The organism is Listeria rocourtiae FSL F6-920, from assembly GCF_000525975.1.
Lineage (GTDB): Bacteria > Bacillota > Bacilli > Lactobacillales > Listeriaceae > Listeria_A > Listeria_A rocourtiae.
In genome coordinates this window covers 1-51,863 of sequence record NZ_AODK01000034.1, presented here as the reverse complement: position 1 = coordinate 51,863, position 51,863 = coordinate 1, and the positions used below count along the sequence as shown (strand labels likewise).

50 protein-coding genes, 1 other RNA gene and 4 pseudogenes are annotated in these 51,863 nt (G+C 41.4%); 45 read left to right on the top strand and 10 right to left on the bottom strand.

Features of this window, described 5'->3' with window-relative positions; translation table 11 throughout:
- Positions 1-2: 2 nt before the first annotated feature.
- The 20 genes from PROCOU_RS19355 to PROCOU_RS11645 all read left to right on the top strand — a co-directional run bounded on the left by PROCOU_RS19355 (position 3) and on the right by PROCOU_RS11645 (position 17,841).
- Entirely contained in the window at positions 3-113 is a 111-nt protein-coding gene (locus PROCOU_RS19355; protein WP_077913432.1) for an LPXTG cell wall anchor domain-containing protein, read from the top strand.
- A 231-nt stretch (positions 114-344) separates the two neighbouring features.
- Entirely contained in the window at positions 345-1,916 is a 1,572-nt protein-coding gene (locus PROCOU_RS16700; RefSeq protein ID WP_051994377.1) for a toxin Cry1Ac domain D-VI-related protein, read from the top strand.
- Entirely contained in the window at positions 1,891-3,333 is a 1,443-nt protein-coding gene (locus PROCOU_RS11725; RefSeq protein WP_036072629.1) for a toxin Cry1Ac domain D-VI-related protein, read from the top strand. The genes PROCOU_RS16700 and PROCOU_RS11725 overlap by 26 nt, the downstream gene beginning before the upstream one ends.
- An 81-nt stretch (positions 3,334-3,414) precedes the next feature.
- Positions 3,415-3,825, top strand: coding sequence for a hypothetical protein (locus tag PROCOU_RS11720; protein WP_036072625.1), 411 nt, complete (start codon positions 3,415-3,417; stop codon positions 3,823-3,825).
- A 17-nt stretch (positions 3,826-3,842) separates the two neighbouring features.
- Positions 3,843-4,244: a toxin Cry1Ac domain D-VI-related protein gene (locus tag PROCOU_RS11715; protein ID WP_036072623.1), complete on the top strand. Its 402-nt coding sequence runs from the start codon at positions 3,843-3,845 to the stop codon at positions 4,242-4,244.
- A 240-nt stretch (positions 4,245-4,484) separates the two neighbouring features.
- Positions 4,485-4,751, top strand: a complete 267-nt coding sequence (locus PROCOU_RS11710) for an immunoglobulin-like domain-containing protein (RefSeq protein WP_149023667.1) — start codon at positions 4,485-4,487, stop codon at positions 4,749-4,751.
- The gene (locus tag PROCOU_RS11705) at positions 4,741-5,058 is read left to right on the top strand and encodes a hypothetical protein (RefSeq protein WP_036072619.1); all 318 of its coding nucleotides are present in this window, start codon (positions 4,741-4,743) and stop codon (positions 5,056-5,058) included. Before PROCOU_RS11710 ends, PROCOU_RS11705 begins: the two co-directional genes overlap by 11 nt.
- Positions 5,059-5,239: 181 nt before the next feature.
- Positions 5,240-5,677 carry a DUF4352 domain-containing protein gene (locus tag PROCOU_RS16695; RefSeq protein WP_051994376.1) on the top strand — a complete coding sequence of 146 codons (438 nt, stop codon included), beginning with the start codon at positions 5,240-5,242 and terminating at the stop codon, positions 5,675-5,677.
- A gap of 38 nt (positions 5,678-5,715) precedes the next feature.
- Positions 5,716-6,153 carry a glycosyltransferase family protein gene (locus PROCOU_RS16690; RefSeq protein WP_208855815.1) on the top strand — a complete coding sequence of 146 codons (438 nt, stop codon included), beginning with the start codon at positions 5,716-5,718 and terminating at the stop codon, positions 6,151-6,153.
- 71 nt (positions 6,154-6,224) lie between these two features.
- Entirely contained in the window at positions 6,225-6,848 is a 624-nt protein-coding gene (locus PROCOU_RS16685) for a glycosyltransferase (RefSeq protein ID WP_051994374.1), read from the top strand.
- Positions 6,817-8,019, top strand: coding sequence for a glycosyltransferase family 4 protein (locus PROCOU_RS11690; RefSeq protein WP_051994373.1), 1,203 nt, complete (start codon positions 6,817-6,819; stop codon positions 8,017-8,019). Before PROCOU_RS16685 ends, PROCOU_RS11690 begins: the two co-directional genes overlap by 32 nt.
- Positions 8,020-8,030: 11 nt before the next feature.
- Positions 8,031-9,311: a nucleotide sugar dehydrogenase gene (locus PROCOU_RS11685; RefSeq protein WP_051994372.1), complete on the top strand. Its 1,281-nt coding sequence runs from the start codon at positions 8,031-8,033 to the stop codon at positions 9,309-9,311.
- Between the two features lie 4 nt (positions 9,312-9,315).
- A complete protein-coding gene (locus PROCOU_RS11680; RefSeq protein WP_036072617.1) occupies positions 9,316-9,987 on the top strand; it encodes a YveK family protein in 672 nt (223 codons plus the stop codon).
- Complete coding sequence (locus tag PROCOU_RS11675; protein ID WP_051994371.1) at positions 9,987-10,661, top strand: CpsD/CapB family tyrosine-protein kinase; 675 nt, start codon at positions 9,987-9,989, stop codon at positions 10,659-10,661. The genes PROCOU_RS11680 and PROCOU_RS11675 overlap by 1 nt, the downstream gene beginning before the upstream one ends.
- 21 nt (positions 10,662-10,682) lie before the next feature.
- Positions 10,683-11,936, top strand: coding sequence for an oligosaccharide flippase family protein (locus PROCOU_RS11670; RefSeq protein WP_036072613.1), 1,254 nt, complete (start codon positions 10,683-10,685; stop codon positions 11,934-11,936).
- A 76-nt stretch (positions 11,937-12,012) separates the two neighbouring features.
- Positions 12,013-13,290, top strand: coding sequence for a hypothetical protein (locus PROCOU_RS11665; protein ID WP_036072611.1), 1,278 nt, complete (start codon positions 12,013-12,015; stop codon positions 13,288-13,290).
- Positions 13,291-13,304: 14 nt separating this feature from the next.
- Positions 13,305-14,627: a nucleotide sugar dehydrogenase gene (locus tag PROCOU_RS11660; protein WP_036072609.1), complete on the top strand. Its 1,323-nt coding sequence runs from the start codon at positions 13,305-13,307 to the stop codon at positions 14,625-14,627.
- 52 nt (positions 14,628-14,679) lie between these two features.
- A complete protein-coding gene (locus PROCOU_RS11655) occupies positions 14,680-16,473 on the top strand; it encodes a polysaccharide biosynthesis protein (protein WP_036072607.1) in 1,794 nt (597 codons plus the stop codon).
- Entirely contained in the window at positions 16,466-17,053 is a 588-nt protein-coding gene (locus PROCOU_RS11650) for a sugar transferase (RefSeq protein ID WP_279586597.1), read from the top strand. The genes PROCOU_RS11655 and PROCOU_RS11650 overlap by 8 nt, the downstream gene beginning before the upstream one ends.
- Positions 17,053-17,841 carry an NAD-dependent epimerase/dehydratase family protein gene (locus PROCOU_RS11645; RefSeq protein ID WP_051994370.1) on the top strand — a complete coding sequence of 263 codons (789 nt, stop codon included), beginning with the start codon at positions 17,053-17,055 and terminating at the stop codon, positions 17,839-17,841. The genes PROCOU_RS11650 and PROCOU_RS11645 overlap by 1 nt, the downstream gene beginning before the upstream one ends.
- Before the next feature lie 109 nt (positions 17,842-17,950).
- Here the strand turns inward: PROCOU_RS11645 and fghA are convergent, their stop codons facing one another.
- Both fghA and PROCOU_RS11635 read right to left on the bottom strand, forming a co-directional pair.
- Positions 17,951-18,790 carry an S-formylglutathione hydrolase gene (gene fghA, locus PROCOU_RS11640; protein ID WP_279586596.1) on the bottom strand — a complete coding sequence of 280 codons (840 nt, stop codon included), beginning with the start codon at positions 18,788-18,790 and terminating at the stop codon, positions 17,951-17,953.
- A complete protein-coding gene (locus tag PROCOU_RS11635) occupies positions 18,783-19,895 on the bottom strand; it encodes an S-(hydroxymethyl)glutathione dehydrogenase/class III alcohol dehydrogenase (protein ID WP_036072603.1) in 1,113 nt (370 codons plus the stop codon). Before PROCOU_RS11635 ends, fghA begins: the two co-directional genes overlap by 8 nt.
- Before the next feature lie 267 nt (positions 19,896-20,162).
- On the opposite strand from PROCOU_RS11635, the gene PROCOU_RS11630 reads away from it, so the two are divergent.
- From PROCOU_RS11630 to PROCOU_RS11620, 4 genes are all read left to right on the top strand, one after another.
- The gene (locus PROCOU_RS11630) at positions 20,163-22,823 is read left to right on the top strand and encodes a putative mucin/carbohydrate-binding domain-containing protein (RefSeq protein ID WP_051994369.1); all 2,661 of its coding nucleotides are present in this window, start codon (positions 20,163-20,165) and stop codon (positions 22,821-22,823) included.
- Positions 22,732-24,042 (top strand): putative mucin/carbohydrate-binding domain-containing protein, encoded by a 1,311-nt coding sequence (locus PROCOU_RS11625; protein WP_077913430.1) that lies wholly within the window; start codon positions 22,732-22,734, stop codon positions 24,040-24,042. Before PROCOU_RS11630 ends, PROCOU_RS11625 begins: the two co-directional genes overlap by 92 nt.
- A 104-nt stretch (positions 24,043-24,146) precedes the next feature.
- Positions 24,147-24,296, top strand: a complete 150-nt coding sequence (locus tag PROCOU_RS17800) for a hypothetical protein (RefSeq protein ID WP_159101221.1) — start codon at positions 24,147-24,149, stop codon at positions 24,294-24,296.
- Positions 24,236-24,628 carry an FGGY-family carbohydrate kinase gene (locus PROCOU_RS11620; protein WP_077913429.1) on the top strand — a complete coding sequence of 131 codons (393 nt, stop codon included), beginning with the start codon at positions 24,236-24,238 and terminating at the stop codon, positions 24,626-24,628. The genes PROCOU_RS17800 and PROCOU_RS11620 overlap by 61 nt, the downstream gene beginning before the upstream one ends.
- A 351-nt stretch (positions 24,629-24,979) precedes the next feature.
- Here the strand turns inward: PROCOU_RS11620 and PROCOU_RS19350 are convergent, their stop codons facing one another.
- Complete coding sequence (locus PROCOU_RS19350; RefSeq protein ID WP_425268387.1) at positions 24,980-25,459, bottom strand: SIS domain-containing protein; 480 nt, start codon at positions 25,457-25,459, stop codon at positions 24,980-24,982.
- Positions 25,374-25,718, bottom strand: a complete 345-nt coding sequence (locus tag PROCOU_RS16680; RefSeq protein ID WP_051994368.1) for a MurR/RpiR family transcriptional regulator — start codon at positions 25,716-25,718, stop codon at positions 25,374-25,376. The genes PROCOU_RS19350 and PROCOU_RS16680 overlap by 86 nt, the downstream gene beginning before the upstream one ends.
- A gap of 236 nt (positions 25,719-25,954) precedes the next feature.
- On the opposite strand from PROCOU_RS16680, the gene mngA reads away from it, so the two are divergent.
- Positions 25,955-27,886 carry a PTS 2-O-a-mannosyl-D-glycerate transporter subunit IIABC gene (gene mngA, locus PROCOU_RS11610; RefSeq protein ID WP_036072599.1) on the top strand — a complete coding sequence of 644 codons (1,932 nt, stop codon included), beginning with the start codon at positions 25,955-25,957 and terminating at the stop codon, positions 27,884-27,886.
- On the top strand, positions 27,876-30,485 hold the full coding sequence (locus tag PROCOU_RS11605; protein ID WP_036072598.1) for a glycoside hydrolase family 38 N-terminal domain-containing protein: 2,610 nt from the start codon (positions 27,876-27,878) through the stop codon (positions 30,483-30,485). The genes mngA and PROCOU_RS11605 overlap by 11 nt, the downstream gene beginning before the upstream one ends.
- Before the next feature lie 70 nt (positions 30,486-30,555).
- Here the strand turns inward: PROCOU_RS11605 and PROCOU_RS11600 are convergent.
- A pseudogene (locus tag PROCOU_RS11600) lies at positions 30,556-31,414 on the bottom strand (GRP family sugar transporter).
- 157 nt (positions 31,415-31,571) lie between these two features.
- On the opposite strand from PROCOU_RS11600, the gene PROCOU_RS11595 reads away from it, so the two are divergent.
- The 8 genes and pseudogenes from PROCOU_RS11595 to PROCOU_RS11570 all read left to right on the top strand — a co-directional run bounded on the left by PROCOU_RS11595 (position 31,572) and on the right by PROCOU_RS11570 (position 39,241).
- Complete coding sequence (locus PROCOU_RS11595; protein ID WP_036072597.1) at positions 31,572-33,533, top strand: BglG family transcription antiterminator; 1,962 nt, start codon at positions 31,572-31,574, stop codon at positions 33,531-33,533.
- Positions 33,533-33,997 carry a PTS sugar transporter subunit IIA gene (locus PROCOU_RS11590; protein ID WP_036072596.1) on the top strand — a complete coding sequence of 155 codons (465 nt, stop codon included), beginning with the start codon at positions 33,533-33,535 and terminating at the stop codon, positions 33,995-33,997. Before PROCOU_RS11595 ends, PROCOU_RS11590 begins: the two co-directional genes overlap by 1 nt.
- Positions 33,994-34,314, top strand: coding sequence for a PTS fructose transporter subunit IIB (locus tag PROCOU_RS11585; protein ID WP_036072595.1), 321 nt, complete (start codon positions 33,994-33,996; stop codon positions 34,312-34,314). Before PROCOU_RS11590 ends, PROCOU_RS11585 begins: the two co-directional genes overlap by 4 nt.
- Before the next feature lie 13 nt (positions 34,315-34,327).
- Positions 34,328-35,434: a PTS fructose transporter subunit IIC gene (locus PROCOU_RS11580; RefSeq protein ID WP_036072594.1), complete on the top strand. Its 1,107-nt coding sequence runs from the start codon at positions 34,328-34,330 to the stop codon at positions 35,432-35,434.
- Positions 35,435-35,449: 15 nt separating this feature from the next.
- Positions 35,450-38,051, top strand: a pseudogene (locus PROCOU_RS11575) (alpha-mannosidase).
- Between the two features lie 102 nt (positions 38,052-38,153).
- Positions 38,154-38,420: signal recognition particle sRNA large type (gene ffs, locus PROCOU_RS17230), an RNA gene on the top strand.
- A 336-nt stretch (positions 38,421-38,756) separates the two neighbouring features.
- Complete coding sequence (locus PROCOU_RS17795) at positions 38,757-38,906, top strand: hypothetical protein (RefSeq protein ID WP_159101219.1); 150 nt, start codon at positions 38,757-38,759, stop codon at positions 38,904-38,906.
- Between the two features lie 77 nt (positions 38,907-38,983).
- A complete protein-coding gene (locus PROCOU_RS11570; protein WP_036072593.1) occupies positions 38,984-39,241 on the top strand; it encodes a hypothetical protein in 258 nt (85 codons plus the stop codon).
- A 313-nt stretch (positions 39,242-39,554) separates the two neighbouring features.
- Here the strand turns inward: PROCOU_RS11570 and PROCOU_RS11565 are convergent, their stop codons facing one another.
- The gene (locus PROCOU_RS11565; protein ID WP_036072592.1) at positions 39,555-39,761 is read right to left on the bottom strand and encodes a hypothetical protein; all 207 of its coding nucleotides are present in this window, start codon (positions 39,759-39,761) and stop codon (positions 39,555-39,557) included.
- A 137-nt stretch (positions 39,762-39,898) separates the two neighbouring features.
- Between PROCOU_RS11565 and PROCOU_RS11560 the strand changes: the two genes are divergently transcribed.
- From PROCOU_RS11560 to PROCOU_RS17550, 7 genes and pseudogenes are all read left to right on the top strand, one after another.
- Positions 39,899-40,351 (top strand): DUF3284 domain-containing protein, encoded by a 453-nt coding sequence (locus PROCOU_RS11560; RefSeq protein WP_036072591.1) that lies wholly within the window; start codon positions 39,899-39,901, stop codon positions 40,349-40,351.
- A 203-nt stretch (positions 40,352-40,554) separates the two neighbouring features.
- A complete protein-coding gene (dnaX, locus tag PROCOU_RS11555; RefSeq protein WP_036072590.1) occupies positions 40,555-42,288 on the top strand; it encodes a DNA polymerase III subunit gamma/tau in 1,734 nt (577 codons plus the stop codon).
- A 31-nt stretch (positions 42,289-42,319) separates the two neighbouring features.
- Positions 42,320-42,637, top strand: a complete 318-nt coding sequence (locus PROCOU_RS11550) for a YbaB/EbfC family nucleoid-associated protein (RefSeq protein WP_036072589.1) — start codon at positions 42,320-42,322, stop codon at positions 42,635-42,637.
- A 294-nt stretch (positions 42,638-42,931) separates the two neighbouring features.
- A pseudogene (gene recR, locus PROCOU_RS11545) lies at positions 42,932-43,529 on the top strand (recombination mediator RecR).
- Between the two features lie 17 nt (positions 43,530-43,546).
- Positions 43,547-43,807 (top strand): YaaL family protein, encoded by a 261-nt coding sequence (locus tag PROCOU_RS11540; RefSeq protein ID WP_036072587.1) that lies wholly within the window; start codon positions 43,547-43,549, stop codon positions 43,805-43,807.
- 57 nt (positions 43,808-43,864) lie between these two features.
- Complete coding sequence (locus PROCOU_RS11535) at positions 43,865-44,629, top strand: alpha/beta hydrolase (protein ID WP_051994367.1); 765 nt, start codon at positions 43,865-43,867, stop codon at positions 44,627-44,629.
- Complete coding sequence (locus tag PROCOU_RS17550) at positions 44,595-44,738, top strand: alpha/beta hydrolase (RefSeq protein ID WP_159101218.1); 144 nt, start codon at positions 44,595-44,597, stop codon at positions 44,736-44,738. Before PROCOU_RS11535 ends, PROCOU_RS17550 begins: the two co-directional genes overlap by 35 nt.
- Before the next feature lie 199 nt (positions 44,739-44,937).
- Here PROCOU_RS17550 and PROCOU_RS11530 read toward each other — a convergent pair whose 3' ends face one another.
- Positions 44,938-45,501 carry a sugar O-acetyltransferase gene (locus PROCOU_RS11530; protein WP_036072585.1) on the bottom strand — a complete coding sequence of 188 codons (564 nt, stop codon included), beginning with the start codon at positions 45,499-45,501 and terminating at the stop codon, positions 44,938-44,940.
- A 107-nt stretch (positions 45,502-45,608) separates the two neighbouring features.
- On the opposite strand from PROCOU_RS11530, the pseudogene PROCOU_RS11525 reads away from it, so the two are divergent.
- Positions 45,609-46,476 (top strand): annotated as a pseudogene (locus PROCOU_RS11525) (LysR family transcriptional regulator).
- Between the two features lie 94 nt (positions 46,477-46,570).
- Positions 46,571-46,840, top strand: a complete 270-nt coding sequence (rpsN, locus tag PROCOU_RS11520; protein WP_036072583.1) for a 30S ribosomal protein S14 — start codon at positions 46,571-46,573, stop codon at positions 46,838-46,840.
- A 40-nt stretch (positions 46,841-46,880) separates the two neighbouring features.
- On the opposite strand, the gene dhaM is transcribed toward rpsN, so the two are convergent.
- Genes dhaM through dhaK form a run of 3 tightly spaced genes read right to left on the bottom strand, consistent with a single transcriptional unit; the run spans position 46,881 to position 48,858 of the window.
- Entirely contained in the window at positions 46,881-47,255 is a 375-nt protein-coding gene (dhaM, locus tag PROCOU_RS11515) for a dihydroxyacetone kinase phosphoryl donor subunit DhaM (RefSeq protein WP_036072581.1), read from the bottom strand.
- On the bottom strand, positions 47,255-47,854 hold the full coding sequence (gene dhaL, locus PROCOU_RS11510; protein ID WP_036072579.1) for a dihydroxyacetone kinase subunit DhaL: 600 nt from the start codon (positions 47,852-47,854) through the stop codon (positions 47,255-47,257). Before dhaL ends, dhaM begins: the two co-directional genes overlap by 1 nt.
- Positions 47,855-47,865: 11 nt before the next feature.
- A complete protein-coding gene (gene dhaK / locus PROCOU_RS11505; protein ID WP_036072577.1) occupies positions 47,866-48,858 on the bottom strand; it encodes a dihydroxyacetone kinase subunit DhaK in 993 nt (330 codons plus the stop codon).
- Positions 48,859-48,965: 107 nt separating this feature from the next.
- Here dhaK and PROCOU_RS11500 point away from each other — a divergent pair, with 107 nt between their 5' ends.
- Both PROCOU_RS11500 and PROCOU_RS11495 read left to right on the top strand, forming a co-directional pair.
- The gene (locus tag PROCOU_RS11500; protein ID WP_036072575.1) at positions 48,966-50,330 is read left to right on the top strand and encodes an aminotransferase class I/II-fold pyridoxal phosphate-dependent enzyme; all 1,365 of its coding nucleotides are present in this window, start codon (positions 48,966-48,968) and stop codon (positions 50,328-50,330) included.
- Positions 50,331-50,520: 190 nt separating this feature from the next.
- Positions 50,521-51,863: hypothetical protein (locus tag PROCOU_RS11495; protein ID WP_036072573.1), on the top strand; the 1,343-nt coding region annotated here is incomplete at its 3' end.

Below are 51,863 nucleotides of genomic sequence, written 5' to 3'. Positions count from 1 at the left end.
CAATTGATTCTAAACTCCCTAAAACAGGCGATCATAGTTCCTTTGTATGGGTAATATTGGGCTCTTTACTGCTTCTAGCGTGTATTAGACGTCGAAGAATAAGTGAGAGGTAGAATATATATGACAAAAAAAACGGAAAAAGTTCATGGAATTGTCATATAAAAAAAATATGGGATTGAAAACTAAAAAAAAAACTGACAATTATAGCTGATAAACTTAATTTAAGGAGGTGAGAGAGAAGAAATCGTTAGAAGGTAATATTAAAGAGTTCCTATTCGCGGTATAAAAGCCGTGATTGTAAGAAATAAAAATTTTAAAAAATTGAAAGAGGTAAAAAATTAAAAATGAAAAACACAAGTAAAAAAATAGCGGTAGGTTTATTAACAACGACAATCGTAGCATCGCAAATTTTCCCAACATCATTAAGTTTATCAGAATCATTGAGCGGAGGACAACTGGCAGAAGCAACAGTAGCAACGGATTATTTCAGTAATGTATCATCTCAATCATCAAACATAATTGTAAATGAAGTTGCTGGGAAAATTACCGTTGCAGTTAATTTAGCGAAACTTAGTGCTGGTGGGACAATTAGAATTAGAGCTACTAGTAATGGAGTTGGAGCTGTACTTTATAATTATGGGATACTTGAAACACCAACAACCACAGGTATAAAAGTTTATACATTAGATAAAAAAGTTGAAATTCCTCAATTTGGAACAATCAGTGTGGATTATTGGAACAAGGCGGGTACGGCTATTGTTGCGACTGTAGCTTATATGTTCATGGATGGCGGCGTGACATCAACGAATCAAGATTTGTCGAACGCAACAAACCTAGTCAATAACCTTTTCACAGACTCTAACAAAAATAGTTTGAAACCAACAACAGACCAAGCGGCCATTGACAAAGCACAAGCAGCGGTAGACAAGCTTGCAGCAGGAACGGATAAAACAAATTTACAAAATGATATTAACAAAGCAAAAGATTTATTAGCAAAACAAACAGCAGATAAAACAGCCCAAAATACTGCAAAAACTGCTGTTGATGCCCTATTCACAGATGCAACAAAAACAGGCATTAAAGCAACAACAGACCAAGCGGCAATTGACGCAGCCCAAGCTTTAGTAAACAAAGTACAAGATCCAACAGTAAAAGCGGACTTACAAAAAGATATCGACAAAGCGCAAAGCTTACTAAATGCGAAAAGTGAACAAGCGAAACAAAACACAGCGAATACAGCAGTAAAAGAACTTTTCACAAACAACGATCCAGCAAGCAACGCGATTAAAGACACAACAAATCAAAAAGCAATCGATGATGCACAAAAAACCATCGACGTTCTAGCATCAGGTCCAGTGAAAACAGCCCTACAAGCAGACTTAGATAAGGCACAAAATTTACTGGACGCACGGACACAACAAGCCGCAGATGACCAAAATCAAAAAGCAGTCGCGAACTATGCTGTGAACCAACTCTTTGTGAACAATACACCAGCAAGTGACGCAATCAAAGCGTCGACAGACCAAGATGCCATCGATAGCGCGCAAGCAGAAATCAACAAAATCAAAGATCCAGCGCTAAAAGTAGGCTTACAAAAAGACTTGGATCGCGCCCAAGAATTGTTAAACCAACGCAATGCAGCAAACCAAGCGGAGCAAGCGAAACAAGATGCCGCAAGAAAAGCAGTCAACGAATTATTCAACAGTAACACACCAGCAAGTAATGCAATCAAACCAGCAACGACACAAGCTACGATTGATGCAGCTCAAGGCCTAGTTAATAAAGTCACAGATCCGACAGTAAAAGCAGCCCTACAAGCCGATGTGGATAAAGCGCAAAGCTTGTTAGACGCTAAAACAGCAGCAGATGCAGCAGAAAAAGCGAAACAAGATGCCGCGAAAAAAAGCAGTGGATGAGCTATTCAACAGCAACACTCCGACATCAGGAGCAATCAAGCCAACAACAGATCAAAAAGCCATTGATGACGCGCAAAAATTAGTCGATGCGATCACAAATCCAGCAGTCAAAGCAGAACGACAAGCAGATCTAGATAAAGCGCAAAACTTACTAGACGCTAAAACAGCAGCAGATGCAGCAGAAAAAGCGAAACAAGATGCCGCGAAAAAAGCAGTGGATGAACTATTCAACAGCAACACTCCAACATCAGGAGCAATCAAACCAACAACAGATCAAAAAGCGATTGATGACGCGCAAAAATTAGTCGATGCGATTACAAATCCAGCAGTCAAAGCAGAACGACAAGCAGATCTAAACAAAGCGCAAAACCTATTAGATTCACAAAATACAGCACTGGCAAAACCAACATTAAATCCGTATGGTGTTACGGATGAATACATTACAGGAAAAGTAGATGCGAACACAGTAACTGTAGAACTATACATCAACGGCGTGCGCAAAAAAGTATCCACACCAACAAATGGAGACTTCAAGCTTTATGCCCAAGGTTTTGGTTTGAAAGTTGGCGACACATTTGAAGTTCGCGGTGTCGATGCAAAAGGAAATAAAGGTCCAATCGCTACAGGAACAGTTCTCAGCTCTTCATCATCAGCTGCCTATGGTCTAACGGCTAACGACGCTGGTCTAAGCGCAAAAACAATTACTGGAACAGCTGGATCTGGTTTGACAACTGTCCGTCTATCCATTGATGGTACAATCGTCAAAGTCGGTCAAATTAACGCAGATGGCACATATAGCATTTCAACAAACAATTTGATCCAACAAGGTTCAAAAGTAGAAGTAGTAGGATACGCAGATAAAACAGAAATGGCTCGTAAAACAGTTAACATCGTCAATGATGAAAAGCCAGTTCTAGATGCGCTAACAATTGATGACGATGCAGTCAAAGGTTCTGTAACAGCAGGATCAGCGACAGGATTCCGTGTAAGTATCAACGGTGTAGCTGTGAAAACTGGAACAATTGCAGCAGATGGTACATTCCAATCAAGCATTGGAAAACAAGCAGTCGGAACAGTTGTTACGATTGAAATCAGAGATACTACAGGCTACAATACATTCCGTACGACAAGTGTAACGGTAGCAGGATCAGCAGTAGTGAAATTAACAGCACCAGTCCTAGAAAAAATGGATGGTAGCTATATTGTTGGAACAGCACCAAAAGGGACAGAATTAATTACAATTTACGAAGATGGTGTAGCTGTAAGAACACAAAACGTCAGCACGATGACAGTGAACCCAGATGGTAGCTTCACCTTCAAAGCATATGTAGCAGCAAGTGCAACAAGCGTTCAAGTCCAAGCAAAAAACAGCGACAAACGCATGACAAGTGATTTATCTACAGCATTAACAAAATAAAACTAGTTGCAGCGGTCGTTGCGAGCAAGAAGAGACGATCGCTGCAAAAATTTTTGGATGCAAAAACCATTAATATGATATATGAGTGGTGTTAACATACCACATGAAGAAGTTATATCTATCCTAGGAGCAAGCGTTGTAACACCATTTAACGTACTTTCAACTGAGCCAGTAAAGGTGGCCCTACCAGCTACAGCGCCAGTTTATACAGTTCCGACAAAACAACCATCATTTATGTCATTTTCGAAAACTAACATCTCGCCTTACTTACCACTTATCGTATTTAGCGGTGTAGATTTAGAAATTGACATGACTAAATCTTCCAAAGGATACGGTGTGCAAGTGAAACTCCCAGATGGAACAGTTCAAACAGCATACTCTACTACAGCGGTGGGTTTATACGAAGCAGCTTCAATAAATATGCTATGTAAAAAATTTAACAAAAATACAACGGTAAGTATAAATGTACCTTCCCGGATGGAAAACTGGTAGAACAAAACAATGCAGCTTTGACAGGGGCTGATTTTGTAGGCGGTTTTGAAAAAGGGCTTCAAGAATTTGGACAAAAAGTTTACAACTTGTATGACAACACAATGTTTGTCACAATCGCAAAAGGAGTTACACAAGCGGATGTAGACGTAGCAGAGGAGGCCGCACTGAGTGTTGTAGGTTCTGGAGAAAAATTTCGTCGGATGAATCTTTTAAATGATGCACATCAACAATTTGATGCGAATATTGATTTGCAAATAAAACAACAGAATGACGTAGCACGTAAGGCGGTTAACGAATTATTCAATAATAATACACCTGAAAATGGTACTATTAAGTCTGCTGTAACACAAGCGCTGATTAGTTCAGTTTTGTCTTTAGTAAATCAGTTAACAGCTTCCTCGCAAAAAACAGGGATGTAGGAGATTTACAAGTAGCGAAAAACCTGTTAAACAATGCTCAATCGCCAACTACTCTTACATCTTCTTTTGTAGCAGGTAACGCAGTATCAGGGCTTTTTGCGAACAATAACCCGAGCACTAATGCCCCCAAGTCGACAACGGATCAGCAAGCAATTGATGCTGCGCAAAAACTAGTGGATGGGGTCGCAGATGTAACTGCAAGAGCTAATATGCAAGTAAGCTATAGAGCAAGCCAAAGATTTGCTCAAATTAAGAGATACAGCAATGGATTACAGCTTGGTACCAGACGATGCAGATATCACATCAAAAGCAATCACTGGGACAGTCGGTAAAGGCGTTACAGGTGTGCGTCTAGCAATCGATGGTGTTGTGAAGAAAACTGGAAAAGTGAATACAGATGGCACATTTAGTATTGCGACAGATGATTTTATCACCCAAGGATCAACTGTGGAAGTAATAGGGTACAATAGTTCGTCTGAGGTAGTGAGAAAAAAAAGTGAAAGTTAGTAATAATGCAGAGCCGCTTGTACTAGGGACGAATGACGCATTAGCTGAGCAAATGGAAACAACAACACTTACAAAATTGGGCGGTAACTATATTATCGGAACTGCGCCAAAAGGAACAGAGACCATCACGATTTACGAGAATGGCGTAGCCGTAAGAACAATGAGCATCAGCGCTATGACAACTAACCTAGATGGGAGCTTCGCATTCAAAGCCTATGTCACATCCAGCGCAACAAGCGTTCAAGCGCTGGCTAAAAATAGCGACAAACTCATGACAAGCGACCTATCTACACCGTTCATCAAATAAGAAAAAGCAAGTACAGGACGACTATACCCGTTGTCCTGTACTTGCTTTTTTTGCCATTCTCTCGCAATTGTCACTATACGATGACAAAACAAAATACAAGAAAAAAGCTAAGCATGGTTAAATAGAGTTAAGGAGCCGAGCAACACAGGCATCCATCAACTAATAAAGGAGAATCATTTTTATGAAAAATAAAAAGAAGTTCACAATAGCAGGAATGGTCGCGATTTTAGTACTAACGCTTGGTTTAGCGATTAATGCGACTTTATTACAACCAAAAACAGACATTGGCAAAATGCAAGCTATAGACGGCTTATTCATCAAGGTAGCCGGTGCTCAATTAGTCGATAACTCCAAAAAGTTGCGCGTCCACTTTGAGGTTGAAAATAAAATGAAACAAACAACAGGAATTGGTGCCGGAAACTTCCACATTACGGTGAACAAGAAAGATTACCAAATGACAGGTGGCAATAACTTCGGTCAAGAAATCGCAAAAGGCGAGACTATCACAGGGAATGGCTACTATGAATTTCCGAAAGAACAAGACAAAGTATTACTGACCTACACCTCACCAGAAGGAGAAACACTAACTTGGAATTTAGGAAAAATCGATGAAAAATAAGACATTAAACGAAAAAAAAAGTATTTGTTTACAGCTCGGTGCACGTCTGGAACGATACACGAATCTACTATAAAGAAATAGATACACTACTAAAAGCCGGTTACCAGGTGGAGCAAATGGCAGTGGAGACGACGCAACAATCGGAACCTCGCCGGAATTTAACGCAAACATTATTCCAAAAAGGTAGCCGGTTTAAGCGATTCACAAGATGGCTGAGTACTTACAAAGCGATTCGCCAATCAGACGCGAAATATTATCATTTTCATGATCCTGAATTATTATTACTTTTGCCAATATTGCGAAAAAAGAAAGGGGTTTTCCTTTACGACATGCATGAAAATTTTCCGAAAGCATTGGAAACGAAGGCATGGATTCCAACGGCTTTGCGCAAACCACTTGCCGAGATCATCAAGCGAATAGAGAAACGGTGCCTGAAACTGTGTGATAATGTCATATTCGCTGAAAACGTCCTATAAAAAAAGACTATCCGTATGTCACGCAACAACACGACGATATACTGAATTATCCAACATACCAAGAGCCCTTCTTGTCACCAGAAAGTGTGGAGCAAACGCTAATCTATATCGGCGGAATCGAAGAAAATCGTGGTTTATGGATAATGCTAGAAGCGCTGAAAAGCTTGAAACAGTCAGGATACGAGGATTTGAAATTAAAATTAATAGGTCCTATTTTTGAAGCAGATAATGAAAAAATCGATGCTTATGTCTCAGAGAATATGCTAATGAGCAGTGTCGAGCGATTAGGCAGAATACCAAATGACGAAATTGGTGCCCATATGGCTAGCGCTACGGTTGGACTTTGTCTGCTAAAGCCTATCCCGAATTATATGGAATCGATGGCGACGAAGATGTTCGAATATATGTCAGCCGAGTTGCCAATGGTCGTGTCGGATTTTCCGATGTGGTCGGAATTAATGCAAGAAACACAAAGCGGCTATAGCGTCAATCCACTGGATAATTTAGAAGTAGTGAACGCAATTGAACGCTTGCTAAAAAGTAAGAAATTGCAACAAGAAATGGGGTCAAACGGGCGTTATCACTACGAGAAATCCTACAATTGGACGGCAGAAGGGAAAAAATTACTTGCCCTTTACGAAGCGGCAACGAGCGAGGTGCTACATGAAAGTCCTGTATATAAGCCAACATTTTGAGTCAGAGAATGGCTTAACAAGGCCATATGAATTAGCGAAGAAGTTAGCGGAAGATGATGTTGAGGTGACAATGTTAACTGGAAAGAACATGGTGGAAAAAGAATTAGACGGCATCCAGATTGTTTCGACAAAAACGAATTATGATCATACTTTTGCCTTTCATAAACGCGTGTTGGCTTTCCTCCTGTTTGTCATTAAAAGTATTTATTACGGGTTGAAGGAAAAGAATGTGGATGTGATTTACGCGAGTTCTGCGCCAATCACAGTCGGAATTACAGCACTCATCGTAGCAAAAATCAAGCGCGTGCCTTTTATATTCGAAGTCCGCGATGTTTGGCCGGATGCACCGATTGAAATGGGAATTATCCGCAACAAGGCTTTTATCAAAATTGTCCGCGGCTTGGAGCGATTGATCTATCGTCATGCTTCCCATATTGTAGCCCTTTCTGACGGGATTAAGCGAAATATTATTCGAAAAGGCATTGCGAAAAGCAAAGTTAGCGTCATCACGAATCTCGCACATTGTGATAAAGCGGCCCAGTATGTCTCGAAATGTGATAGAATTCACATAGAAACTCAACATCCAGAACTAATTGGTAAGACAATCGCGCTATATCCAGGAACCTTTGGCGCGGCGAACGATCTTTCTTTCCTACTAGATGTCGCGACACAACATCCAGATCCTAATATTCATTACATCTTGATTGGACGCGGGAAAGAGAAGGAAGCGATGACAGAAACGATTCGGAATCGCGGATTAACGAACATTTGGTTACTCGATAATATGCCAAAAGCAGAGGTTTTTAGCTGGATGTCAGCGAGTGACATCGGAATCGTGAATTTAGCGAACGTCCCAATTCTAGCCGCTGAAAATAGCTCCAACAAGTTTTTCGACTTCCTATCGCTAAGTAAGCCAATCATTTTAAATTTCAAAGGTTGGCAAGATGATTTATTACGGGAAAATAAAGCTGGTGCAGGATTTGATTACGATGACAAGGCTGGATACTATAATTTTCTAAAAACGATACACAATCATAAAACGGAAAAATTAGAAATGGGAGAGCGGGCACGAGTGCTTGCAGAAAATCATTTTGATGCGCGAATTTTGAAAGATCAGTTTGCGGAATTAATTAAAAGTTATGAAGTGAACGAAGGATATGAATTAAATTAGGAGGAATAAAGATGAAAATAGCAACGATTGGACTTGGATATATTGGCTTACCAACGGCAGTTATGTTCGCGAAACATGGTCAAGAAGTGATTGGTTTTGATACGAATAAAGAGGTTATCGCCCGTTTACAATCTGGCTGCATTCACATTGAAGAGCCGGGATTACAGGAAGCTTTTCAAGGCGTTTTAGCCAACGGATTATTACGCCCAGTGAGCCAATTAGAGCCAGCCGATACGTTCATCATCGCCGTTCCGACACCGCATACGGAGGATCATTCGTGTGATACAAGATACATTCGTCAAGCGGTGAAAGACGTGATTCCGCTACTTAAAACAGGAAATACGATCATTTTAGAGTCTACGGTGGCGCCGAAAACAACGACGGGCGTGATTCAGCCGATGCTAGAAGAAGCGGGCTTTACGGTAGGTGTGGATGTGCATTTAGTACATTGTCCGGAACGGGTTCTCCCAGGCCAAATTATGACGGAATTGGTGCATAACAACCGAATTATCGGCGGCGTAACACCAGCATGTGCCAACGCTGGTGAGGCTGTTTATCAAACATTTGTGGAAGGTGAGATGTTATTGACGGATGCTTCTACGGCTGAACTCTCAAAACTGATGGAAAATACGTTTCGCGACACGAATATTGCCCTTGCGAATGAGTTGGTGAAACTATCGACAGAGCTTGGAATTAATGCGCTGAATGTCATTGAAATGGCAAATAAGCATCCTCGTGTGAACATTCATACACCAGGCCCAGGCGTTGGTGGACATTGTCTCGCAGTTGATCCGTACTTCATCACGATTGCCGCCCCAGAACAGACACCACTCATCCAAACGGCCAGAGAAATCAACAGTAGCATGCCAGAATATATCGCAGAAAGCGTTGATACAATAACGAATAACACGGCGAAAAAAGTAGTCATCCTCGGTGCAGCGTATAAAGGAAATGTGGATGATGTTCGCGAAAGCCCGGCGTTAAAGATAGCCGAGTATTTGCAACAACGCGGCATCGAAGTTCATGTATATGACCCACATGTAGCATATTACAACATGAATCCAGAAACCGCTTTTGCAAACGCGGATATGGCGATTATCGCGACGGAACACGATGAATTCAAGCACTTGCCGATATCGTTATTAACAAGTATGGCTACCATGCAAATTTTTGATACAAAAAATATTTTTGAAGGCGCTCATGAGGAATTGACGTATATCACGCTTGGAACATTGCATCGCTACTCGAACGCCAGCAGTTTCAGTCATAAAAAAAGCTTAGGGAGACGATAAAACAATGGATAAAACAATTGATTTAAGTGGTATTATCACGATTTTGAAACGTTTTTGGTGGGTTGTCGCCATCCTTGGCATTATGGGAATGGCAACAGCGTTCGTGTATACAAATCAATTTGTCGAGAAGCAGTACGAAGCAACGAGTCAAGTGCTTGTGAAGCCTGAAAAAAATGAAGATAATCGTAATTTTGATGTACAGTTGAACAAGCAGTTAATTAGCACGTATCAAGTAATTGTGACAAGTGGTAGCGTGCTAAATCAAGTGCGCGATAAGCTTAACTTAGCAGATTCAAACAAGGAACTAGCCAGTCGAATTACGGTGGCGAATGAAGGCTCCTCGCAAGTTTTGGTGATTGGCGTGCAGGATAAGGATCCAGAGCAAGCCGTTCTCGTCGTCAATACGCTATCTGAAATTTTGCAGGAAGAGGCCAAAACGATGATGGATGAGAAGAATGTCCGTGTGTTATCGCCAGCGGAATTGGAAAATAGCCAAGTTCCAGTAAGCCCTAACTTAAAAATTACCGTTTTGTTAGGTTTTATAGCTGGTGTAGCGCTTGCCATTGCGATATTTGTAATTATCGAGTTGACAAATACAAAACTTAGAACGCGTGAAGATGTGGAAGCTTTGGTGGACATTCAAGTGTTGGGAAGTATTGAGAGGAGGAAATTATGATGAGAAAAGCAAAAAGCAAAGAGGATAAGAAATTAACCGTTTTTACGCAGCGAAATACACAAATTGCGGAACAGTTTCGAATGATTCGTACAGGTTTACAGTTTCTTGCAGAAAAGCGTAATGCCAAGCATTTTATGGTGACTTCATCGGCTTCTGGTGAAGGGAAGTCGGTCGTTATTGCGAATTTAGCAGCATTTTTTGCCCAGCAAGATAAGCGGGTTCTTATTATTGATGGAGATTTACGACGTCCGACGCAACATGATATTTTCCAAGTGGAGAATTATTACGGTTTTGCAGATATTTTGAAAGAAGAGACAAACGTGAAAAAAGCAATTCAGAAAACGGCAGTGGAGAATTTGGATGTGTTGGTATCAGGGATGTTACCGTACAATCCGGCAGAGTTACTTGCGAGTTTTGACTTTGACGCCTTTTTTGTGGAATTGGATGCAGCATATGATTTCATTTTTATTGACGCGCCGCCTGCGATTGTGGCAGATACACCGGTTATTGCGAGTAAGGTGGATGGCGTGATCGTGGTTGTTGGTTTACGCACTGTGAAGAGGAGTAAGCTTGAGCAGACGATTAGAGAAGTGAAAACAGCAGGCGCAAACGTGGTCGGAATCATTTGTAACAAAGCTAAGCCGACGAAGAAAACAGCTTATTACTACAAATAAGAAGGAGCAGGTGAGTAGGCGATGAACAAAGCGACGAATTTTAAAAAATTTGCATGGCGGTTACTAAAGGGTAATGTCTTAGCGCAATGTCTCGTGTTTCTTGCCGCACCTTTCTTGTCACGCATGTATGGTCCAGAGGTTTTTGGAACGTATACTGTTTACCTGAGCATCATTAGTATTTTCAGCAACAGTATGGCCTTGTCCTTAGAACGAGCGATTCCGTTAGCCAAAACGAAGCGTGTAGCGACTTTGCTCGTAAAAATGTGCCTAAGCATAGCGCTCCTCCTCTCTGTCTTGACCTTTCTCCTATACCTTCTCACAGGAATTTCCGCTTTCTCTTTGCTGAATGTGCATGTATCCCCGCATGTCGTTCTATTACTTTCTTTAGGTATTTTCTTTGGGAGCGTGATTCAAACCTTCACATTTTGGCAGATGCGCGAACAACGATTCGCAACGATTTCTCATGCGAAATTAGCACAAAGCGCTGTGACATCTGGCTTTCAACTTGCTGTGCCGAACTTCGGGCTGATTATTGGTGATGTACTTGGCCGATTTGGAAGTGCCGCGGTACAAGGCATTAACTTTTGGAAAACACGTGTCAAAGTGGGTTTCACTAAACGCAATCTCTGCTTCTTAGTGCGCAAATATTATCGTTATCCATTGTTTTCATCGGGCTCATTATTCATCAATGCCTTGACATTACAAGTCCCGCTATTATTAATCACCTATTATTTTGGAAACGAAGTCGCTGGATTTTTCGGGATGGGCCAACGCGTGGTTGGGATGCCAATCGTACTACTAACAAGTGTGCTCGGCCAAGTTTTTTATAGCGTTGCGGCAAAAGGAATGCATACAGAATCGGCACGCGTTTTCGACTTATTTAAAAATGTCGTCCGAAAAGCAGTACTGTACGGCTTACCGATTTTCGCTATTTTAGCCTTTTTTGCACCAAGTATTTTCGCGTTAGTTTTTGGAGAAGAATGGCGTGTGTCCGGTGAATACGTCCAGCGTTTGCTACCAGTTTTCTATCTGCAATTGGTCACCGTACCTGTTTCGCAAACGTTGTATTTACTCGGACGCCAAAAAACGCAATTTCTATGGGATGCCTCTCGTTTTATTAGCATCGTGGGGCTATTCTTCCTTGCGCACATGCAGCAATGGAGTATCCTCACGGTCTTGACAAGTTATGCGGTTGTGGGCAGTATTTTTTACGGGATATTTCTATTCTTATCCTATCGAGCACTGCGAAATTTCGCATTTGTCATACATGAATGACAAAGTAAAATACGCTAAAACCGCCAGTCATGGTTAAATAGAAGTAAGGAAAGAGAACACGAAAGGAGAACAATTAGTGAAGTTGAAAGTAGAAAAGTTAGTCCTTGTTATCGGCGTATTATTTTACATCGTCTGCCTCTATATTGGTTACATTCACCTTATATCGCCAAGCTACAGCTACTACTCATTGATTAACCTCCAACCATCAGGAACAGTAAAAGCGATATCCATCATTTTGGCGCTTATCCCTATCAGTTGGTCAGAGTCAACCGTGACTCGCCCATCCCAAGTCGTCTATTGGTTACTCTACATCTTAGTTTACATCCCAACGATGGTGATGCCCGACTTTGTAAGAGAAAATCCATTAGACGGCTTCTTCTTTTATAAACTAGTTCTGCTTGGCTGTCTGGCTCTTCTTGCGAGTGTCGGGAAATGGAAAAATTTAAAAATATATCCATTACGCATCAAACAAGCCTTTGTCCGCACGATTCTTTACATTAGTTGGTTCGGCTTATTCGGACTTATTTTCCTCAAATTTGGATTTCATTTCCGGATGGTGAATTTTTACGACGTATACGATATTCGTGCAGATTACCACGAAGAAGGGAAAGGTTCCATCGCGGCATATGCCATGAACTGGCAGTCGAAAATTTTCAACCCACTACTAATGGGAATCGGCGTGATTAGTAAAAAAACGATGTTCATAGTCATTGGAATTTTGAGCCAACTGATTATTTTCTCCACAACGGGTCAAAAAAGTATCGCCTTTTCCACCTTATTCATCTTAGGAGTTCTCTGGTGTGTCGGTAAAAAAGGCAAGAACTTCGGAGTTCGATTTCTATGCAGTATCTGTCTGCTAGTGTTTGCTTGTCTCGTACTTGATTTTCTAAAAGGAGGCATTCAGTTTACAGAAATTATGACGCGCCGACTCATGATGGTGCCAGGTGTCCTCTCTAGTTTCTACTACGATTTCTTTACAGCGAATCTACACACGCACCTCGGTTACAGTATCTTCAGTAGTTTTGTCGACTATCCTTACGATGCGAATCCACCATTCTTAATCGGTGAAGCGTATTTCAATAATTTAGAAGCTTCTGCGAATGCGAATCTTTGGGCAGATGCCTTCTCCGCATTTGGACTGTGGGGTGTTGCGATTTATACGGGAATTTTAGCCCTGATTCTATGGGTTTACGACAGCATAGCCAAGCATAATCACTTCTTACTGAGTGTTGTTCTCCTCGCCATGCCAATTTGGAGCTTGATTGATTCCTCCCTTATCACGACATTCCTCACACATGGGCTACTCCTTGCGATCATTATCAACTATCTACTCACCGCTAAAAAAAACGAATGAAGGAGCAAAAATAAATGAATCTACAACATAAATTACAAATCGAAAACCGTACAGCAGCAATCACAATTATGGGTCTAGGCTATGTTGGGCTTCCACTCGCAGTATCGTTTGCTAAAGCAGGATTCACCGTGACGGGATACGATCCAAGCGAGAAAAAAGTAGCCACAATCAACGCTGGCACGTCAGATATTAGCGACATCCCGTCAGAAATTGTAAATGAACTTGTCATAACGCAAAAATTAATCGCAACAACGGATGCAACAACGATAAAGCAAGCAGATATCATCATTATTTGTGTCCCAACACCACTAACCGCTTCATTTGAACCAGATATGAGTTTTATCGAGTCAGCGATGACAGCTATTTCAGCGAACCTCAAAGAAGGCGCACTTATCGTCTTGGAAAGTACGACGTATCCAGGGACGACCCGCGAAGTAATCAGTCAAGGATTAGAAAAACAAGGATTGCGTCTAGATACAGATTTTTTCGCAGCGTATTCCCCAGAACGCGTTGATCCTGGTAACAAACGATTTACCGTACAAAATACACCGAAAGTAGTCGGCGGTATTACAGAAGCTTCTAAAAACTACGCGGTCAACATCTACAATCAAATTATTGATCAAGTTGTTCCTGTCAGCACGACTGAAATTGCCGAAATGAGTAAGTTACTTGAAAACACCTTCCGAAGTGTCAACATCGCCTTTATCAATGAGATGGCGATGCTGGCGGAGAAATTGGATATCAATATCTGGGAAACCATTGATGCTGCAACGACAAAGCCATTTGGTTTTATGAAATTTACACCAGGTCCTGGAATTGGCGGTCATTGCATCCCACTCGATCCGATGTATCTATCATGGAAAGCGAAATCATCTAACTTTTTCAGTAGGTTCATTGAGTTATCGCAAGACGTCAATAAAAGTATGCCGGAACACGTTGTTGGAAAAGCAATGATGGCGCTGAATAAAGTAGGCAAGTCTTTGACGGCAAGCAAAATCTTACTTGTCGGAATGGTTTACAAGGAAAATATTTCAGATTTACGTGAGTCGCCAGCGCTTGATATTCATGAGTTATTGACGAAACAACGGGCGATCGTCGATTTTCTAGATACACGTGCAACCTCTTTTATTGATTATGAAAATAAGGTGCAAAAAAGTATTCCACTCGATTACGAGCAAATTGCAGCATATGACTTAGTTGTTTTGCTCACATGTCATGAAGATATGGATGTGACGAAGATTGCAACGAATGCTTCAGCGATTTTAGATACGAAGAACTTTTTAGGCAGAACTTTTGCAGATAAAACGACAGCACTAGGGTTTGATGCCAATCTATAAAATTTGAGTCCATGGTAAGATATCCGAGGGCGGAAAGTGGAGGTAAGTAGGAATGGGAATGTTAAGGAGATTTAGTTTTTGGTCGATTATAGACACGGGAATGATTTGGTTGGCAGTCGCGTTTGCATTTTATATGGTTGCTGCTGGAAATATGGTTGTTATGGCAGTCGCTTTAACTATTGCATATCATATATTCGCGCTAGGATTTCAGTTGCAAGATAGGACGTGGTCGCATACGAGCGTACAAGATTTAGTCGCGGTTGTAAAAGTTATCAGCCTAGCAGTTGCGGTAAGCATGTCTATGGTTGTTGCTATAAATGGCTTTGCTAACTTCGAGATTCGATTTTTCATCATTACTTTTATTGCTCAATTGTTATTGATTGGAGGCACACGTTTGGCGGTGAGGTTACGTCTCGAGCATTCGCAACATAGGGCCCAGTCATTACGAACGCTGATTATAGGTGCTGGCGAGGCTGGAACACAGTTAGTACAGCAACTGCAAAAGGATACGAAATCGGATGTGTTACCAGTTGGGTTTATAGATGATGACAAGAGAAAGTGGCGGACGAGATTACTAGATGTGCCAGTACTTGGTGGGATAGAACGGTTGGAAGAAGTCATAGCCAAGAAGCAAGTAAAACAAATTATTGTGGCAATGCCATCGAGTTCGGAACTTCAAATGATTACGAAACAAGCTATAGGCACAGGAATAGCGGTGAAAACGATGCCCAAAATGGCGGATATTTTATCGGGGAAATTGAGTGTGAGTCAAGTACAGGAAGTCGATGTCGAGGATTTACTAGGGCGCGAACCTGTGCAGTTAGATTTGGCTAAAATTGCAACCAATTTGATGGGTAAAACAGTCTTAGTGACCGGGGCAGGTGGTTCGATTGGTTCTGAAATTTGTCGTCAAATCATGAATTTTGCGCCGGAAAAAATTTTATTACTCGGACATGGTGAGCATTCGATTTACCAGATTCATCGTGAGCTTAAACAGTTGGATAAGGGTGTTGAACTTTTGCCGTTAATCGTGGATATTCAAGATATGAAGCGGCTACGTGATGTGATGCAAGCGTATGAACCAGATGTGATTTACCATGCAGCAGCGCATAAGCACGTTCCTTTGATGGAGCTCAATCCACTAGAGGCTGTGAAGAACAATGTGTATGGGACACGAAATGTGGCACAAGTTGCACACGAAATTGGTGCGGAAAGCATGGTGATGGTTTCGTCTGATAAAGCTGTAAACCCGCCGAATGTGATGGGATCAACGAAGCGCATTGCTGAGATGATTATCCAATCATTCCATGAAAAAAGCAATACCAAATTTGTCGCGGTTCGTTTTGGTAACGTTCTAGGCAGTAGTGGTAGTGTGGTGCCACTTTTTAAAGAGCAAATCAAAAAAGGTCAGCCCATCACAATTACTGACAAACGAATGACACGTTATTTCATGACAATTCCAGAGGCGGCAAAACTCGTACTCCAAGCAGGAAGTCTTGCACGAGGTGGCGAAATCTTCGTTCTGGACATGGGTGAGCCGGTGAAGATTGTCGACCTTGCTAAAAACTTGATTCGTCTAAGTGGTTTGACAGAAGATGAAATTCCTATTATTGAGATGGGTATTCGTCCTGGTGAAAAGCTTTACGAAGAGCTCCTAACTACTGATGAACTGGTTGCCGAACAGATTTTTCCAAAGATTTTTGTTGGGAAAGTCATGCCGGTAGAAGAGCAGGTGTTACTTGATTATTTACAAACGATTTTACAATTGAGCGACCAAGAAGCAGCAAAAAAAACAATTGAGTTAGCTAATGCTAACCACGTTCAAGGAGATGAGAAGATTGTATAGTAGATTTTTGAAACGTTTGGTAGACATCGTTCTTGCCCTGATTGCGATTATTATGTTAGCCCCTGTATTTGCAATCGTGGCCATCAGTATCAAATTAGATTCTAAAGGTCCAATTTTGTTCAAACAGAAGCGCGTTGGTGCGGATAAAACGCTATTTACTATTTTCAAATTCCGTACGATGTATGTGGATACACCGAAAAATATGCCGACACATTTACTCGCTTCACCAGATTCTTATATCACAGTGGTAGGGAAGTTTTTACGGAAGACGAGCTTGGATGAACTACCACAACTGTTCAATATTTTTGTAGGAAGCATGAGTGTTATCGGTCCGCGCCCAGCTTTGTACAACCAAGTAGACCTGATTGGGGAGCGCGAGGAGGCTGGGGCGAGTGAGTTGAAGCCGGGCTTATCAGGTCTTGCCCAAGTGATGGGACGCGATACGTTGTCAATCGAGGAAAAGGCAAAATTAGACGGATTATATGGTCAAAAAATGTCCTTTGTCACCGATGTAAAGCTGATTTTTAGCACGATACGCAAAGTCGTGAAACGTGATGGAATTCAAGAAGGAGCTAGCTAATGCGCATTTTAGTAACGGGGAAGCAAGGGTACGTAGGTACACAATTTGAGCGTTGGATGGCGCAATATCATCCAGAAGTGAGCGTGGATCTTTTATCCGTTAGGACGGGAAACTTGGAGACCATTGATTTTAGTCATTATGATACAGTTTTACATGCAGCGGCTTTAGTTCATCGCAAAGAAACGCCAGAAAGTGCTGGAGAGTATCATCGAATTAACACGGAGCTAACGGAAAATTTAGCATTTCGGGCAAAATTGGCAGGCGTGAAGCATTTCGTATTTCTGAGTACCGTGGCTGTATATGGGGAAGAAGGTAGCTTTGAGGGCGCAGGGAAAGTGATACCCATTCAGCAAGTGCCGTATCCAACAAGTTTATACGGAAAATCGAAATATGAAGCGGAAAAAAGATTGCAACGACTAGAAAGTCTTGGTTTTCAAGTCGCGATTGTGCGGCCACCGATGATCTATGGTCCCGACTGTCCAGGCAACTACGCTCGTCTTGCACAGATTGCTCGTAAAACGCCTATTTTTCCAGCAATCAGCGGGAAGAGAAGCATGCTTTTCATTGATAATTTATCTGCTTTTTTGAAAGAAGTGATTCGTGAAAAGGCTAGAGGAATCTATGTACCTCAAAACAGCGAGGCGGTTAACACAACGAAGCTTGTGGCACTCATTGCCGAGGCAAACGGAAAAAAAAATGCGAACATCGAAGCTTGCGGGAAACATATGTCGCAAAGTATTACGAAACATCCCGATTTTCAAAAAAACATTTGGAACGCTTGTTTTTGAACTAGAAAGTACCATAAAATATGAAACAATAAGTTTGCCTGAATCGATTTGGAAAATGGGAGATACGCAAAACCGCTGAAACTAGATATTAGCTTCAACGGTCTTTATATCATAAATATTTTTGGTGAAAATCCAAATGCTCATCGATAAAACTCGCAATGAAATAGTAACTGTGATCATAGCCGTCTTGCATGCGCAACGTCAATGGAGAGTTTTTCGAAGTTGCAATATCAGCTAGTTTTTCAGGTTGCAATTGCGAATTATAGAAGGAATCACCCGTCCCTTGATCAATTAACATTGGCGTCTGTGTGCCATCATGTTCTGCTAACAACTTTGTCGCATCCCATTTAGACCAGCTTTCCTGATCTACGCCTAGATATGCATTGAACGCTTTAACGCCCCATGGAACTTCTGTCGGATTCACAATCGGCGCAAAGGTTGAAATCGAACGGAAGCGTCCAGGATTACGCAACCCAATTACGAGCGCACCATGCCCGCCCATCGAGTGTCCCATAATCGACTCAGGGCCAGTCAAACCGAATTCTTCGCGCGCAATCTTTGTCAGCTCTGTTACAACATAATCATACATCTGGTAATTCCGCGCCCACGGACTTTGCGTCGCGTTCACATAAAAACTAGCGCCTTGTCCCAAATCCCAATCTGTATCATCCGCGACACTGTTCCCGCGAGGACTAGTATCTGGCATTAACATCGCCAAGCCAAGTTCCGCAGCCCGTTTTTGAGCCCCTGCCTTATGTGTGAAGTTATCATCTGTACACGTTAATCCTGAAAGCCACCAAATCAGCGGTGGCGCCTCGAATTTTTCCCTATTCGGCAAGAATAAGCTAAACGTCATATCACAACCCAGGATTTTTGAATAATGTCGATATTTCAATTGCGTCCCATCAAAACTCCGATGTTTCTCCAGCAATTCCAGTTTTTCAGTCATACGAAAGCACCGTCCGAATCGATTCACCGTTGTGCAACAAGTCAAATGCCTCATTAATGCTTGTAAATGGTAAGTTATGCGTAATAAATGGATCCAGTTTAATCTCACCTTTCATCGCTCGCTCCACCATGCCAGGTAATTCACTGCGACCTTTCACGCCACCAAAAGCTGAACCGCGCCAAACGCGACCTGTCACAAGTTGGAATGGGCGGGTGCTAATCTCTTTTCCAGCTGCAGCAACGCCAATAATCACGCTTTCGCCCCAACCTTTATGGCAACATTCCAATGCTGAGCGCATCACATCGGTATTCCCGATGCACTCAAAACTAAAGTCAACGCCACCATTTGTTATTTCTACAATTACTTCTTGAATCGGTCGTGCATGATCTTTCGGGTTTACAAAGTCAGTTGCTCCCATCTCTTTTGCTAGTGTGAATTTATCTGGATTCGTATCAATCGCGATAATTCGGCCAGCTCCAGCTTGAACCGAACCTTGAATCACCGCTAAGCCAATGGCACCAAGTCCAAAAACCGCGACTGTATCGCCAGCTTGAACCTTCGCCGTATTATGAACCGCACCAATCCCAGTCGTTACACCGCAGCCAAGCAAACATGCTTTTTCAAGAGGGGCATCTGGATTAATTTTTGCAAGCGAAATCTCTGGAATAACTGTGTATTCACTGAACGTACTCGTGCCCATGTAATGATAAACAGGCTCGCCTTTATAGGAAAATCGTGTCGTTCCGTCCGGCATCAGGCCTTTACCTTGCGTCTCACGAACTGCCTGACAAAGATTCGTTTTTCCAGATGTACAATATTCACATTCGCCACATTCCGCTGTGTAAAGCGGGATAACATGATCGCCGACCGCAACACTTGTCACGCCTTCCCCAATTTCGATAACAATCCCGCCACCTTCATGCCCTAATACGGCTGGAAAAACGCCCTCAGGATCATCACCGGAAAGCGTGTAGGCATCCGTATGGCAGACCGCCGTATCCGTAATTTTAACTAAAACTTCGCCTTTTTTTGGAGCCTCTACATCAATTTCAACAATTTCAAGAGGTTGCCCAGGTGCAAAAGCTACCGCTGCACGTGATTTCATATACATTACTTCCCTTCAAGGTGTTCTTTTTACACATCAAGTATACTATAGCACACGAAAGGATAACAAAGGATGTGGTTTGATATGCCAAAAAGTTATTTGTTCAACAACTTGTTATAAATAGCGATAAAAAAGTACCAAAAATAGAAATTTTTTGTCAATTATGAGTAGAAATATATGATAAGATGTAATACCGAGCTGAGAAAGGTACTTTAAATGAACCAATTTTTGTATCGGGTATTAGTTTAGATTTGGAGGATTGAAATAATGAAAAAGAATAATAGCAGTAGTATTTTTTTTGTAACTATACTGCTTATTACGTTAGTTAGTATTTTTACAACATGGGGATTACAAGCAAACGCTGCAACAATGGAGAAGAACTTGTATACTTTGGAAAATCCAACTTGGATGAGGAATCAAGGACTATCGAAGGGAATTGATCACGATCGACAAGATTTGGGGGTTATTCTTCCTAAAAATGCAACCATAGAGATTCGCCAAACAAACCCAAATTTTAAGGGTGATATCAGATTAGAGCTTCTAAATGATGATAACCAGACGGAAAGTTCCTATACTGTGGGTAATTCATGGGTTGAAATAACGGCTAGCAGCGACTCTGTACCATTTATAAAAACAACATTTACAGATGATGCACCAACTGTAGAATATAAAGTAAGCGATACAGCAGTTAATTTGCCTGTATTTAAGCAAGGTGATAACGAAAACGTATTTTTTGATAAATGGGATGCAACAGGTGCTACTTTTGGATTAGTTGGCAATAAATATATTCAAATTTTAGTGCCAGTTAGAGATAAGTTTTACCTAAAAAAAATGGATGATTTCAATTCTATCAATGCTTTATTGGCTTACTACGATACGTTGTTTGAAACGTTTAATGAGTTAGAAGGTATTTCATTTACACCAAAAAATGCAACGGATAAAAATATCCCGAATCGTTATTTTGCGAAAGCAGATAAACATGGAGCCGGTGCAGCATACTATGGTGGTAATTACACCGCAGAAACGAGTTCATCTGTGATCTCATTCTGGTTAAAACCTGGATGGGGTGGGCTTCACGAGATTGCTCATGGTTATCAAGGTAATTTTATGTCAGATACTACATTTAATACTGGAGAAGTATGGAATAATTTATACGCCGATAGTATGCAGAAAAAAATGATGGGCAATGCTTATTACAATGGTTGGCTCTACGAAGGCAATATAGCAAAACGTGAAACAACTTTTGAAAAGAGCGTGTACACAACAAAAACACCTGTGAACAACTGGGATGAGGCTAGCAAGTTATACATGTTGACTTTGATGAAGGACATGGCTGGTGACCAAGCTTTTACAGACTTTAACCAAGCTTACCGAGCCGATGCGAACACAAATAACTTGAATAAGGATGCCCTCATATTAGATTTATTGACTAAATATTTTGGAGAGACAAGTCATTATGATTTCACAGCTTTTGTGGAGCTTGTCCAAGGATCTATGTCGGATAATCAAAAAGTTGAAAATTTATACTCCGGTAATAAAGCTGTTTATCCACTGGCCTCTTTATTATCAGGAAACAACTTGAAAACAGCACGCAAAGATATAAATTTAGATACAAAGTGGGGGCTAGTAAGTAATGCCCAAATCGATAAATATAAGCTATCAGCAACGACAGAGGTAACGTTTTCCATCAATGATTTTGCACAAATAGAAGGGAAAGTACTACGAGTAAAAGATGGCACAGACGTTGTTCGCGAGGTAACAATAACGTCGCCAACCGTGACGCTGAAAAACATGCCAATCGGAATTTACTCTCTAGATATCCCGACAGGCATAACTCGTTTTTATGAGCCATCAACAAATTATTTGGCGGTAACAGACTATGAGAGTAGCGCAATGATTGCGATGAATGAGATACAGACATCAACATTTGCCGAGAACAAAATGGTTTTTAAAGGCTTAGGTGATAGCATTTTTGCAATTGCAACGGTTGATCCTGAAAAAGGGAATTTAGAGTTAAATGTAACAAGTAAACGACCGCATTCATATTTTGAAAACGAATATGCTTCAATCGAAGTTCTTGACGAACAAGGAAATTCTGCTTTCAAGAGAGTGATGGATGGGAATGGCACAGAGACTGGAAAGTTCCAAGTGGCCATCAAGCCTAACTATATCATCAAAATCATGCATAAAGAACCAAGTCGTTTTAGTATTATTGGAGCGCCTATAAACTTAGTACATCAGGCGACAGAGCAAACGTTTAACGTCAGCAAATACGGATTGACGAGCGATGTGACAAAGGTGACGGATCAGGATGCTTTGGTAAGTTATAAGTCGAAGTTAGTTTCTTTCGCAGAAACAGTCACAGCGAATTTTAAAAATGAAGACTACGCAGCGCCGAAAACAAAGCTTAAAAGAGGAATCGATTATTTATCAGATACTGACGTAGATAAAATAGAATACCAACAGACATATGCTGATCTATTAGCACTTAAAAATGATATATCGCAAGATCTGTTAGACGGTAACCAATTCCGATTCCAAATGAATGGTCTTAGCGACTGGAACTTTGCAAATGTTCGCGTTAATCTAGATACAAACAAAGCAATCATTACGCAAAACACTGGTGAACCACATTGGTATTTTGAGGGAACATACGCTACGGTCAAGATTAATAACGCAAAAGGTAAAGAAATTTTTAAGAAAGATTTCAATGGACGTGGTAAAGTGACAGCATCAGAAAGCAATGTAATAATTGCTGTTGGAGACTTCATTACCTTGACACACTTGGAATCATCTGGGCGCCTGCTTATAACGAACGAGCAAACGGGGAAGGGATATGCGTCATATCAAACCGCAACATACCTTGTTACCGCGTCTGGCCTTAAAAAAAGTGGACACTGCAAAAATCCCAACACCGAATCCAGATGAGTTCACTGCACAGAACCTTCAATTTGATTTTAAAGGTCTAGGTGACTGGGACTTTGCAACAATGGTCTTAGATTTGCAAAACAAACGAGCGAACATAACACAAAATGCAGGTGAGCCACATTGGTATTTTTCGGATACGTATGCGTCTATTCAAGTTCGTGATGCACGCGGAAAACTTATCTATACGAAAAAATTCAATGGACGTGGCAATGTACCAAGTTCTTTTGATAGTTTGAAAATAGATCAAGGTTATTACATTACTGTACTTCATCAGGAATACAATGCCAGATTGTTACTCATGAATCCTGCAACAAATGAATCATTTAAAACAAGCAAACAAGCAACGTACAAAGTGACTCTAGACGGCTTATTATTGGTAGAAGAAAACAGTATTCCAGCACCAAGTCTTGCAGATATTGACGGGAAATTATTTGAATACCAATTCCTTGGATTAGCGGATAAAAACTTTGCTAACTTATCTTTGAATTTGGAAACGATGGAATTGATATTCGCTAAAAGTGCTGGGAAACCGCATGTTTATTTTAATCAGTCGACACCGTATTCATCTATTCAAGTCAAGGATCAAGATGGTAGCGAGGTATACAGTCATACGATGATTGGAGATGAAGATGCTACGGCTGTTTTGAAGAAAATCAAGCTGGAAACAGGTTATTACTTGATTATCAATCATCTAGAAGGTACTAGTCGGTTGCTGATGGCCGTCGATAAAGTAGCGCAAGAAAAGTTAGCGAATCAAAATGTGTACCAAATCAGTGAAAATGGATTGACTAAAAAGACACTATCAGATATTCCAGTGCCAAATCGTTTCACAAAAATGAAGATATACGGTACCAATTTAGATTTTACATTTGCAGGACTTAGTGATAATCAATTCGCCAAGCTTCATTTTGATAAGGCGAAGAATATGCTACATCTCGACATTAAAGCTGTGCAACCACATTATTACTTTTCTGATATTTATGCAAGTGTAGAAGTCAGTGATGAAACAGGTAAAGTTATCTACACGAGAAAATTTATTGGGAACGTATCTCCAAAAGCAGAATCTTTTGATATACCAATAAAAGAAGCTTACAAAATTAAGATTACGCATCAGGAGCCAAGTCGCCTTGTAGTAACAGGTAGTGAGACAGATACTAAACCTACTGTTCGAGCAGAAAATGAGTTTTGCGTTGTCGCGAATGGTTTAGTAGGATTATAAATGAAATGGCGAGGAGTGCATGATGCTTCTTGCCGTTTTTTGAGCTGTAAGCCTTGACTCTTCCTTTTTATCGTTATAATTGGGACAAATGGAGGGTGACGTGGATGGGAAAATCGACTTTTGTAATGGGCGTCGATATTGGAACGACGAGCACGACAGCAGTGATTTTTAATGTGAAAGGTGAGGTCGTGGCGTGGGAATCGCGAGGATATCCTTTAACCATAAGCGCGCACATTTCATCCGAGCGATTTTAGAAGGAATTGCCTTCAATTTAGCGCATGTTTATGAAGTGATGAGTGACCCGCACGACAAAATTCATGTCACCGGCGGACTATCTCAAAGCCCGGTTTGGTGCCAACTCGTTGCTGATGTTTTTGATCGTGAAGTCATTGTGCCCACACTCGAACTCACGAAAAAATTACCACCAAGTCACGTCTATCAACCAAATTCAGAGAATGTCACCATATACAATGAACTAAAACCGATTTTCCAACAAATCACAACACAGCTAATGGGCAGTTATGAACGTTTAATTGATTGGCAAAAAAGCCAAGTAAATGGTAAGATAGAAACAAATAACAGATAAAGCGCGCATCACAGGCAAAAAAACGTGGGGTGATTTGAATGAACCGCAAATTAGTATGGACGTTAATCGTTTTAGTGGGAATTTGTTTGTTAGGAACATTAATTGCTGTATTAGCCAACTTGTTTTACTTTCATGCATAAAAAACTGGCCTCGGCCAGTTTTTTTTATTTTACTATAAGATGCACTTACAAAAATAAACATTGCGAAATCTTCCTTTTGGGGGTGAGATAGAAGGTAATTTCAGTATGTTTTGAATGATTTGAAAAAATCTATATATTGTAATGTACTTGCTACTATATTACAACAAATTTTTGCGATATTGGACTGTTAGTGGCTGATTTTGACCTATCTTCATATGTGATATTGCCAATATTTTTCGATGATACGATAGAGTGTAGCCATAGCATAGGTGCGATTTGTGACATCATAGTTGTGTATGTAATTAATAGGTGCGTAGCAGTAGAGATTGATGTCAGCAATTTCAGAGAGTGTGTTGGGAGTAATATGAGTAAGAGATATTAATGTGGCTCCTGTCTTTTTTACCAGGCGGGCAACATCATTTAAAGATTCAGATTCACCGCTCATACTGATGACAAAAATGAGGTCATAAGCTTTGAGTTCATGAATACTGTAGAGCATGTCATGACGGTGTTGGTAGTAGTGACTGCGCTTGTCGGTGCATCGTAGTTGTTTGGCACTGATTTCACAGAGGAATTGACTGTTACCGATGCCATAAAAGTGGACATCACGAGCTTTCTCGATAAGACTGACTATTTTTTTCAACGGTCGTATTGGCCAGGTATTCTGATAAATCAATTTTAGGTGCTTCATTGTTTTTTGTTTGATTGCGAATTTTATCAAGTTGTTGCTGTTCTGTGCGTAGTTCATGCTTCATCTCAGCAAAACCGGTGTAATCCAGTTTCTTTGCTAATCGCACAACAGTAGTTGGATGTATAAAAAGCGTAGTAGCCAAATCCTGAATGGAGTTACTAACCACCTCACTAGGGTTATTTTGAATAAAACGGACGATTTCCTGTTCCGACTCATTAAGTTCATTTTTGTGAATCAGTACACGATGAGAAAATTGCATTATACCACCTCTTTTAGTCGTAAGTTTAGCAGATTTTTTTTAGTGTGTCTATGGTGGGGATGAAGGTAAGAAGCGCTTTGAAGAGAGTGTTTGAGGTGTAATTTGTACACGATTTTTTATGTAGATGTAAATAATTTGTGTATAAATTCGCTATTCTGCTTAATCTGGATAGTTGTGTGCTACAATCATTTTTAGAAAGCGCTAACAACATTATTGTTGAAAATAGGAGGGACAATATGAAGTTGACAGAGTTTGTGAAAAAGGGACTAGTAGCAGTCAATCAATCCTTTGCAACCCGTGATGAGGCAATTCAGTTCTTGGCAGATAAATTAGATGCACAAGGGGTTTTAAGTGATAGGGAAAGGTTTGTTGCTGATGTGTACGAGCGTGAATCGCAATCGGTAACCGGTATGGAAAATGGTTTAGCGATTCCCCATGCAAAGAGTACAAGTGTTAAGCAGGCGACATTTGCAGCCGTGACGCTCCGTGAACCGATTGATGATTGGCCGAGTTTAGATCCAAATAACAAAGTAAATTTGATTTTTTTACTGGCGATTCCAGATACTACAGCTGACACGCACTTAGCAATTTTAGCAGAACTGGCAACGCGCTTAGTAGACGAGGACTATCGTGCGCGCTTATTGACATCAAAGACAGAAGATGCTTTTTATGAAAATTTAGATGCCTATGTAGCCACATCCTCAGGGGCATCAATCGATGAAAGTAAACAGTTAATTCTTGCAGTAACAGCCTGCCCCGCCGGAATTGCCCATACATATATGGCAGCGGAAAATCTACAAAAGAGTGGTGCTAAAATGGGTGTCAATGTTCGAGTGGAGAAGCAGGGAGCTAACGGTATTGAAGATCGTTTTACGAATGAAGAACTGGAAGATGCTCATGCTGTTATTTTTGCTGCAGATGTTGCAGTGAAAGATATGAATCGTTTTAGTCATCTGCCTAGTTTGAAGACATCAGTAGCAAAGCCATTGCATGATAGTGACACGTTGATTGAGCAGGCACTACGGCTGAAAAAGGATCCATCCGCGGATTTTGCCGTACGTGAAAATGTTGATCAAAAAAGCGGTGGTTTGAGTGATGTTAAGGATGCAGTGATGACGGGGATTTCGCATATTATTCCACTAATTGTTGCTGGTGGAATGATTTTGGCATTTGCGGTATTTATTTCACAGATTTTTCATGTACAGGATTTATATAATACGGAAGGTTCTTGGCTATGGATGTTCCGTCAATTAGGTGGTGGCTTACTTGGCACAATTATGATTCCCGTATTGTCAGCTTATATTGCTTACTCTTTGGCTGATAAACCTGCCCTTGGCCCTGGTTTTGCTATTGGTGTTGCTGCGAACTTAGTGAACGGCGGTTTCTTAGGTGCCTTAATCGGTGGCCTACTCATTGGTTACTTTATGCGTTTCATGAAAAAATACATCAAGCCTAAGGGTGTGCTCTCTGGATTTGTTAGTTTCTGGGTGTATCCGGTTGTCGGCTCATTAGTCGCCGGTGTATTGATGATTGTCATTTTGGGCGGACCAATCTCGGCCTTGAACGAAACGATGATTAGCTGGTTGAATTCGTTGAGTGGAGGAAGTGCGCTTTTACTTGGTGCGGTGTTAGGAATTATGGTTTCATTTGACTTAGGTGGACCAGTGAATAAGGCAGCCTATGCATTTTGTATCGCAGCGATTGCTGAGGGTAATTTCATGCCATATGCTATATTTTCTTCTGTTAAAATGGTTTCGGCGTTTGCTGTTACGATGGCAACGTTATTATTTAAAAAATATTATGATGATTATGAAATTGGGATTGGACGCTCTACGTGGATTTTAGGGCTTGCAGGAATTACAGAAGGGGCAATTCCGTTCATGATTCGAAACCCATTAAAAGTTATTCCATCATTATGTGTAGGTTCGGCGGTTACAGGAGCCATTGTGGCTGTTTCAAATATTGGGCTTTCCGTTCCTGGTGCTGGAATTTTCTCGTTATTCTTGCTGAATTCGGATATGAATGGATTTGTAGCTGCAGCCATTTGGTTTTTCGCCGCGGTAATAGGTGCCATTATTTCAGCAACGTTATTAATAGCATTTAAAAGAGCAGAATATAACAAAAAACACGTGCAAACAATTTTGAAGGGTGAGATGAATGAAGTATAAAGTACATGTTGTTCCACATTTTCACTGGGATCGTGAGTGGTATTTCACGCAAGAGTATTCCGATTTATTGCTGCTTACCGATTTTGAAGAAGTATTGGATCGTCTTGAAAACGACGCTAATTACCCTTATTTTGTACTCGATGGGCAGACTTCTATTTTAGAGGATTATTGTCGTTTAGCACCGCATAATGTGGAGCGTATTCATAAGTTGGTGCAATCAGGCAAGCTAATTATCGGCCCGTGGTACTCGCAGACGGATGAGATGGTTGTTGGCGGTGAGTCGATTGTCCGTAATTTATTGTATGGTATGGAAGAGGCCGAGCGTTTCGGTGAGCCGATGAAAATTGGTTACTTGCCGGATTCATTTGGGCAATCCGCGCAGTTGCCTCATATTTTGAATGGATTTGGGATTAAGCATGCAATTTTCTGGCGAGGGATTTCGGAGCGCTTTGGTACAGATAAGACAGAATTTTATTGGCGCTCTAAGGATGGTTCGCAAGTATTGACATTATTGTTGCCGTTAGGCTACGCAATTGGTAAATATTTGCCTGAGGAAGCGAATGCATTGCGGGAACGAATGGATAAATATTTGCCAGTGCTAAAAAAAGGTGCTACTGGCCGGCATCTCATGTTACCGCACGGTCATGATCAGATGCCGTTACAAAAAAATATCCATACGGTGATGGAAAAACTGCATAAACTGTATCCTGAACATCGGTTTGAAATGACATCCTATGATGCCTATTTTAAGGAGCTAGAAGCGACTGATTATCCGTTTGACGTTGTGGAGGGTGAATTTTTGGATGGGAAGTATATGCGGGTTCACCGAAGTATTTACGGTACGAGGATGGATATTAAAAGTCTGAACACGAGGACGGAGCAATTGCTTGGTAATTTGGTGGAGCCGATTCACACGATGCTATACATGCTTGGCGGGACCTATTATCAGGAGTATATTCGCGATGCTTGGAAATTAATTTTGTTGAATCATGCGCATGATAGTATGGCGTGTTGCTGTTCTGATGATGTGCATCGACTGATTCGTGATCGCTTTTTCAAGGCGCATGTGAAAGGAACGGAACTTCTCAATTATTCGATGCGTCGGATTGCTGATAGTGTGGCAGGTAGTGATGAGTTGGTAACGGTATTTAATGCTTTGACGGAGGCGCGCGAACAACAATTTACGGTCGAAGTTATTACGAAGATGGAGAATTTTGCGCTGCTTGATGGTACGCGCGAAGTGGCGTTTGATGTGATTGAAAAAGTAGAATATGATCCTGGGTTGGTTGATCGGCAAATCGTGCATTATGGAGGGTACAATCCGTTTTATAAATATACAATCCACATGCATGATAGTGTCGTGGCTTTTGGCTATCAAACATATGTATTAAAACAAAAGGACGGCTTTGCAGAGGTGGTACAAAATGCAGTTCAGGAGATAGATACAGAGTACTATCATATTGCTGTTTTGGAAAATGGACAATTGCAAGTGACGGATAAGCGAACTGGTATGGTGCATGCACAGGTGTTACGACTGGAAAGCCAATCAGATGTTGGTGATTCGTATGATTATTCACCGCTTAAGAATGATGTGATATTTACGAATGATACAGCGCGGGCCGAGACTAGTATTGCCGAGACTCGTTGCGGTTTTACAGCGACAATCGATTACAGCTTAGCGCTACCAAAAACAATTGATGAGCGGATTGCGGGTACATGCGGAACGGAGCTTGGCGTTCAGCTTATCGTGGAGGTAGCGAAAGATTCGCCAGTGATACAGGTACAGGCGTTACTTGAGAATAACAGTGAAAATCATCGAGTTCGTTTCCATATTCCAACTGCGATGAAACAAGAAGCAATTGTTGCGGATAATCAATTTGGTATCATTGAACGCGATATTAAAGATGACGCCGTGGACTATTGGGAAAAAGAGGGCTGGGCGGAGAGACCAGATGCAATCTATCCATTTCTGACATTTTTGCATGCTAAAGGTGGAGATAGGTCAGCATTTGTTTTTACAAAAAGTACGCGTGAATACGAAGTGCTTGCAGATGGAAGTACAATTGCGTTAACTGCATTCCGGAGTATTGGTTTACTTGGGGAGAAGGAGCTGGTGCGGCGTCCTGGTCGACCGTCAGGGATTGCTTTACCAACTCCCGACTCACAGATGCTAGGGGTGATTGAATTGGACTTTGCGTTTGGCTTTACAACGCTCCTCGATACGAACTCGGTTTCAAGAATGGCGAAGCGCTATGTCACACCACTTGTATCTTATAATCGCAATGGTTATAATGCGATGAAGTTGAATGACACGGACTATAAAGCAGAGCCAAAGATGAGTTTTATTTCTGAGGGAGCTAATCATACGGCGACTCTAAGTATTGTTAAAAAAGCAGAAAAAAGTGAGGCTATTATTGTTCGGACATTCCCAGCAGATGATTATGGCGCGGTAACTGATCTTGCTTTAAATCCCGGATTTTTGCAAGGTGGGCAGTTAGTTAGTCTAGATGAACAGGGGGCTGAAATTCCTCTTATGACACTATTAAATTACCTGAATAAAGTGAACGAGAGTAGTAGCTTCTTAGTAAAGCGCAAATAAATGTATAGAAACAAGAATCTTTGTGTAAAACTGTTTTGTTAAAACAGTCTATACAAAGATTCTTGTTTTTTTATTTCAGTAAACTCAGCAAAACAACCCCAAGCATAATCATCCCAATTCCCGAAAGAATAAACATCCACTCGAGTGGGCTCTTTTTTTGCTTGAAAATCAGAATTCCACCGATTGTCGCTACAATCACGCACGCTTGTGAAATCGAGAAACTGGTCGCCACACCAAGCACTGCGGTCGCTAGAAACATCCCAAGATTCGCGATTGACCACGATAATCCAGTCAGCAAGTTAAACGTAACACTTTTGCGGGAAATGGTAGATTTTTTCGCTAAATTAATGCCAATGGCGCATGTCAGCATTCCGATTGCTTGTGGTAAGATGATAGCGAAACCAGTCACGTGAAATAGCTGGTTTGTCACGACGTAAAGCGTTAAAAAGAAGGAAGATAGAATAACGATAGCGTAGACATGAATGGAAACAGACTCCTTTATTTGATTCCCACGTTTTTGAAATCCGGTCATCACCACCCCAACTAATATGAGAATGACTGCAAAAAATTCCGATGACAACCGCGCTCGCCGTCTGCCATTCGTGGAAAATGAGAACCGCAAACAGTGTAGCACCAACGAGTTGCGTCCCATTGGAAATCGGCATTGCCTTCGCAACACTGGACGAGACGATTCCTTTAAACTGTAGTAATTGTCCAAAACTCCAAAAAATACCCGACGTGAAACTGACGGCAAAAGAAGCCAGCGTGATTTCGGGAGACACAATCCAAAATAAAACAAAAGCGAATACAAGTGCGCTAATCGACGTCCCGAGCAATTGTTCCTCTGGGGTGCTTTTTCGCAAGTTCGCAATGATTGGCATGAAACCCCAACCAAGAACAGGTAATAAAGCAACGAAATAAATAAACATAGCAAGCCTTCCTTTCCTCATGAATGATGCCATTTAAACGTATCACGCGTATGAAAACTCGGCAATATACCAAAATTACAGTATTCAATGCGGTAATTTTCGTAGTTTTCGGGTAGGGGTGCTTGTAATAGAATAGGATTAGGAAAGGAAATTAAAAATGAAAGCGGTAACGAAAATGATTGCAAATCGTGAAAAAAATATCATTCAGTTTCTAATGAAAACAGGTCAGACGCGTGTCGGCGCCATTGCGAACCATCTTGGACTTTCAGAAAAAACCGTCTCCAATTCGTTGAAGGAAATCGATCCGTTTCTAAAAGGATTCGGTATTACTGTCGTCCGTAAACCAAAAATTGGCGTCTATTTGGAAGCAGAGAATCAGGCGTTGACGCAAGTTTCCAGATTTCTTGATAATCAAGCGAGCACGGTCCCCTCCACGAAGGAAGAACGTGTCATCTACATTTTCAGCACACTGCTAAAAGCCAATGATTATGTGACGATACATGGGCTTGCCGAATCGCTCTATATCAGCCGCGGAACGATTGAAAAAGACATGATAGAAGTCGTGAAAATGCTTGAAAAAGAAGGTGTGGAACTCTATAAAAAACCCAGTAAAGGTATGAAGTTACTCATCGATGAGCGTGAAAAACGTGCTTTAACATCAAAGTTTATTAGTAATTTTTGGGGAAGCAATTGGTATTTGAAGCAAGAAGGCGAGACGGTTATGCAAGCGTTTGATACGATTCAGGCGGACGTCACGGGAATTTTTCCAGAAGAGGGCGTGAAAGAGATTATCGCAATCGTTCATGCATTTAGCGAGACGTATGATTTCACATTTACCGATTACGCGTTCCAATCGATTGTTATCCATTTAGCCATTGCGGTGGAACGGATTCGCAAAGAGGAGTACGTGGAAAAATTGGTGGGTGGTGTCATGAACGATGCACTAGAATCACAGCAACAAAATACGAAGTCGCTTGTTGCGATGTTGGAAGAAAAGCTTGATATAGCGATTCCAGCATTTGAAATCGGCTACATTCAAATGCATTTAACCGCGGCGTACAATCAACAAAATAATAACTTTTTTAGTAATCCAGTGAATCCGGATGATGATGTTGTGGCGTTTATCATTGCGTGTTTGGCTCGGAAGACGTACGATCAAGAACTACTCGAAGGCCTTGCAACACATATGAAATCCGCGATTAATCGACTTAAACTCGGTATGAATTTTAAAAATCCGTATCGTAGCAAGATCAAGCAGAACTTTCCCAGAGCGTTTGAAGAGGCACTTTATTTGAAAACAAACGTCGAGCAAAAGTATGGCGTGCAAGTGGATGAAGATGAAACGGCGTATATTGCGTTGCATTTTGAGGCGTATCATGAGCGTGTTCGTTCGTTTCCTGATCAAATTCGGGTGGCTCTTGTTTGCAGTACTGGTCTTGGCTCGTCTAGGCTACTCGCCGCGCGTATTAAGAAATACTTTCCGATGATCAAAATCGAGAAAATCTTGTCTGTGCAGGCGATGATGGCAGCGGAAATCAATGTCGATTTGGTGATTAGTACGATTTATTTGGAGTTGGAAGGGGTGCCGAGCATTGTGGTGAGCCCGATGATGAGTAAAGAGGATTTGCAACGAATCGAGCGATACATGGAACAGGTGAGGAATCGAAATAAAACGCGAAATCAGCCATTTGTCGATTTGATTCAACCGGAATTTATTTTTGCAAAATTAGCGGTGACAACGATGGAAGAGGCAATTTTGGCGGTTGGTGGGTCGCTTGTGGAACGTGGCATCGCAAAAACGGGAATCGTTGAAAGCGCACTGAAACGCGAGGCATTGTCGTTTACCTCGTTTGATGGCATGGCGACGCCGCACGCAGATCCGACGTTTATCAATGAATCGGTGATTGTGATTGCGACGCTTGAGAATCCTGTGAAATGGGGACTTGTAGAGGTTGATAAGGTATTTTTCATTGCGTTGACGGCACAACAAGGCTTGGATTTGGATGCGGTGTATGAACAATTTTATGAATATATTGACAATAAACGGTGGTTAGAGAGGTTAACACAGCTAGAAACGGCAGAGGAAATTCAGGAACATTTAATAAAGGATGGGATGTAATGGAAGTCAAGGAGATTTTAACGAAGGAATTAGTCGTGTTCGATTTGAGTGCGACGACGAAAGAGATGGTGATTGAGGAAATGGCGACATTGCTGGATGCGCGTGGGATTTTGGTGGATAAAGCGGCGTATGTGCAGGCGGTGCTTGAGCGGGAAACACATGCAACGACGGGGATTGGGAATAATATCGCGATTCCTCACGGCAAAAGTGAAGGTGTGAAAAACTCGGCGATTGTGTTCGCGAAAACGAAGCACTTGATTGAATGGGAATCGCTGGATGACGCACCAGTGAACATGATTTTCTTGCTGGCAATCAGTGATTCCGACAAAAGGGATGGCCATTTGAAAATTTTGGCCGAAATCGCGACGAAACTCATGGATGACGATATTGTGGCTGGCTTGAAAGGGACACAAGACGAAGAGGAAGTTATTCGAATTTTAAATGAAGGAGTGGTTGAGGTATGAAACGGAAAATAATCGCAGTGACAGCTTGCGCGACAGGGGTTGCGCACACATACATGGCGGCGCAAGCTTTGAAAAAAGGTGCGAAAAAAATGGACAATCTGATTAAAGTGGAAACACAAGGTGCAACGGGAATCGAGAACGAGCTAACCGAAAAAGACGTAAACATTGGTGAAGTTGTGATTTTTGCGGTAGACACGAAAGTTCGGAATATGGAGCGATTTGCTGGTAAGACAATTTTGGAAGTTCCGGTTAGCGCGCCGATTAAAGACGCTGAGAAAGTGATCAACGCTGCATTAAAACTAATTGACGAGAAATAGGAGGCTGTACAATATGTTTAGAAAAATTGGGAGCGAGCTTAAAAAACATGTTTTGACTGGTATTTCATATATGATTCCACTAGTTATCGCGGGTGCGGTAATTATGGCGATTGCGCGAGTTGGAGGATCTTTCTATGGAATCACGGATATTTGGGATGCGAAGTATGCGGACAGCACCAATGGCATCATTTCATTGCTTCATAGTTTAGACGGGTTCGGTGGATTGGCACTAGGCATGATGTTTCCTGTTATCGCCGCATTTATCGCCTACTCGATTTCGGATAAATTGGGCATTGCGCCAGGGCTTGTCGGTGGTTTGCTGGCACGCGATATTGGTGCCGGATTCCTCGGAGCGCTCGCGGCAGGTCTAGTCGCAGGTTACGCCTGCCTTTTGATCAAAAAATATGTCAAATTACCAAAATCAGCAGCATCAATTGTACCTGTCTTTTTAGTACCAGTATTCGGAACATTGATTACTGTACTCATCATTAATTACGTCGTTGGTATTCCCTTTGCAGATCTGAATAAAGCTCTTGAAAGCTGGCTAAACGGCATGTCTGGCACGAATCAAATTTTGATGGCCGCGATTATTGGTGCGATGGTTGGATTTGATTTGGGTGGACCGGTGAATAAAGCCGCCGTCACGACTGCGATGGCCCTTTTGACGAGTGGTATTTATGCACCAAACACCGCGGCGCAGGTGGCAATCATCATTCCACCGCTTGGCCTAGGTTTGGCAACATTTATCGCGAAACGCAAATATAACACTGAAATGCGGGAAGCCGGCAAATCCTCACTTATCATGGGACTCGTTGGTATCAGTGAAGGAGCGATTCCATTCGCCGTAGAATCACCGTTAAAAGTCATACCAGCGACAGTGCTAGGTTCGGCGATTGGTGGTGCGCTTGCCGTCGGACTTGGTGCGATTAATCAAGCACCCATCAGCGGTTTTTATGGCTGGTTTACTGTACAAAATTGGCCAGTTTATCTTGTAGCGATTGCAGCTGGAACGCTTGTTGTGGCTGGAATGTCCGTCCTACTTCGCAAAGAAAGTGCTGGTTTGGAACAATCGTATGCAGTGGAAGAAGATGATTTTGACGAGGCAGAATGGGAAGCCTAGAAAACGGAGGAAATCATGGTTAGAGCACATATTGTGAATCATACGCATTGGGATCGAGAATGGTATTTTACGTCGGCGGATGCGTTGGTATTAAGTGAACAATTATTTACAGAAGTTATCGATGAGTTGCAGGCACACCCCGAAGCAAATTTTGTTTTGGACGGGCAATTATCGATTTTGGACGATTATGTAGCATTATATCCAGAAAAATTGGCTGAAATTAAGGATTTGATTGCCACAAAACAGTTATTTATCGGGCCTTGGTTTACGCAGACGGATGCTTTTTTCGCACACGGAGAATCGATTTTGCGGAATGCGATGATTGGCGTTTTTGATAGTAAGAAGTATGGAGAGTACATGAAAATCGGTTATTTACCGGATACATTTGGTTTTAACGCGCAAATGCCGACATTGCTGAATCAGGCTGGATTTGATAATATCATTTTCTGGCGTGGTATTCATCTTGGTGAGCACGTGCAGTCTACTTATTTTAAATGGACTGGGCTGGGCTGGGCGACACAGGTTTATGCGATTAATATGCCGCAGGGCTACGGGACTGGGATGCTGCTCGAGCCGACGGAGGCGTATGTGGATGGGCGGCTGGATCCGGCGATTGATTTCATCGTGAAATATAGTCGGACGCAGGAGGTTTTGATTCCATCTGGGAACGACCAGCTGAATATTATTACAAGTTTTGCAGAGAAATTGGCGCGGATAAATGAGATGGGGCGGCATTCGTATGAGCTCAGCACGTATCAAGATTTTATTGCATATGTGAAGACGTTGCCAGATTTAGAAGAGTATCGCGGTGAATTTAGAAGTCCAGTATTGGCGCGGGTACACAAAACAATCGGTTCCAGCCGCATGAACATCAAGTTAAGAAGCGCGGAGTTGGAACTGAAATTGTTGACGCGAATCGAGCCATTACTTGTGATTGCCAAAGCATCAGGAATTCCAATCAGCGAACGCCTACTCATGCATACTTGGAAAAAACTACTCGAAGGTCAGGCGCACGACAGCTTGGCGGGATGCGTATCGGACGCAGTTGCCGAAGATATCATGCATCGAATGAAGGAAGCCGATGAATTATGCGATAGTATCGAGAACACCATCGTGAAAAAAAATTGCAGATGATCTGGAACTAGGGGCCAATGAAATACTTGTTTTCAATACGGAACTTACGGCTTTTGACGGATACAAAGAAATCCAAGTTGTCACGAAAAATAAGCAAATTCATTTTCCAGAGTATCCAGATGCAACGATTATTGAAGAACAATATATCGAACCGAGAGCCAATGTTTTAGAGGAAACACCCGCCGGAAATCAATTTATCGAAGAACCTGGATATTACGTCCTTCAAATCCGATTGAAAATGGAGCTTCAAGGTCTTGGTTATCGTGTGATTGCTTTTGAGGAATCCGGTGCAGAGCTAGAAAATATGATTTTGGCAGCAGAAACGGCGATTAAAAATGAATGTTACAAAGTGGCGTTTACAAAAGGCGAAATCACACTTGAAACGGCAACCGGAGAGAGAAAAGCAGCATTTATCGAACTCGAAGACAGCGCCAATGCAGGCGATACGTATGATTATTCACCGCTAGCCGGTGACACGACGCGAAACTTACAGTTCACAACAGCCATCACCGAAAAATCAAGCAAAGTCGAGCGCTTAATTTTAACCGGTGTCAATAAACTCCCATTCGACCTAGAAAATCGCACAACTAACGAAAAACAAGGCGAGCTTTCCGTGAAAATGGTCTTGGAACTGAAACAAGGTAGCGAATTGTTGGCCTGCCATTTGGAGGTTGACAACCAAATAAAGAGTCACCGTCTGCGCCTGAAAGTCAATACAGGCGTGAGCGCAGCGTCAAACATCGCGTCCCTACCATTCGGATATATCGAGAGAACACCTGGTGTGTCCGCAAATTGGCAAGAAACATACAGCGAAATGCCAATTGATATCGAGCCATTAGAACAAAGCGTCACGCTAACAACCGACACGAAAAGTTGTACGGTTTTCACATGTGGAATCAAGGAATACCAACAACAAGAAAGCCAGTTAGCGCTAACCTTACTCGCCACGACCGGTCAATTAGGAAAACCAGATTTAGCGTATCGACCTGGTCGCGCATCCGGCGATACCACGAAAAAAGGGCATGTCCTAATTGCAACAGAAGGCGCCCAACTCATCGGACAACACACCTTTTCTCTAGCAATATACCTAGGTGAGCAACCGTTTGACGAATATAAAACGGCACTAAGGAGCAGAGAATTCAATCGCACAACGGTATCCTATCAACGCCAACCATTCAATCATTTTCTACATCGTTTAGACAATAAAATCCAGAAAACAGCACGCAATCGAGGCTTAAAACGCGCATTAGCATTAAACACGATATCAAGCAACTACCTAATCTCAGCATGCTACCCATCCTACTACGAATCAGACAAATACATCATTCGGATTGAAAACCCAACCAGAACACCACTAAAACTAGAGCCATCACAGGTTACTAAAGGAAGCCTAGAACGGATAAATGCTCTCGAAGAATCTGTCGGCATGCAAGATTTTACAATCCCAGCTTACGACGCGATTACATTACGAGTTACATTTTAAAAGTGTTATAAATTCCGTGTAAAATTATATTCTCACTTGCCTTTTTAAAAGAATAAAGGTATATTTATAAATGAGCCGTTTTTCAAAATGGCAGCAAATTTGTCATGCTAGATGGGGACGTAGCGGAGCCCTGTAACCCACAATCCGCTCTAGTGGGGTTGAATTCCTTATCGAGGCTTTGTACCTGTTTGGTCAGCCCTTTGTAAGTGGTGTTGACGTTTGGGTCTTGCGCAATGGGAACCTGTGAACCATGTCAGGTCCGGAAGGAAGCAGCATTAATCAGTGCTTTCCATGTGCCGTGAGGTCGCCTGGGCTGAGCTAACTGCAAAGGTAACGCAGATGGATGCATCGCCAGAATAAGGTGCATGGCATTATAATTTTAAATAATACGAGTCTCCTTTCTTAATTAGAAGGAGATTTTTTGTTGAAGGAATTTGAATAGAATTAATTACGCCTCCTGTATACATGAAAGCAAAGCGAGTAGGTGATTAGCTATAGTTGTTTGGATAACTAGAGGTTATTAAGAGATGCTGGATTTAAAAATATCATTATTTTCCATTTTTGAAAATACAGAGCAAATCTATACTGAGGCAATGAAGATGAAATTCGACATACTTATGTTAAAAACGTCTTATTAAGGCGCTTTTTTGCTACTAAAATTATGTTATAATAGCTTAATCAACTACCACACGAGGAGTCGAAGCGATGAAATTCACAAAAAAATCATGGGGAATACTAGCGCTGACAATTATTTGTATGATTGCTATCCCAGCAATCATTTTCACTACGAGCAAAGCGAAGGCAAGTACTGCAATCGACAAAAAAAATCGCAGCATATGGCATTCCGGCAGATGACATTATTGATATAAGTAAACTGGGGTATGACTTCAAAAGTGGTAGCTATGGCCGAATAATCACGACAAAAAAAGGATATGGCGAAGTGGAAAGCATATTTGGAGAATCCGAAGCACGAGGAAGACAATTACTACATTACCTATGACAAAAACAACAAACAAATCCGCGAAAAGAAAAATACGAACGACCCACAAAGTACGGATTGGTATTATATTTTCCGTTACGATCGTGGTGAGGTTACGGTGAACGCAAGTGTTTTCGGAAACTGGATTGATCCCACAGGCAGCGAAATGAAGGAATTCAGTTCGTTACTTTCTTACCCAGTCAAAAAGTAAGCCCTGTAAAATCGGTATACTTGTAAAAAGGGAGTGGTGCTGTGAAAAGAAAGCATATTGTAGTTCACCAGCATTTGTTATGCTAGCTTGGCCTCGTTCTTAGCATTTCTAGCGCTTAAAAACCATTGGCCTAGCAACATTAAAAGAATCCACTAATGGCAAAAGGGTTATCTCTATCCCACCGGTTTTATTTCATCTGCGCTGACAGTAGCGAAAGTTATGCGCGATAATTAGGGGGGGATGAAGAACGATACAATCAAATGATCTGTGCAAAAGATCCCGAGAATATAGAAGAATTAAGATGCAAAAAGCACTATCTCGCTTGAATTTTAGCTGGGAAAGTGCTTTTTGATGTGCAACGGGATTTTAGTCCTGCTTTTTCAAATCTTTTTTTTTCGTTGTCAGGCTTTTTTTTAGTCGGTAAAATAATTTCTTTATCACCTGGGAGGACAATGGTGTAGTCATTCTTCTTTACTAGTTTACCATTGTCAAAGTCTGGGAAATCTGCTTTTTGTGCCATGCTATGACCTCCATTCTCTCTCATTATACTACAAATCTCATTTTCTTTCCTTATATGCTTGTAAAAGGTGCGCGTAAATGGGATAATTTTAGAGAAGAAGTTGCCATGGAATAAAGTGAAGAAGGAGCGTTAAACCATTGAAAATTACGAAAAAACTCGCGATTACGCAAAAAGAGTGTTTTGATACAATTATGAACTCGGTTGTCCATGATGTGAAAGCTGCAACTGGGAAGAAACCACTTGTACAGAAGTTGGAAGGTTTGAAATTTAAGCGTAAAATGGCAAATGGTTCAGAAGCAATTATGATTATTACACGTTGCACACCGCCTGCTGTCTATGAATTCCAGACGAAAACGCATGTGAATACGCATACGACAAGTTACACGGTGGAGGCTGTCACAGAGCATACGTGCGAAGTAGTTTACAACGAAACAGTAGAAGCGAAAACAGCGATGGCTCGTTGGAATAACATCCTTGTTGGTGGACTGTTAGGATTTACTCGCAAGAAACGAATTACTCGTATGTTAGACGGTATTGAAGCATTGGTAATCCAGCAACATAAAGATTTAGTCGCAAAAATTGAACGCTAGTTTGCGCTTATCAAACGAAGCATTATGAGCTATAATGAAAATACAGAATACGCGGATAGCAAACAAGGCCAAATCGGAATGAAGAGAAATGGGAAGATGGATTACAGACCCACTTCGTTCCTCTGCATGTTGGTACTGTAACTCCTGTCATTCGAACAGTACCAACAATGAGCTCTTGTCGCTTCGTTGAAAGGAGGGGAAATATGAGTTATCAAGCATTATATCGAGTTTTCCGACCGCAAAGTTTTCAAGATGTCGTCGGGCAAGAACATGTAACGCGAACGCTCAAAAACGCTATCGTTCAAGATAAGACTTCTCATGCGTACTTGTTTTCTGGACCTCGCGGGACTGGTAAAACAAGTGCGGCGAAAATTTTTGCGAAAGCGATAAACTGTCCGAATAGCGTAGACGGTGAGCCTTGTAATGATTGTGAGATTTGCACAGGCACGACAGATGGCTCAATTCCTGATGTTTTGGAGATTGATGCCGCATCTAACAACGGTGTCGAGGAAATTCGTGATATTCGTGAAAAGGTGAAATACGCGCCGACTATCGCGAAGTACAAAGTTTACATTATCGATGAGGTCCACATGCTTTCAACGGGAGCCTTCAACGCACTTCTAAAAACGCTGGAAGAACCACCGAAGCATGTTATCTTTATTTTGGCGACAACGGAACCTCATAAACTACCGCTGACCATTATTTCGCGGGTGCAGCGCTTCGACTTCAAACGAATTACAACGCAAGACATTATTGGACGCTTGGCTTTTATTTTAGATGAAGAAAAAATCGAATACGATACTAAAGCACTGGATATTGTGGCCCGCGCGGCAGAAGGTGGGATGCGTGATGCGCTGAGTTTGCTTGATCAGGTTATTTCGTATGGTACGCAGGAAGTTACAGTTACTGACGCACTTGAAATCACCGGTTCCGTAGCACAGGGCATGCTCACTGAGCTCGTACAAGCTGTTATCGATTCCGATGCAAAAGTAGCACTGGAAAAGTTGTCCGGTTTACTTGCAGAAGGAAAAGATCCAGTTCGCTTAGTGGAAGATTTGCTCGTCTTTTTTCGAGATGTTTTGCTGTTTCAAAAAGCACCAGATTTAACAGATGCGATGGAGCGCGCAGTTATTGACGAGGCTTTTCAAACACTTGTTACGTCAGCAGATGCGAATAAAATATATCAGTACGTGACAATTTTAAATGACGCGGGACAACAAATGCGATTTTCCAATCACCCGGGAATTTATATCGAAGTTGCACTTGTCCAGTTGATTCAGGTTGGTGGAGGCGGTGCATCGGCTGTTACCCCATCCAATTCAATTACATCAACCCAAGACGTTACAGAACTTGTGAGCAAGGTCGAGCGTTTGGAGCAAGAACTAAAAGAACTCAAACATCAAATTGCAAATGGTGCAGTAGCAACGAATAGTTCCAGTAATCAATCTGCGGCGCCGCGAAAGAAACAGGCCATCTCAGGAAACAAACAATTCAAGGCTCCGGTAGGACGAATTAATACCGTGCTGAGCGCTGCAAAAAAACAAGATTTACAACTCATTCGTAGTTGTTGGAGTGACTTAATTTCGATGTTGATGGCCTCACAAGCTGCACTTTTAAATGAAGCAGAGCCTGTAGCTGCCTCTAGCGACACTTTTGTGTTAAAATTTAAGCACGAGATTCATTGTCAAATGGCGATGGATAACCCCAATTTTGTTGACACAGTAACGAATGGCATTTCGCGTCTGACGAAGAATAATTATTCCTTTATCGGTATCCCAGAAGATCAGTGGGGCGAAATCCGTGAGAATTTCCTGAAAAATGCGGACAACACGGAAACAGAAGAAGGTGACGAAAAGCCATCTGAACCTGCTGAAGATCCGATTATCAGTGAAGCTGCGAAACTAGTTGGAGAAGGTTTACTTGAAATTAAAGAATAAAAAAATAAGATAAGAAAGAGGAGATTTAACAATGCGTGGAATGGGAAATATGCAAGGTATGATGAAACAAATGCAAAAGATGCAAAAAGAAATGGCCAAAGCACAAGCAGAACTAGAAGAAAGAAGCTTCACAGGAACAGCAGGTGGCGGCATGGTAACCGTTGAAATGACAGGAAAACGCCTAGTAACAGACGTCATCGTAAAAGAAGAAGTAGTAGACCCAGAAGACATCGAAATGCTACAAGACCTAATTTTAGCAGCAACAAACGATGCGCTAAAACAAGTTGAAGATACAACAGCAGCCACAATGGGCAAATTTACGCAGGGTATGAATTTACCTGGGATGTAATTAGCTAGTTCATACAAAGTATAAATCGGTGACAATTGTGGCTATCTGATGTGTATCAATATGCCAAGGAGCATAGTAAATAGGCATTATTTCAGGAGATTTAGAACAAGGATATCGTATATCTGTGCGGTTCTGCTACATAAAAAGCAGTTTCGCTTAACTTCTCGTGTGGTTAGGATATAAAACTCTTCCCTGCTACCAACTAAATCTCCTGAATATAGACGCTCTCGCTAGATTTGTTGTTAGCTGAATGTAGAGGCTTACCTCAAAAGAATAAAAGTAAAGGAGGAGCTTATGCATTATCCGGAACCCATAACTAAGCTGATGGATAGCTTTATGAAATTGCCAGGAATCGGACCGAAAACGGCGGCACGGCTGGCTTTTTTTTACTTTAGACATGAAAGAAGAAGATGTGCTTGATTTTGCGAAGGCGCTTGTGGATGCAAAACGTAATTTGAGTTTTTGCTCTGTTTGTGGTCATATTACGGATAAAGACCCATGTTATATTTGTGGAGACATGTCACGTGATCGCAGTATTATCTGTGTCGTGCAAGAGGCAAAAGATGTAATCGCGATGGAAAAAATGCGTGATTTCCGGGGCTTGTATCATGTGCTCCATGGTACGATTTCGCCGATGGATGGGATTGGCCCAGAAGATATTAACATCCCTGATCTGCTGAAACGATTACAAGATGATATGATTCAAGAAGTGGTTTTAGCGACTAATCCGAATGTCGAGGGTGAAGCAACCGCGATGTATATTTCAAGGCTGTTAAAACCGTCAGGCATTAAAGTGACGCGAATTGCGCATGGACTACCAGTTGGTGGCGATTTAGAATACGCAGATGAAGTAACGCTATCCAAAGCTTTGGAAGGTCGACGCGAAATTTAAAAATGAGGTGAGCGAAAATGGAAACAAGAAGCGACAAAAATGCGAAATCTCCTAGTAAAAAGAAGCAAAAGATTGGAAAAATGCATAAATCATATGACGCTTATTTGGTTGAACTAATGGAAGTTGCCCAAGAAAAATGGAATCAGCAGCGAGACATTACACGTAAAAGCTTTGGTTATAACCAAGAAACGGAATATGAATTAAAAAAAGCAGCAGCTAAGTATTTTTACCTTTTTCGTGAAGCAAAGCATCGGAACTTAAGAAACTCGCCGAAATAAAATAGGACTAGAGATCATGGTTGTGGTCTCTAGTTTTGTAGTTAATGGAGTGTGGAAATGAAGAAAAAACGGGGTATGATGATTGGCGCGATAGTACTTGTCGTGGTGCTTTTGTTTATGACTTTTCGAACGACGCTATTTGATCCGCTAGGTTTTCGCGTGAAGCAGGCGTTGAATATTTCTAGTTCGACGAGTTCGGATGATGAGCCGATTGTGTTTATTCATGGGTTTGATGGCTCAAATTGGACATTTTTCACAACGACGGTTCGGTATAGCGCGACTAATTTTGCGACGCGTTCGTTGACTTTGCTCGTTCGCGAAAATGGGGATATTGAAGTGTCTGGTGTCTATGATAAGGGGATGAAGCGACCGATGATTCGCGTTAATTTTGAGAATCCGCGCTCGATTATACCGAATAATGCCACTTGGTTTTCCAAGGCAATGGACATGTTAAAAACAGACTATGGTATTGAAAAGGTGGACATTGTTGCGCATTCCTACGGTGGTTTGACGTTCGTTAATTTCCTACAAAAATATAATTATCAGGCAGACAATTATCCGAAAGTGGATAAATTTACGGCTATTGGTACACCATTTAACGGTTCTGCAGTGTCTAGTGATGGGAAAACACCATATGATTTGACCCCCACTGGGCCAAAAAAAGAGTCAGCCTATTTTAAAGAAATGATGGAGCGAAAAGATAAAATCCCATCTAATTTGCAGGTTTTAAATATTATCGGAGATCTGGATGATGGCAGTCGCAGTGATGGCCCAGTTGCGGTTGATAGTGCAAAAAGTTGCGGCTTTTATTTTCAGCAATAATGTGTATCAAGAAGCAATGTTTACAGGTCGTTTCGCGCAGCACAGTTGGCTTCATGCGAATATCGGTGTGGATCGTAAAATCAAACCATTCCTTGAGGAAAATAACTAAAAAAGCCATTTAGACTATAATAATAGTTAAATTGAATAAAAAAGTATTTTCTGATAAATTTTTGACTGCCACCAAAAAATAAGGTAGAATGGAGTTGACTTTATAAATAAGTCTTTTTATGTGTGCAGCTTATTTATAGGGTCTCATCCCAATTAGGCGTGTTTGTAAGTGCTAGTTACGACACGCCTATTTTTTATGCTTAGAAACTTAATTCATTCGTTATTCTTGCTGGTGAACCGACCACAATCACATTATCTGGAACATCTTTTGTCACGATAGCACCTGCTGCAATAATCGAATTCTCACCGATTGTCACACCGGGTAATATGGTTGCTGCTGCACCAATCCATGCATTTCTTTTAACGTGAATCGGCTTGGTATTCAAGCCCCGGCGTTTTTCAGGCTCAATCAAATGGTCCACGGTAATGAGATTCACTCGTGGCCCAATCAGAACATGATCATCCAATGTAATCCCACCTAAATCAACAAACATGGCGTTCCTATTGATAAAAATATGTTTTCCAAGAGTGATGTGTTTACCAAAATCAGTATGAAATGGTGGCAATATTGTAACGGTTTCGTCTACTTCTGCGTCAATGATAGTAGATAGTATCTGATTGCGCTCTTGTTTAGAGTGAAACTCAGTATTTAAATGCACGAGCCTCTCCTCATTCTCCATTTGAATGTGATTAATCTCCTCAAAAATCGGATCTGATATGCTTATTTCACGATTATTTAATCTGGTCTTGAGTGTATTATTCAATGTAATCCCTCCTAAGTACTTGTTAATATTATTGTATGGCAGTATACTATCTATGTCTAATACTTATAAAATATATCTAGTTATAATAAATAGTTATGGGAGGTCCTATGGAATTTCGAGTGTTGAAGTATTTTTTTAGCAGTAGCGAGAGAAAAAAACATTAGCAAAGCCGCGAAAAGCCTACATCTTTCTCAACCAACTTTATCAAAGCAGTTAAAAGAGTTAGAAGAAGAACTTGGCGTTATACTTTTTGAACGAGGAAACAGGGAAATTAGTTTGACAGAAGAAGGTATTTTTTTATTAAGTAAAGCTAGCGAGATACTGAGTTTAGTGGAAAAGACGACGCTGAATTTACAGAAAGAGGAAGTAGTTGCTGGGGAAGTCTATATCGGTGGTGGCGAAACAAGAGCAATGTCATTAATAGCTAAAATAGCCAAGCATATGGTGGAGCAGTACCCTGATATAAAAATTCGTCTGTTTAGTGGAAATGCAGATGATGTCATGGCAAAACTAGATAATGGGTTGTTGGACTTCGGTGTAATTGTGAATCCAGCGAATAAGCAAAAATACGATCATATTGCTCTGCCACAAATAGATGTTTGGGGATTGCTAGTGAGGCGTGATCATTTTTTAGCGCATAAGCAAGCTGTTTTGCCAGAGGATTTAATAGATATCCCGCTATTAATTTCTCAGCAAAGCCTGGTAAGCCAGCAAATTTTTGAATGGTTTGGGCATAGTTTGGAAGAACTTCATATTGTGGGTAGCTATAACCTGCTATACAATGCGTCATTGATGGTGGAACAAGGCATTGGAGCGGCTTTCTGTATCAATGGAATAATTAATACGGTGGGTACAGATTTGAAATTTGTTCCTTTAAAACCGAAACTAGAGGCATCATTAAGTATGATTTGGAAAAAGAATCACCCGATGTCTATTGCAGCGACTAAGTTTTTGGAAAATTTAAAAGCTGAGTAATTTCGTCAAGCTCAGTTTTTCTTGCTTTATCCGGCTAGCAGGAGTATACTTGTTAAATCGTAATGATTACTATTTACAGAGAGGAGGGAAGAAGATGGCTAAAAAATCTAAAATAGCAAAGGCAGCAAAACAGCGTCAACTAATTGCTCAATATGCTGATATACGGCGAGCACTAAAGGCAAATGGGGACATAGAGGCGTTGAATAAACTACCGAAAGACTCAAATCCGATCCGCTATAAAAATCGTGATTTAATAGATGGTAGACCCCGTGCTTATATGCGTAAGTTTGCGATGTCGCGAATTACATTTCGTGAATTAGCACATAAAGGACAAATTCCTGGCGTGAAGAAAGCAAGTTGGTAAAATAAAAAATGCCCCGCGTAATACTCACGCGAGGTATTTTTTATTTTACAATGATTGTCTCTAAATTCTTATTAATGACAGCGATACTTTCATCCATTTGAAGTTGTGCAGCGGTAGCATAGGCGCCCTCCAGAATGGGAACATCAAACAGAATGATTTCTTTGTCAGATATTTCTATGATTGTCTCAATGTTTATTTTGGCGCTACCAAGATCATAGAAAGCGTAAATGTGATCAGCCTCATTAGTTTCAAAAGCGGTGCTCACTTTCTCAAAACTTGTGCCGATTTTGCCATCATCAGTGCCACCAGTATACGTGATTGCAACGTCACGTGCGACTTCCTTAATAATTTGGTGAATGCCGTACGCGAGATCTGCGGAATGCGAAATGATTACAATGCCATACTTTTTCACCATTAGTTGATTCCCTCCTGAGTAAGCAGAGCTTGGAAAAGTAGTGCAGATGAGTATGCGCCTGGATCGAGATGGCCAATTGAGCGTTCACCAAGATACGCAGCACGGCCTTTTGTTGCTTTTAAATCTTTCGTTTTTTGGAGGGCGGCTTCGATGACATCACCGGTCAATTCGTCTTGGCGCAATGCATGGATAACCGGTTCCCAAACATCAATCATCGTTTTTTCACCAGCATGAGACTTGCCGCGGTGCTCAATCCCAGCAAGTCCAGCTTCAAGTGCTTCAATCAGTTCGGCTTCGGTTAGTGTTTCTGTATCGGAAGCCTTGCTCATCGCGAGAAAAGCACTGCCATAAAGTGGGCCCGAAGCTCCACCAACTTTGCTAAGTATTGTCATGCCAGCCATTTTGAACGTTTCTTTTACGCTGGTTGGCTCTTTTTCAGTTAGCGCTTTTTGCAGTTCGGTGAGACCACGAGCCATGTTGATACCATGATCTCCATCGCCAATCGCTTGATCCAAATCGCTGAGCCATTGTTTATTTTTGATGACACGATTACTGAAATCTATCAGCCACCGAATCGCCCATTTTGTATCATAAATCATCGAAATCCCTCCTATTCCCACGAAGTGGTAACAACTGGATAGTTCAACATATCAAGCCATTTTTCGTCGCTTAGTTTCAAAATTGTCAAGGATAGACCGTTCATATCAAGTGATGTCATAAAGTCACCAACGAACGTTTTTACAACAGGAATCCCATGTGCAGCAATGATTTTATGCACGTCATTAGCAAAAATATACTGTTCCATAAGTGGTGTCGCGCCCATACCATTTATAAGAACGGCGATTTTGTCATCTGATCCGAGAATGAGTTCCGCGTTAATGCGAGCAAAAAGTAAGTTTGCTAGTTCATGAGAAGTCATCACTTGTTCACGGCTAGAACCAGGCTCACCATGAATACCAACGCCGACTTCAATCTCATTATCCGGCAATTCAAACCCACGATGCCCAACTTCGGGAACCGTCCCAGCGGATAAAGCGGCACCAATCGATTTGACAGAAGCCACGACTTTTTCACCGAGAGCTTGGAGTTCAGACAGTGACGCACCAGCTTCTGCTGCTGCACCAACGATTTTGTGAACAAGCACGGTGCCTGCAACACCGCGTCGCCCAACTGTAAATGAACTATCCTCCACTGCGATATCATCATTGACGAGCACAGACACGACACTAATATCTTCGGCTTCCGCCAGTTCTGCCGCCATTTCGAAATTCATCACATCACCTGTATAATTTTTTACAATGAGAAGTACACCTTCCCCTTGATTCGCTGCTTTTATTCCTTCTAAAATTTGATCGGGAGTTGGTGATGTAAAAACATCTCCACAAACCGCTACGCTGAGCATTCCTTTACCAACATAGCCGGCATGTGCAGGTTCATGTCCAGAACCGCCGCCGCTGACAAGCCCAACTTTGCCAGGACGCTTGTCACGGCGAGCAATGACACGTGTTCCTTCTACGCGATAAACAAGATCATGATGCGCTTTGACGAAGCCCTCCACCATTTGCTCCACGGCTTGGTTCACTTCATTTAGAATCTTTTTCATTTTTGCTGTCTCCTCCTTGCTTTTAGTTACTATATATTAAATTTCCCTGATGGTGGGAGATTAAACGTTTATGATACAATGAATAGTATAAGGTTGGAGGGATTTAGATGCAAAATAAGATGCCAATAGTGGATGCGTTGAAACTGCATATAGGGAAAACTTCTTTACATGTTCCAGGACATAAAAATGGGTTATTATTTCCCGGGAAATACCGTGAAGTTTTGCAACATGATCTTACTGAAATTTCAGGACTGGATGATCTGCATCACCCAGAAGGTTCTATATTGGAGGCGCAACAATTACTTGCGGAGTGCTACAACACTGAACGCAGTTATATGTTGGTGAATGGCTCAACAGTTGGAAACTTGGCGATGATTTTGGGAACTTGCAAACGAGGAGATACAGTGATAGTATCACGGGATTGTCATAAATCGGTGATGCATGCGTTGGATTTAGCAGGAGTCCATGCGATTTATTTAGCAACGCGAAAAGAAGAACAAACGGGAACGGCGAATGGAGTTGAAGTGTCATTATTGCGTGAAGCTTTACAAATAGAGAAGGTTCGCGCAGTTATTTTTACTTATCCTAGTTATTATGGTTTCGGTTTTGACTTGGCAGAATGCATCAAGATATGTCGAGAATTTGGCGCACTAGTACTGGTGGACGAAGCACATGGTGCCCATTTTCAAACGGATTCGCTTCTTTTTCCAACTTCTGCGATTGAACTTGGTGCGGATATTGTCGTCCATTCTGCGCATAAAACACTTCCTGCACTAACGATGGGATCTTATTTACATATACCAAAATGGCGGGAGGAGCTAGCAGGAATTCCGCGCTATTTGCAAGTGCTACAGTCCAGTAGCCCATCCTATTTAATAATGGCATCGCTCGATTATGCCCGTCATTATGTGGCGAATTATGGAGAACAAGATACCAAAGCGTTTCTAAAAATGCGTGCAAGTTGGCAAGTATGGTTAGAGCGTAGCGGACTGACTGTCATTACACCGGATGATCCTATTAAACTCATTGTTCAAAAAAATCGCTTATCAGGCTTCGCGCTACAAGAAGTATTAGAAAACGAAGGATATTTTTCAGAGCTGGCGGATGCCAAACAAGTGCTATTGACTTTGCCGCTAATCAAAAATGGTATGGAGTTCTCTACTCCTAGGAAATTAATAACGTGGGATACCTCTCTATTCGATGAGATACCCAAATCAATTAAAATAGAAATCCCTTCAATAACGCGACTCCCAGCTAACGGTGCAACTGGTCAAAGTTGCTTTGAAACTTTTGAAAACTCGATTGGTAAAATAGCAGCAGAAATGGTTATCCCGTATCCGCCAGGGATTCCTATTCTTCTTGTTGGTGAGCAAATTACAAAACAACATATTGAAGCGGTGAGTACTATCAAGCAATATCATTATCAGGGCGGTGAACAATTGCATAAAGATAAGCTACGAATTTTTATGTAGCGAATAGGGGGCTTTCCTTGTGATATATTAAAAGAGCTCTTATTTGCTCATTGTTCACAAAATCTTCACATCAAATCGCTCTAAACACCAAAACAAGGTATTCACGTTATTCCCTCTATCTATTATAGTAGAATCTAAGGGAAACTTAATAAGTAACCTAAAAGATTAAAAGAAAAGAGGAAAACAAAACATGAATAAAGTTGCAGTCCCTGTCATTGTTTTTTGTCTGGGGATGAGTTCACTAGTATCACCCAATCAAGTACAAGCCATTGAAAACACAAGCACGGCTTTAGAGAGTAGACTAGCTAGTAGTGGGAAACTTATTGACAGTCCCTACTCCATCAAGGTTCCAACTAACAAAGACCCACTCCTTTTCATTCCGAACGAATACTCTTTTTTCCCAAGGTATACATCGGATACTCAAGTAAACTATGTAGTTAGTGGTGTAGCAAAGGCACTACCAGCGAATGATATTATTTTTCAACCAAGCAATGTAACTAAGGGCGTGGAAAATACCTACATGGAGGCAACAAAAGTGGGGATGTATAATTCTAGATGGGTGGACCTTCGACTTATCCCGCTTGAATTAACATCACCAATCACAGTGGGGCACACGTCAAGTAATTTCCTGAGGTTCACTAACACAGGAACAACGTCGGATCCAGTTGTTAAAATTCAGTATTTAGACCACGAAACCAAGCAACCTATCCATGTATCTGGATTTTTCACCTATACAGATATAGATAATGCAGAAAGTTTGAAAATTTTTAAAGAAAGCCAATTAAAAAATATTTATGTCATGGAAAAAAGTACGCTGAATTATAGTGATGATGACACATCGACTTCCATCACATCTGCTGGTGTTGCAAGCGATGAAACAGTTAAGGAGAGCTGGGGATCCTTCATCTATGGGCCGACAGATCATATCATTATGGCACCGCGAGCCACTGGAACTAGTGTCATGGGCTATATTGGTAAGTCGCTTGTACCTATCGAGGTTCCCAAACCGCAATTCCTTGCAGATGAGGCAACCTCTAATCTGGAGGATAATCAAGTAGAGTACACGACGATTCAAGAAGTACCATATCGCGACACAGAGGACGTAGAGAAAAAGTTGGTAATGAAGAATACACTAGAGCCTATTTTGGATATAAAAACGGCCCAAATGACAGATATATCAGGGAAAGATGCAACATCCTTATTTAACATTACTATCGATCAGGCTACGAATACAGTAAACGCAACCGCGACAGCAGCCGCGCTTAAAAATTCCAATTTTTATACAAACAGTTATGTCCTGAAGGTAACGGCAGAGCTAAAAGAAGATGCCGATTATCAATCGTACCTGAAGAATAAATATTTGGAAATTCCAGCCACTGCACAAACAGAACTGGAAGCACTGACGTTAACAAGCGAAGAAGCTACTGCTAAAATCCGAATGTTTGAGGCGCCAGTTTTACAAGCGAGTGATCTGCATGCCACAGCGGGTGCCAAAGCAACAGATGTGGATTGGATGGGCACTGTATCGGCGTT

Bases quoted from the DNA above. Each gene is read 5' to 3' on its own strand.
- PROCOU_RS16700 (WP_051994377.1), top strand. From the start codon at position 345: ATGAAAAACACAAGTAAAAAAATAGCGGTAGGTTTATTAACAACGACA.
- PROCOU_RS11725 (WP_036072629.1), top strand. From the start codon at position 1,891: ATGCCGCGAAAAAAAGCAGTGGATGAGCTATTCAACAGCAACACTCCG.
- PROCOU_RS11720 (WP_036072625.1), top strand. From the start codon at position 3,415: ATGAGTGGTGTTAACATACCACATGAAGAAGTTATATCTATCCTAGGA.
- PROCOU_RS16695 (WP_051994376.1), top strand. From the start codon at position 5,240: ATGAAAAATAAAAAGAAGTTCACAATAGCAGGAATGGTCGCGATTTTA.
- PROCOU_RS11690 (WP_051994373.1), top strand. From the start codon at position 6,817: ATGAAAGTCCTGTATATAAGCCAACATTTTGAGTCAGAGAATGGCTTA.
- PROCOU_RS11685 (WP_051994372.1), top strand. From the start codon at position 8,031: ATGAAAATAGCAACGATTGGACTTGGATATATTGGCTTACCAACGGCA.
- PROCOU_RS11680 (WP_036072617.1), top strand. From the start codon at position 9,316: ATGGATAAAACAATTGATTTAAGTGGTATTATCACGATTTTGAAACGT.
- PROCOU_RS11675 (WP_051994371.1), top strand. From the start codon at position 9,987: ATGAGAAAAGCAAAAAGCAAAGAGGATAAGAAATTAACCGTTTTTACG.
- PROCOU_RS11670 (WP_036072613.1), top strand. From the start codon at position 10,683: ATGAACAAAGCGACGAATTTTAAAAAATTTGCATGGCGGTTACTAAAG.
- PROCOU_RS11660 (WP_036072609.1), top strand. From the start codon at position 13,305: ATGAATCTACAACATAAATTACAAATCGAAAACCGTACAGCAGCAATC.
- PROCOU_RS11655 (WP_036072607.1), top strand. From the start codon at position 14,680: ATGGGAATGTTAAGGAGATTTAGTTTTTGGTCGATTATAGACACGGGA.
- PROCOU_RS11645 (WP_051994370.1), top strand. From the start codon at position 17,053: ATGCGCATTTTAGTAACGGGGAAGCAAGGGTACGTAGGTACACAATTT.
- fghA (WP_279586596.1), bottom strand. From the start codon at position 18,790: ATGACTGAAAAACTGGAATTGCTGGAGAAACATCGGAGTTTTGATGGG.
- PROCOU_RS11635 (WP_036072603.1), bottom strand. From the start codon at position 19,895: ATGAAATCACGTGCAGCGGTAGCTTTTGCACCTGGGCAACCTCTTGAA.
- PROCOU_RS11630 (WP_051994369.1), top strand. From the start codon at position 20,163: ATGAAAAAGAATAATAGCAGTAGTATTTTTTTTGTAACTATACTGCTT.
- PROCOU_RS11625 (WP_077913430.1), top strand. From the start codon at position 22,732: ATGCGTCATATCAAACCGCAACATACCTTGTTACCGCGTCTGGCCTTA.
- PROCOU_RS17800 (WP_159101221.1), top strand. From the start codon at position 24,147: ATGGGAAAATCGACTTTTGTAATGGGCGTCGATATTGGAACGACGAGC.
- PROCOU_RS19350 (WP_425268387.1), bottom strand. From the start codon at position 25,459: ATGAAGCACCTAAAATTGATTTATCAGAATACCTGGCCAATACGACCG.
- PROCOU_RS16680 (WP_051994368.1), bottom strand. From the start codon at position 25,718: ATGCAATTTTCTCATCGTGTACTGATTCACAAAAATGAACTTAATGAG.
- mngA (WP_036072599.1), top strand. From the start codon at position 25,955: ATGAAGTTGACAGAGTTTGTGAAAAAGGGACTAGTAGCAGTCAATCAA.
- PROCOU_RS11605 (WP_036072598.1), top strand. From the start codon at position 27,876: ATGAAGTATAAAGTACATGTTGTTCCACATTTTCACTGGGATCGTGAG.
- PROCOU_RS11595 (WP_036072597.1), top strand. From the start codon at position 31,572: ATGAAAGCGGTAACGAAAATGATTGCAAATCGTGAAAAAAATATCATT.
- PROCOU_RS11590 (WP_036072596.1), top strand. From the start codon at position 33,533: ATGGAAGTCAAGGAGATTTTAACGAAGGAATTAGTCGTGTTCGATTTG.
- PROCOU_RS11585 (WP_036072595.1), top strand. From the start codon at position 33,994: ATGAAACGGAAAATAATCGCAGTGACAGCTTGCGCGACAGGGGTTGCG.
- PROCOU_RS11580 (WP_036072594.1), top strand. From the start codon at position 34,328: ATGTTTAGAAAAATTGGGAGCGAGCTTAAAAAACATGTTTTGACTGGT.
- PROCOU_RS17795 (WP_159101219.1), top strand. From the start codon at position 38,757: ATGAAATTCACAAAAAAATCATGGGGAATACTAGCGCTGACAATTATT.
- PROCOU_RS11570 (WP_036072593.1), top strand. From the start codon at position 38,984: ATGGCGAAGTGGAAAGCATATTTGGAGAATCCGAAGCACGAGGAAGAC.
- PROCOU_RS11565 (WP_036072592.1), bottom strand. From the start codon at position 39,761: ATGGCACAAAAAGCAGATTTCCCAGACTTTGACAATGGTAAACTAGTA.
- dnaX (WP_036072590.1), top strand. From the start codon at position 40,555: ATGAGTTATCAAGCATTATATCGAGTTTTCCGACCGCAAAGTTTTCAA.
- PROCOU_RS11550 (WP_036072589.1), top strand. From the start codon at position 42,320: ATGCGTGGAATGGGAAATATGCAAGGTATGATGAAACAAATGCAAAAG.
- PROCOU_RS11540 (WP_036072587.1), top strand. From the start codon at position 43,547: ATGGAAACAAGAAGCGACAAAAATGCGAAATCTCCTAGTAAAAAGAAG.
- PROCOU_RS11535 (WP_051994367.1), top strand. From the start codon at position 43,865: ATGAAGAAAAAACGGGGTATGATGATTGGCGCGATAGTACTTGTCGTG.
- rpsN (WP_036072583.1), top strand. From the start codon at position 46,571: ATGGCTAAAAAATCTAAAATAGCAAAGGCAGCAAAACAGCGTCAACTA.
- dhaM (WP_036072581.1), bottom strand. From the start codon at position 47,255: ATGGTGAAAAAGTATGGCATTGTAATCATTTCGCATTCCGCAGATCTC.
- dhaL (WP_036072579.1), bottom strand. From the start codon at position 47,854: ATGATTTATGATACAAAATGGGCGATTCGGTGGCTGATAGATTTCAGT.
- dhaK (WP_036072577.1), bottom strand. From the start codon at position 48,858: ATGAAAAAGATTCTAAATGAAGTGAACCAAGCCGTGGAGCAAATGGTG.
- PROCOU_RS11500 (WP_036072575.1), top strand. From the start codon at position 48,966: ATGCAAAATAAGATGCCAATAGTGGATGCGTTGAAACTGCATATAGGG.